Origin of the sequence: Microcoleus sp. bin38.metabat.b11b12b14.051 (genome assembly GCF_013299165.1) — a bacterium.
In the GTDB taxonomy this organism is placed as follows: Bacteria; Cyanobacteriota; Cyanobacteriia; order Cyanobacteriales; family Microcoleaceae; genus Microcoleus.
The window spans coordinates 57,672-99,819 of sequence record NZ_JAAFKD010000023.1; the positions used below are offsets into that span (position 1 = coordinate 57,672).

Genomic DNA, 42,148 nt, shown 5'->3' on the forward strand with positions numbered 1-42,148 from the left:
ATTATTTCTAAGTGGACGGGAATCCCGATTAGCAAGTTAGTTGAATCGGAAATGCAGAAACTTCTGTACTTGGAAGATGAACTGCACAAGCGGGTAATTGGACAGGATGAAGCGGTGACGGCGGTTGCAGATGCTATTCAGCGATCGCGCGCGGGATTGGCAGATCCGAACCGTCCCGTGGCGAGTTTCATCTTCCTGGGCCCCACGGGCGTAGGTAAAACCGAGTTGGCGAAAGCATTAGCATCATACCTGTTCGATACCGAAGAGGCGATCGTCCGCATTGATATGTCGGAATACATGGAGAAACACGCAGTTTCGCGCTTAATCGGTGCGCCTCCGGGATACGTCGGCTACGACGAAGGCGGACAATTAACTGAGGCTGTGCGCCGCCGCCCGTATTCGGTAATTCTATTCGATGAAATCGAGAAAGCGCACCCGGATGTCTTCAACATTATGCTGCAAATTCTGGATGACGGCCGCGTTACCGATGCTCAAGGTCACAGGGTAGATTTTAAGAATTCTGTGATTATTATGACATCGAATGTCGGCTCTCAATACATCTTGGATGTGGCGGGAGATAACGAACAAATGCGTAGTCGGGTGATGGAGGCGATGCGGGGAACTTTCCGCCCGGAATTCTTGAACCGGATTGATGAGATGATTATCTTCCACGGTTTAAGCAAGCCGGAATTGCGCCAGATCGTGTTGTTGCAAGTCAAGCGCTTGGAAAAACGGTTAGCCGATCGCAAAATGTCTCTGAAATTGTCGGAATCTGCGATCGACTTCTTAGTAGAAATCGGTTACGATCCCGTCTACGGCGCGCGGCCTTTGAAGCGGGGAATCCAACGCGAGTTGGAAACGCAAATGGCTAAGGGTATCTTGCGGGGAGATTTTGCTAACGGTGATACCATTTTTGTGGATATCGAAAATGAAAGGTTGGCATTTAAGCGGCTACCAGCGCAGTTGGTGACTGCTAAATAGTTTCGTTGGGGTGGGCTGCGGCCCACCTTGTTTTTTTGATGGGCGATATTTCTTTTTTTTACCGCAGATGTAGGCTGATAGACGCGGATGGACGCGGATGGGATTGGGGGCGATGGCGATCGGGCGATCGCTCTTTTTGTGATCATCCATACCATGTTAGCCAAATCATAATTTACAATGGGTGGAGCCTAGACGGAAATTCTCCGAACAGGACTTGATCGAGCCTAGCCTGTGGTAAAATTATTAGATATATAACACTCACTCGTTACTTAAAAATATGCGATCGAAACTAGAAGAAATTACGCTTCAAGACAGAAATACTGCTGAAATGGAAATTCGCGACAAGCAGCAGGAAATTAATTACGATACGAGAGAGTATCCACTCGAAATACTCGTTCAAAAATATATGGAAGGAATTAACGATGATACTAATAAGTTGTTTATTCCAAAGTACCAACGTGAACTTATTTGGGATGAAGCAAGGCAATCCAAGTTTATCGAATCGGTAATTTTGGGGCTACCAATACCTTATCTATTCGTTGTTGATATCGGTCATGATGAAAATGACGAAGCACGTTTAGAGATCGTAGACGGTGCACAACGTATTCTTACCCTAACTAGATTTGTCAACAACGAATTAACCTTAAGTGGACTCAAAAAATTAGAGCATTTGAATGGATTTAAGTTTAGTGATTTACTCCTGCCTCGCCAGAGGAACTTCAACCGAAAGACTGTTCGGACGATCCAACTAACCCAAGCCGCAAAGGAGGAAGTCCGAAGAGATTTATTTGAACGGATACAATCATTTTAATGGCAAAGTAAATACACTTTCAATAATGCACCAAATCTAATGCAACCAGTTTTAGGAATAAACTAATTATGCGTATTAAATATGTCCGCGATCGACTGCTAGAATAATCATGGAAACTGTACTCTTAGACTTTAATAAACGCGCCAAAGAGGTGCATGATTACTTCATTTTTATGGAGAGCTTAGAAAAACAGACAACGAAGTTAGCTTTCCTCGATACTCCAGGCCAGTATCAAATTCAAAGCCTCGATCCAGAGTTAGCAAAAACTCTCAAAGCTAATGGTTTTTTGTTACTGTATAACTTAGTTGAATCCACTATGCGAAATGCGATTGAAGCCATATTTGAGGAGTTCAAAAATAAAGCAGTCTCCTTTGACCAACTCAAGCCCAAACTCAAAATGATTGTCCTCCAAAATCTTAAAAACCGTTCTCCTAATAAAATTTATTTAACAATCAACCAAATCTCTACAGATATCATCACAGCTACATTTGAACGCGAAGAACTGTTTTCAGGGAATGTGGATGCTAGGTTGATTAAAGAAATAGCAGAAAAATATGGTTTTTCATATAAAACAGACTTTGCGAAGACAAAAAACGGGCAAAACATATTAGTTGTTAAAAGCAACAGGAATGACTTAGCACACGGGATTAAGTCTTTTGAGGAAGTGGGGCAAGATAAGACGATTGAGGAACTATTAGAAATTAAGAAAGAAGTCATAGAGTATTTACGTCAAATACTGGAGAATATTAAAACTTATCTGGATAATCAAGAGTATTTGGACGTAACTACAAATAATCCTTAATTTGAGGCTAAGAAACCTGGTTTCTCGGATAATTTAGGTTGGGTGGCGAAATATCTGGGAAGAAACCCGGTTTCTGGGAATCGCACTGGGGCTAAGAAACCTGGTTTCTCTGATAATTTAGGTTGGGTGGCGAGATATCTGGGAAGAAACCCGGTTTCTGGGAATCACGCTGGGGCTAAGAAACCTGGTTTCTCGGATAATTTAGGTTGGGTGGCGAAATATCTCCGAAGAAACTCGGTTTCTGGGAATCGCACTGGGGCTAAGAAACCGGGTTTCTCGGGTAATTTAGGTTTGGTGGCGAGATATCTCGCAAGAAACCCGGTTTCTGGGATGATGCGAAGGCTAATTCCGCACCATCACGGACTTAATTACAGCATTCGGCTGATACTTATTAGTCTCATAAAATCCACCTTTTCCAGTACCGTAAACCCCAGCAAATTGTTTTCCCTCAGCCTTGGGAACAAACATAATTTTTCGCGTCGGTTGTTTGGCAAAGACTACATTTTCTCTCGATTCATTGTCTGTGTTATAAGATAATGTAGGTTTGCCGTAAATTGCCTCGGCTTGTTTCAATGTCATTCCCGGCCCGACGCCTTGAAGTGTTTTATAATTAGGATTGTCAGTCATCAAAAGTTCAATAACATCGGTATCTTTGAGCTTGGTACCGGCTGCGTAGATAATCCGATACTGCACTTTTCCCGATCGACTAATCGCCACTGCATCGAAGTCTACCATAAAACGAGACTCTACCTTAAACTGGGCTGTGGAACCTAGAGCCTGCTTTAGTTGTCCGAAAGTCATCCCGATTTTTGCTTCGCCGATCGCGCGATCGCCAATTGCTACACTTGCAGGGGAAGGTTTTGTCGCAGTATTGGCGATGTCCCCCTGCTTATTTGCACCCACAGGCGCCACAGCAGCGCCGGGAGTCGAGATTAAAGTGACGTGACTGCCGATCGCCAGCAAAGCAGCTATCATTGATCCAGACAAGATTTTTATATTCAACATGACTAATTCTCCTCGATTTCAATTTAGACCATCAACCAGCATTTTCTTGACTGTCCTAGGGATAACTTTATTAGTTTGGATTCTCAGAGGCGTTGGCCTCTTAACTTTTATTCCCGGCGGTATTATTTGGATACTAATTTTGCTGTCTTTTGTTGCGGGTATACTCAGCACTTTACTGCGCCGATAATCGGACATCCGGGATCTTGACAAAATTTAACAGTTTAGTTTGCTATTTGTTTCAGATTACTGCTGATTTTTTTTTAAATAGTTTAATTAAGAATATCGCTTTGACAAAAAGTCACTACACAATAAATATTATGTTTGTTAAAATACGATTGCGCTCGGGTGCTGATATGTTAACTTGTCGGTAAGTAGCTAGATATTTTTCGTGGCGACACATCCTACAACTAATAATAACAAATGACAAATGACCAATGACAAATGACCAATGACCACCCTTCGACTTCGCTCTTCGGGCGAGATGACAAATGACCAATGACAAATGACCAATGACCAATGACTAATGACCAATGACCAATGACTAATGACTTCTCAATTACCATTTTGTTAATTGTTTCATTGCCTTTCCCACAGTCACGTTTAACTGAGCTCCGAGCAACATCGCCAAACAAGAAAGATAGAGCCACAGCAGCAATACAATAAAAGTGCCGATCGTGCCGTAAGTCCAACTAAAATTGCTTAAATGCAAAACATAATACCGAAATAAAGCCGAAAGCAGCGCCCACAAAATAGCAGCAAACACAGCTCCCGAGAAAATCGGAATTTCTCGTTGGTGACGGCTCGGCCCGTAGCGGTAGACAAAGGCAAAGGCAACTGATACAATTCCCAAAGAAATTGGCCACCGCCAAAGCCGCCAAATAGCTAACAGTTCCGACTCTAAAGGGCAATTCTCAGCGGGTAGCAAGCAATTTTTGACATCTTTTAAATCGCAAGTGGCGACGGACTCGATCAGGCAACTTTGGCGGGCAACAGCTTGCACAATTAAGTCGCTGACAAATACAGCTCCCGATGCTAGAATTAGTAGCACGATTGTACCGATACTCAGCCCCAATGAAATAAGTTTTGCTTTCACAAAAGAGCGAGTTCGATCGCTCGGGATTTGATGGATGCGATCCATCGCAGCCATCGCCGCGCTCATGACTCCAGAAAATGCCCACAGCGACGCCACAAAGCTCAGGGAAAACAGCCCTTTATTGCGAGTTAACAGAATTTCTTTGATTAAGCCGCGAATCAAATTGCGAACGTCATCGGGTATCACTTCCCCCAAAAGACCGGCGATTTGATACAGTGTTGACTGCAAAGGTTCAAACAGGGCGATCGCCGACAAGACAGCTAACAGCCCCGGAAATAAGGCCAGCATAGAATTGTAGGCCATTTCCGCCGACAGCCCCGGCAAGCGCTGCTCTCCCGCTTTCACCCCGACTTCCTTGAGCGTGCTCCAAGTCAAGCACCGACAAAATAGCCCAAAATCACCAAATTTCCTTTTGATAGCTCTCAGCAGCCTCAAAAGTGCCTTGAACAAGGCTAAAATCAGGTATCGCAACCAGTAATAAATGTTCATAACGCACAAATAACTAATAACCAATGACTAATGACAAGGTTCGCCAGCGGGGACAGCACTAATGACTAATGACAAAGTTCGCGAGCGGGGACAGCACTAATGACTAATGACAAATGACAAATGACCAATGACCAATGACCAATCTAAAATCTAAAATCTAAAATCTAAAATCAATAATATGTCTCAAGATATCAGACAGTGGTTAGATGAAATTAAGCGATTGCAACAGCAGTTAACAGAGGTTTCACGCGATCGCGATGACGCTGGTGAAAGTGCAGCTCAATGGCGACAACTATATAATACCGAAGCCGAGCAGCGCCGGAATGATGCTAAGTTAAATCAGCAAACCATCGATGGTTTGTCAGCACAGATAGAGGATTTCCAGAATTTCTACCCGATTGAGTCTGAAGCCGATGATGCTGGAGTTGCTCGTCAGCGGGAAGTCGAACAACTGCATACAGTTGACGAACTTAAAACTAAGTTAGCAGAAGTTCTCGAAGAGCGCGATCGCGCGATCGAACAAATCAAACAACTGACTCAAGCCCTGAAACAAGAAGAAGCCCGTCACGCCGAGACTAGCACAAATTTAACCACCGCCCTCGCAGACGCCGTTGACTTGCTAACTAAAGCACAAACTGTTCCTACTACAAAAATGGAACCACTACCAGCACCAGCATATTCTGTGGAAATTGTACCTACTCGCACCGCAAATCCGGGCGAAACTGCGATCGAAATCCGCCAAAATCCCGCCCAAACAAGCCGAAATCCCGCCCAGCTTCCACCTTCTAAAAACCAGTTACTCGATTTACCACCGTTTGGGAATTAGGATTTATATCATCTCCGGTGGATTAACATAACAAAAACGGTTCGTAGTGCGGACTTCAGTCCGTAGCTTTTTGCGGACTAAAGTCCTCACTACAAACGATCGATTAACATAATAAAAAAAGGTTCGTAGTACGGACTTCAGTCCGTAGCTTTTTGCGGACTGAAGTCCTCACTACAAGCGGTTATATTAGAAAAGCTACTTGCTGCGAAGATTTGTTCGGCGGTTAGCTGCAAATCTGGGAAAATAGACGAAATTAGTCGATCGCCCTTTTGAAACAACTGTTTTTGATACTCATCCTCTCGCAGTGTACAAATTGTAATTGTCGGCTGCTTGGGTTTGCCAATATATTCTCTCCCACCAATCCCCAAATAATCAACAATCCAATACTCAGGAATTCCCAGCAGGGCGTAATCTTCAACTTTGCGCGCGTAGTCGTTTTGCCAATTCGTACTCACGACTTCAGCAATTAGTTTAATCGAGTTTCCCGATGTAATGACAGGTTCTTGTTGCCATAATGGCTCATTAATCAGTGATGTTTGTTCGTAACTCCTAAATAAGATTTTTTTGATTAACCGCAGAGGGCGCAGAGAACGCGGAGGAAGAGAAGAGAGATAAGATAACCAAGAGCTTTAATATCTTCTACAAGGAAACTTCTTCCCTCTTCCGAACCTCAATTATATCCGTTACATCCGCTACCAAATCCGTTGCCTAACTTCCTTCTTCTTAAAATCCCATCGCGCCAGCCACTGCATCCAAAGTCGGAGCAATTCCTTGTTTAAAGTTGTTCTTGCTGTGATTAATTGCTGTATCTGGGTCTTTTAAACCGTTACCGGTGAGCACGCAAACTACTGTTGCTCCCGTCGGAACTTGGTCTTTTACCTTTAGTAAACCGGCTACAGAAGCGGCACTTGCTGGTTCGCAGAAAATCCCTTCTTCGGATGCTAGCAAGCGGTAAGCGTCGAGAATTTCTTCGTCGGTGACTGCGGAAAAACTGCCGCGGCTGGCTTCGGAAGCTGCGATCGCCTGTTTCCAGCTAGCGGGGTTGCCGATCCGAATTGCCGTCGCCAAGGTTTCTGGGTTCGCCACCGGTTTGCCCGTTACCAACGGTGCTGCTCCGGCTGCTTGGAATCCCATCATTCGCGGCAGGCGCGAACATTTATTCACTTGGTGGTATTGACAAAAACCCATCCAGTATGCTGTGATGTTTCCCGCATTTCCCACGGGAATGCACAGCCAGTCGGGGGCGTCGCCGAGGGCGTCCACTACTTCAAACGCGCCGGTTTTTTGGCCTTCCAAGCGGTAAGGGTTGACTGAGTTGACCAAAGTTACGGGATAATTCTCGGCCATCTCGCGGACAATTTCTAAAGCGCGATCGAAATTTCCTTGAATTGAAATCACTTCCGCACCGTAAAGCAAGGCTTGCGCCAGCTTGCCCAAAGCCACGTATCCTTCAGGAATCAACACAAAAGCCCGCATTCCCCCGCGTCTGGCGTAGGCTGCTGCGGCTGCCGAAGTATTGCCGGTACTGGCGCAAATTACAGCTTTGGCGCCGGCTTCCTTCGCCTTGGAAATCGCCATTGTCATCCCCCGGTCTTTGAAACTACCAGTGGGGTTGAGGCCGTCGTATTTCACCAACACGCGCACGTCTCTACCGATGAGAGAGGCGATCGCCGGTGCTGGAATCAGGGGAGTATTGCCTTCTTGGAGTGTCACTACCGGCGTGGTTTCCGTCACCGGCAGGTAGGGGCGATAAGCTTCGATCAAGCCCGGCCAGCCCTTGTGTTTCGGCGAGGCTGCGCGGGCAGCGGAGTTAGCAGCAGAGTCAGTAGCAGGTAGAATCAGGGTCACGATGTCAATGGTTTCTAGGCTTTGCCAAGGAATTTACACTAATTTTAGCTCGATTCGGTTAATTTAATGTTTGATACGATCCGTTCAGGTTAAAGTAACTTAATGGTGTGAATGTGTAGATATGTCTACTCAATTACTAATGTCAAATAATTCATCCACTCTTTCTCGGCCTCAAGTCACCGCTAGCAATCCCGAAATCGCTAGTTCTGCTACGCTATCAACGGGTTTTGCCCGCAAACTAGATTCGGTGAAGTGTCCCTACCAAGCCGATCAGCAAGTCAAGTTCCTGCACCTGCAAGCAGAAATCGACTCCTTGCTGCTACAAGTCCAAACCCTCAAACAGCAGCGCTCCGTTGCTTGCTCTCAAGTTGCGATCGGCAAAAATTCCGCTGTCAGCAACGGCAATTAGCACTAACAACCCGTGCTAATTGTGCGGTCGCTGTGGTATAAAAAGTAAAGTTTTGTTAACCGCAGTGTTTTTTTAACCAAAAGCGCTAGCCATCTAATCTGCGGCTAGCGATCGCCAGCGTCTGCGAAAATGCCCTTATTTAGGGTTCAACTTGTCTGCTGATTGCCAGTAGCAAGCTGATATTTTACTGCGTTAATTTTGTTAAGCCATCCACTTGGCACACGGAGAATCGAAATCTATTTATGACAGCATCGATCGAAAAACCACTAAATTTGACACCCGCAAGTGACACCTCCAACCTGCGCCTCAAAGATATTCTCAAAACCCTGCCGCGCGAAGTGTTTGTCAAAAACCCCCGCAAAGCTTGGACAAAAGTCATCATTAACGTTCTTCTAGTTGCTGTCGGTTATTTTGGCCTAGCAGTATCACCTTGGTATTTACTACCCCTGATGTGGATTTTCACAGGAACCGGATTAACCGGTTTTTTTGTGATCGGCCACGACTGCGGACACCGGTCATTTGCTAACCGCCGCTGGGTAAACGATTTAGTCGGACATCTCGTATTTCTGCCGTTAATTTTCCCGTTTCACGCATGGCGTCACGGACATAATTATCACCACAAGCATACCAATAAAATTGGTGAGGATAATGCTTGGCAACCGATGACAGCAGCCGACTACGCTGCCGCGCCCAAAGCATTACAAATAGCTTATAGTTTAATCTTCGGCCCGATGTGGTGGATTGGCTCGATCGCCCACTGGGCAAAAGTACACTTTATGTGGTGGCGCTTCAAAGAAGGTCAACAGCGCGAACAAGTACGGTTTTCGGTTTTGGTAGTTTTGATCGGTGCTGCGATCGTATTTCCTACTTTAATTGCCACCACAGGCATTTGGGGATTCATCAAATTTTGGTTAATGCCTTGGATGGTTTACCATTTCTGGATGAGCACTTTTACAATTGTTCACCACACAGCACCAGACATTTCATTTAAAGCACCAGCAGAATGGAACGAAGCCCAAGCACAACTATCGGGAACAGTTCACTGCGACTATCCCCGCTGGGTTGAGTTTCTGTGTCACGACATTAACGTGCACGTTCCCCACCACCTTTCAACTTCTATACCCTGGTACAACTTGCGCCTCGCCCACAGCAGCTTGAAAGAAAACTGGCAACCTCATCTCTATGAAACCAAGTTTTCTTGGTCTTTAATGAAGCGGATTGCTGACAACTGTCACCTCTACAATCCCGCTGGTGGCTATCAGACATTAGAGGAATTTCACGCTCAAACCAAATAAGTTGGAAACGCGATAAATCTCCGAAAAACCCGGTTTTGTTTAACAAGCCGGGTTTTCTTAATTAGTTGTAGGGTGCGTCAGGGCTAAATGTTGTGATACCAGACTAACAATTTTATCCCTGACGCACCGTATAGTTATACCAATTTGCATAACTCTTGCAACATTATTCGTAGGGTGTGTCGCCACCGACAGTATCCAAAAATAGATGAAAAATCTAGCGAGCGACGCACCATCGACTATATATGAATAAACTTGCCTCAACCTTAATTATTGCAAGGATTTTTCACGCTTGGTATTACCACACAAAACTCTGGTGCGTCGCTGTAAGATTGTCAATAGTTGTTTGGAATTTTCTGTGGCGACGCACCCTACGACTTGGTATTACCACACAAAACTCTGGTGCGTCGCTGTAAGATTGTCAATAGTTGTTTGGTAATTTTCGAGGGCGACGCACCCTACGACTAAAATCTAAAATCTAAAATCTAAAATCTAAAATCGAATGGCTTTCAATCCCAATAACTGTCGCAACGAAAGCGAAGTAGAAAGCAAACTTATTGTCAGCTATCTGTTGCCAAAACTCGGCTATACCCCCGACACTTGGCACCAAGAAATCGCCTTTGGGAATATTCGCCTAGACTTCCTTTCCTTTGCTACCCAAGTTATCCCGATCGTTCTCGATGCAGACTCGCCCATGAGTTTAGTCATGGAAGCCAAACATCCCAAGGAAAATCTAGATCGCCATCTGCGAAAACTCAAGCGTTACTTAACAAGTTTAAGCATCGGCTACGGACTGCTAACTAACGGTAAAGAAATTAGAATCTATGCAAGAGTCAATGATGATATTGAGTTAGCATTTCAGTGCGCGGGACAAGATATTGAAACTAAAATTGATGAAATTATCGCTTTGATAGGTAGAGATAATTTAAAAGTTGTAAAAAATCCAGATAATTTAGAACTGGAAGATAGTAAAATTAATTTAGTTAGTCCTGAGTTAATTAGCGAAATACCAGTACAACCCAACAATCCCGCCACTGCAAAACCTGAGCCAATTCAAATCTCAGAACCGGAACAAATACCTGATTTAATCGTTCCAGAAACAAGAGAAAACACTATGAAAATAATTGCAGTTTACCATAACAAAGGCGGCGTAGGCAAAACTACAACTGTAGTCAATTTAGCCGCAGCACTGAGCAAAGAAGGTAAAAGAGTTCTAGTCATCGACTTAGATAGTCAGGCAAATACCACCTTTGCGACTGGTTTAGTAAAATTTGAAGATGAAGAACAAGACGATTTGAAAGATTGCAATATTCTGCAAGTTCTGCAATCAGAGGATTTTTACTCGATCGCCGAAGTAGCTCGCCCGTCGAATTTTTGCAATCCCCCAATTGATGTAGTTCCTTCCCACATCGATTTAATGTACTATGAAACGGAACTAAATCAGCTAGATTACAGTCGCATGATTTTGATTCAAAAACTAGCAGAAGTACAAGACAAGTACGATATTGTACTGATTGATACGCCTCCATCTTTGAATTTTTTCGCCAGAGTTGCCCTAATTGCTGCCGATTATTTAATTATTCCTTCTGACTTAAAACCGTTTGCTAATCAAGGATTGATTAATGTCAAAGATTTTATTAAAAAAATTAATGGATTCAAAAAACAAATCGGCAAGAAACCTTTAGAAGTTTTAGGCGTTCTCCCTTGCAAAATCTCACCTAATCCTAAATTTGTACAGTACAGTTTGCCCAAGCGTAGGGAAGCAATTCCTAAACGCTACGGCCTGGAAATTATGGAGAATGCAATTTATGAGAGAGAGGATTTAGCAAAGTGTGCAGAACTATTTAAAATTGTGGGGAATATTGAAATTGCAGATCCGATTTCGGTGCTCGATTTTAAACCAGATTGCCTCTCATCGCAAGAATTTGAAATGCTAGCCGAAGAAGTTTTGGCAAAAATAGTTCATTCAGTTGACAGTTGACAGTTGACAGTTGACAGTTGACAGTTGACAGTTGACAGTTGACAGATGAGTGCGAGCTCTACCTGGAAGTCCGAGGATTGGACTCATAAATAGTCTGATTTTAATTTCTCGGTTACAAGAGAGAGGCTTTAAACCAATTCTTTATGGTAGTAAAAACTTATGAAAAAATTATCTCCGTCACTGGTTGCAGTGAAAAGAATTACCTCCAAAGTTCCCGCTGCTAATTTTGCCGATCGCGATTTGGATAAATTAGCCCGACTAATTTTAGATGCAGGAGGCTTGATCCATCCGATAATTGTCCGCCGCGTCGGTATTGATGCTTACGAAATAGTAGACGGAGACTTTGAATACTATGCGGCGGCGAGAGCAAGGGAAATTAACGCTTTCAAAGGCGAGACAATCGGAGCATTTATCCTGGAACCAGAAAATGAAGAACTTCTGCTTGAACAAGTCGCCATTCTCAGAAAATCTGGAATTATTGAGAATTTAGCTGCAAATGAAACTCCCAAAGAGTCATTAATAACTGAGAATTCCAGTCAGGAAAGTGAAAGTCTGGAAGCACCATCTAGTTTTGAGCAGCGGCTGGCAAATATTGAAGCTCGGTTAGAAAATCAAATCAATGAATTGAAAGCTGAGTACACCCGTGAAAAAGAGTTGTTAGCTGAGAGAATACAAGAAGTTGAAAATCTATTTTCACAACAACTACCTCTGTTAATTGAAGCCCAGTTAACTAACAAAATTAATGAGTTGAAATCTGAGTCTGTCTCGGCACAACCGACTTTGGTAGATACGGTACAATCAGTTGAACAGGTAACTTCCCAACCAATGTCCCTGTTGGACGCACTCAATACTCAAGATAAAATTCAACTGGCCGCACATTTGAAAGATGCTGGGCTGAAGCCTCCTGTTATACAACTCATACTCAAAGAGCGAGATGTGCGGCCGTTTGCATCCTTTGCAAATGTGGTGGAACGTATTAAAGGCTTAACCGACAAAACAATGATTAAAATTATTGATTGCTGGCAAAAATACTCATAGGTTGTGAGGCGTGTAAATTGCGTTTTTGGGGGCGGGCTAGAAGCCCACCCCACAAGAGTTGAAACCGAATTTCTCTAAGGTAATTGACTAGGGTAAAAATACTTATCACTCGCAATTGCGATCGCCCGTTAGCGAAGTCCTCGAAGCCGATCGCCAAAAAAAGTAAAGATGAGTGAAGCAGTGTATAATTTGTGTCCCCCAGCCAGTTAAACTCATCACAGTTGATTTTTTGTAGGAATTGCAGTCAGTTTTGCCGTTAGCGAAGCCCGCCCCTACGGGGGCTACGCCAACGAAGAGGATCGCCCAGGCTGTCACCCCACAGCCAGCCGCACAGGTACAGCACGCCGCCGATATCTCTCCCAGACTTCGAGATTGAGGCCAACAAATCCTTTAACTAACCACAGTCTGGGTAAGGTGTTTGTCTCGCACCCTATAATTAGACTTCTTGGGTTAGTCCTGTGGTACTTAAAACCCAGGCTGTAAAGTCCAAATATACATCATTACCCAAACACCTGATTTTAATGACAAAAGGGGACTTGTAACAAGATGGATCGATCGCAAGATCAAAACCGAATAGTTGAATATTTGCGGATTAAGCCAATTAGTCACAGTCAGATTTATACTTCCCAAATTGCAGTACCAGAGACTCAGGGGGGGGAAATCCCTCGCGAACGTCGGGAAGCTCTTAGGAGAAGTCTCATCGAGCAAGGCAGCAACTTAATTCCTTTAATTGTACGTCATACTGAAGCTTACAGCAACGAAGAAGAATACGAAGTTGTCTGCGGAGCGGATTGGTGTATTGTTGCCAAAGAACTCGGCATTGAGCAAATGTGGGCTTGGGTTTTTGAAATGACCGACGATGAGGTAGTTGCTGCTCAAGCAGAAATGGAACATTTAGCTCCGCAGCCTACTCAGAAAACTGCACAAATCGAGACTATACTGCAACAATTTGAGCTATCATTTCAAAATAAAGTAGAGAGTCTAACAAAACAAATAGAACAATCTGTTAAAAAGAATGAAGACCTGCTAAAAAAACAAGTTAAAGCTCTAACAGAGCAGAACTTTGATAGCGACCAAATAACACAGATCAAGCATCTGCTAGAACAAGTTGAAAAAACATTCCATGAAAAGGTAGATAAATTGGCTAAAAAAATTGAACAATCTGGCAGCAATAGTTCTCCGAAATCTGCGGTTATTTCGGAGATGAATCTTGAAGGTGCGTTAAGACAGTTGGATGAAGTAGAAAAACTGCTGTCAATAAAATTAGAGCGCACAGTCCAAATAATTAATCAGTTTGTCGCCGACTCGATCGCAGATGTAGAAAATGACCTAAAAAATCAAATTGCCACGCTCCGCAGCCAACTGGGAGCCGCTGCGATGCACTCAGAAGTACAGCCGGAGACACCGCCGAAAAAGCAATCGAAGGCGCAGCCTAAAACCCCGGCGAAGAAGCAGTCGAAGGCGCAGTCGAAACCTCAGCTACCGCAGTTGCAGTTAGAGTTGCCGTTTCCGCCCCAAGAGGAAGACTATGATACTCTGTCGCTGAGGCGCTTAAAGGCGATCGGCAAAGACCGTAAAGTCCGCGGCTACGCGCGCATGAAACGACCGGAAATTCTGGCGGCTCTTAGAGAAGCTGATAGTAAATAATGCGGTGATTGGTAATATTTAAGACGGCGGTTTAAACCGCGTCTATACAAACGAAGTCCGCCTCCGCGGACTGAATAAAAAATAACGTAATTTTAATTGCCCGATCGCACTTTTTGACCAAAAGTGCGATCGCACTTTCAGATATAGTCCTGGGCATCGAGATAAAAACCTTGCTAAAATAGACACACCACCTCTTACTCCTCAAGCAGCCATGTCCGCAACCGCAGAATTAGTTACTCCCCAAGAAATACCAGAACAAGAAATACTAGAACCAGAGCTACTAGAACCAGAGCTACCCGAAAATATTATTGTTCCTCCAGTCGATTTATATAGTGATGAACCTCCAGTGGAAACAGAACTGCATCTCCGACAAATAATGCTGCTGTTCAAGTGTTTAGAATGGTTGTGGCGAGATATAAATGACTTCTATGCTGCCGGCAACCTCACTATTTACTACAGCCCCAAGCAACTTAAATCGAAAGACTTCCGAGGCCCAGACTTTTTTGTGGTACTTGGAACAGAACGCAAAACTCGGAAAAGCTGGGTGGTTTGGGATGAAGATGGAAAGTACCCAAATATCATTCTGGAAATCCTGTCGCCGCAAACAGCGAACATAGATAAAAACTTTAAAAAAAAACTGTATCAAGATACCTTCCGTACTCATGATTACTTTTGGTTCGATCCTGAAACTTTAGAATTAGCTGGGTTTCATTTAGTTGATGGGGAATATCAACCAATTGCACCGAATGAATTCGGCTATCTGCGGAGTCAACAGCTTGATTTGAGTTTGGGGATTTGTAGCGGACAATTGCGTTTCTTTACAGCAGCAGGTGAATTGGTTCCTACTCCTGAAGAAGTTGCAGAAAGGGAGACAGGGCGAGCTGATGCAGAGGCTCAAAGAGCTGAAAATCAGACTCAACGAGCCGAAAATCAAGCTCAACGAGCCGAAAATCAAGCTCGACGAGCCGATCGCCTGGCCGCAAAATTACGAGAATTAAATATCGATCCCGATACAATTTAGTTCCCGCATCCTGTCAAATATCTGATCGATTGTCCCATAAATCTGAGTACGATCGCACAAATAGCACAATCCATAAACTTGTGTGCAGCCAAGAAACCGCTTGTTTAACAAAAACAGCAGGAGATGACCAAGCTGCCGATCGACTCATCAACACCGACACACTATGTCAAGATTAATTAGCGCGATCGCCCAAAACTCCCAATCTTACTCAAGCGCATACATCCGACGCAGCAACAAGTTCCAATGAACAATCCCATCTACCCCGGCATCACTCTCCACAACCACTACCGCATCGTCCGCGAATTGGGACACGGAGGCTTCGGGCGCACCTACCTCGCTGAAGATGCCCACCGATTTAACGAACCCTGCGTTTTAAAAGAATTTGCGCCCCAAGTACAAGGAAGTTACGCCTTACAAAAATCCGAGGAACTCTTCGAGCGCGAAGCCGGAGTGCTCTACAAGCTGCAACACAATCAAATCCCGCGCTTCCGCGAAATGTTTCGCGTCAGTATAGTCGATCGAGGCTACCTATTTCTCGTCCAAGACTACGTACCGGGTCAAAACTACCGTTTTTTGCTGGACGCCCGCAAGCGTCAGGGTTTGCGCTTCATCGAAGCAGAAGTCAATCAACTGCTGATCCAGATTTTGCCAGTCCTCGAATACATTCACTCGTTGGGAGTCATTCACCGCGACATCTCCCCCGACAACCTGATTTTGCGCTTGTCTGACGGGATGCCCGTGCTCATTGACTTCGGCGGAGTCAAAGAAATCGCCGCCACCGTAGAATCTCTCTTCGCCGAAACAGAAGGTAACGCCACTCCCGCCCCCGCGACTCGCATCGGCAAGCTCGGCTATGCTCCCCTCGAACAGATGCAAATGGGTATCGTCTATCCCCACAGCGATTTGTACGCCCTCGCCGCTACAGTTTTGGTGTTGCTGACGGGGAAGGAACCTCATCAATTGCTCGACAGCCAGACGTTAAATTGGAACTGGCGGGCAGACTGTTCTCTGTCTCCAAATTTGTCCTTGGTGCTGGGTAAAATGCTCGCTCAGCAGCCGAGCCAGCGCTACTCCTCGGCTCGCGAGGTTTTGCAGGCTCTCTCTGGGAATCCCCCTTTACAGCAGCCGCCACCGCCGCAGCCTGCGCCGGATTTTGCCCTCACCCAGCAGCCGCCGGAACACTCGCAGCCCATCCCCGTTCCTCCCCCTGTCCCGAAACTGCCGGGAACTCCGGTGCGAGTGGCGATGATTGGCAACCAGCAAAAGATGCCTGCTTGGCAAATGTTTTTGTTCGTAATAGCCGTGCTTTCAAGTATGGGAGCAGTTGGCTGGTTTGCGGGCAATTACGTGTTAAACATCCAATCAAAAGTGCAGAAGATTCCCCAGACTCCGGGCCCGAAGCAGCAGCAAGAAGATGCTTTGCGCGATCGCTTTTCTGAACTCAAAATTGACGATCGATTTTATAGCGGTTACGTCAATCTTGTAGACGAAACTTTCTATGCTAAATACCCGGAATTGGGCGGGCGGCTGTTAAAAGAAGGCGACGAGGATCGCCAGTGGCGCGAAAGGTGGCAGAAAATCGGCGACGACTTGCTCGACAAGCTCTCAAACCTCAGCAGCGAGGCTAGAGCGCGGTTGGGAAGTTACGACAGTGCCGATCGCGATCGCTGGAAAGCTGAGGTTAACAAGCTTTCTTTGAGCAGTCGGGCGCTGTACGATTTGGCTGATGCGAAGTTCTTTTATTTGTTTCCGCAGCAGCCGCGCGATCGCAATATCATTGATTTGCCGATCGGGCAAATTTGGCAAGCAATTACCGCTGACGCCCTCACAGCTTTGGAAGCCGGAGCAAATGTCGAGAGCGTGGAATTCGATCGGCGATCGAACGCCAAAACCCTCACCGGCAATCTCAAACCCGGTGAAGGGAAAGCTTACATAGCGCGGTTCGCTCAAAATCAAACTTTGAGCGTGAATTTGCAAGCTCCGCGCAAATCCACTCTGCTGTCGATTTATTCTCCAGGGCGGACAAACAAAGCCAAGCCTCTGCTGCAAGATGCAGAGGAGTTGAGTTGGTCTGGAGTGCTGGATGATACTGGTTTTTATGAATTCGTCGTAGTTTCTCAATCATCCGAGCCGATCGCCTACGAGTTAAATCTGGAGACGAAATAACCGCCACCCAAAAACGAATCTCAGCCCCCGCAGGGCCCAAGTTCGCCACCTCAAATTTTAGACCCTAGTTGAAGAGCCCAGATTCATCAGAGCGAGTAAATCTAAAATTTTTCAAATCTAAAATCTAAAATCTAAAATCTAAAATCGACTGGTGGCTATTGACGCCTTGAGGGCGATCGGGCGATAATGAGGTAATCCCGATCGGGTAAATTTTCTGGTTCAAAAAAAGAATATGCTGAGATTCGCGATCGTAACTTTAGTAACTTTGGGATTAGTATTATTAACTGCATTGGGTTTATATCCCGCCAGTGCGACAGTCAGCAATCCCGAATTTTATGCTTGGAACTTTGCCTCTGTAGGCAGCAGCGAACTGGTTTGCAAAAAGACAGTTGTAGTTCCGCAAAACCAGATTTTGCAGTCATCATCAATGCAGGCTGTCAGTATCAATTCTGCAATTGTAGATCGCAAATTTTGTGCGAATTCCACTAAGCCTATGAATTAAGGCAGTGCATCCTAGGATGTCGCCTCGAACCACACAATAAAATAGGTTTGTAGTGAGGACTTTAGTCCGCCTAAAAATCTGAGGACTAAAGTCCTCACTACGAATACTTTTTTAGAACGAATTAACCAGAGATTATATAGAGCTTGCCGCCATCCGCGGAGTGAAAGTGTTAACGGCACTTTTTATGAGAAACCACGATATATTTTGTAATAAAAATTCATCAAAACAGTCGGGCGCAGCAGTTTTATGCCCTGGAAAGTTTTCGCTCTCTTCCCAATTTTGCGACTTCTTAGAAGGTGACTTCAGAACCGAGGGAAAATCATTAGCCAAATGGCTAATGATTTATTGGCTAATTGGCCTAATCAGTAACTAGCTAGTTTGAGTATGCTAGAGTTAGTCAGGTTCTGATATATAGTGCCATCTGTAATCTAAGTATCATGCTCAAAATTTTAGTCATAGAAGACGACGAATTAATCCGGGAAACTCTTCTGCAACTCCTGGAATCTCACAGCTACCGGGCCATCGCGGCCGAAAACGGTCGATTTGGGGTGCAGATGGCACTTTCGGAGATCCCGGATTTAATTTTGTGCGACGTGCAGATGCCGGAACTCGACGGCTACGACGTGTTGCGGACGCTGCGACAGAACTCCCTAGCCGCAACAATTCCATTTATTTTCCTCACGGCTCAAAGTGCCAAAACCGATTTTCGTCGGGGGATGGAATTGGGGGCCGACGATTACCTGACAAAGCCGTTTACTAAGGATGAATTGCTAGGAGCCATTGCTTCTCGCGTCTCGAAACGGCAAACTATTACTCAGCCCCTGACAATCGCGCTTCACCAAGCAGAAGCCAGACTCAAAGATTTAGCCAACGACTCGACCAAAGTTTGTGTCCTCTCCCCTGAAAAGCTCGCTCTGGAAGCTCTGCTGCGCCGTGCTTTGGCACAAGGTGAGTTTCAGGTATACTATCAGCCGCAGGTGAATATTGCTACCGGACAAGTTATCGGCGCTGAAGCTTTGGTGCGGTGGCAAAATCCCGATCGAGGTATAATTTCTCCGGGCGAATTTATTCCCTTAGCAGAAGAAACAGGTTTAATTATTCAGATTGGCGAGTGGGTGCTGCTCTCAGCTTGCGCCCAAGCCGCGAGTTGGCTGGCGGCGGGATTCTCGCCTTTTACAATATCAGTAAATTTGTCGGCCAGGCAGTTGTCCGACCCAGAACTCAAGGCGCGAATCCTCCAAATATTAGAAACCACAGGCTTAGAGCCAGCTAATTTAGAATTAGAAATGACCGAAAGCGCTCTGGTGGAAAACGCGACAGTCGCAGGCGCAACTTTAAACCAACTCAAAGCTTTAGGAATTCGGATTGCGATCGACGACTTCGGCACTGGTTACGCTACTTTAGGATATCTCAAGCAATTTGCTTTTGACAGCTTAAAGATCGATCGCATTTTTGTTCGCAATGCCAACGAAGACGCTCAAAATGCTGCTATTACCACAGCAGTAATTTTACTCGGTCACAGCTTGAACATGACAGTAATTGCTGAGGGAGTAGAAACAGAAGCAGAACTAGCTTTCCTGAAACAGCACAACTGCGATATCATGCAGGGGTATCTGTTCAGTCGCCCCGAACCCGCACCGACAATTGAAAATATGTTGGTTGCCGACCAACGTTTGTTCGCGCAGCCCCTGGCAGCACCTGGTCGTGCTACCCCTTTTGCACCTGTGTCCGAACCGGAAAAATCAAAAAATCTTTCCATGTCAAGTCTGGGAATAGTGTAAGCGCCACCATAATTTGTGTATAATAAAATAAAATTATTTCTTTTGCCGTCTATTTGGTACCCAAAAGTTGACGATGCCTCCTCAAAAGTTGTAGATTTTTAGGATAGACGAATCAAACAAATGAGAAATTAGTCCAACATTCCTCAACTTCTGCTCATTTTATTCGATCGGCGCCCGTAATTGGACTACTTGAGGAATTGTGGCGTCTTGAAATTGGGAGTCTTTATCAAGTTGCAGCACGTAAACTCATTTAAGTTCCTACTTTGGGAGCCGCAGTTTCAAGAACTGTCAACTGGAATTGGTGCAAGGCCCTCATGGAAAGAATATTAGTAGTTGACGACGAAGCAGACTGTCAAACAGTCTTAGCAATGTACCTGGAAAGCCAAGGATACCGGGTTGAATGCGCTAATTCAGGAGTTGAGGCGCTCTCAATTTTTGAGAACGCACCCCCTGATTTGGTGATTTCAGATGTAATGATGCCAGAAATGGACGGGTTTGAGTTTTGCCGCCGCTTGCGAACAACCCGTTTGGGACAGTTAGTCCCGTTTATATTTTTATCTGGTCAAGGCGAGATTGAGTCAAAAGTTGAAGGTCACGCGATCGGCGCTGACGATTATCTGGTAAAACCTTTTCAGTCTGAAGAAATCTTGGCTAAGGTCAAAGCGCAGTTAGAGCGCTCCCACCGCATTCACGCCGAGATTGTCCGACTGCTGCAAACTTCTAACGCTCGGGCGGTGGAGCCAAAAACTATCGCAGTATTGCCGAATCCAGCACCTTTACCGCTAACACCAGCCGAGGAAAGGGTGTTTTGGGAAGTGATTCAAGGTTATACTAACAAACAAATTAGCGATCGGCTGTTTATTAGCCCCCGCACCGTGCAAGCTCATCTAGGCAGCATCTTCAGCAAATTACAGTTAGAAAATCGCGCCCAGCTTGTGAGATTTGCCCTAGAAAGGGGATACAAAGTACCTCAAACTTAGCTCCTCTAGCCCTTCTAATTGAGGTGAGGTATGTCAGGTATTCATAGTTGGTAATTGATAATTGGCAATGGCTCGCGCTTGACATAACTCACTTAAAAAGCTCTATTGGATATCACAATACTGTTAGGTTAAGAGATGGCAAGAGTCAAAACTAATGAAAAATAGAGACTCTTGTTTGCTTCGTTCCTCTCTTGGGACAATTGTTAAGTGAATCGTATTGCTATAGCGGTTCTCAAAAAATTGAGGTATGCCCTATGCCCTATGCCCTATGCCCCATGCCCTATGCCCTATGCCCGATAGTACCTCATCTTTCTGAGAAAGGCTATATATATCAAGCTAGGGTGCGCCAGCGGGTCAAACGCTTTCGTAGCTGCTAAAATAATCGCTGCTGACGCACTGTAAGACTGATTACTCCAAATTCAAAACACAATAAGGAAAACTCGTCGTGACGCAAACCACCGGCCCCAAATTCGTACCGCGCAAGTTGGCACGTTCCAAATCAGCCTGCCGCACGTTACTAGCAGCATCGATATTACTCCCAGTCAATTGACTTTTAGGAAGCCTGGTATTTGACAGAATAGCATTCTGCAAATTAGTATCGCGCACGTCAGCAAAAGACAAATCTGCCCCGCTTAAATTCGCGCGATTCAAATTCACTCTAAACAGTAGCGAACGTCGCAAATCTGCATTCGACAAATTAGCTTGCAGCAAATAAGACTCGCCCAAATTAGCATTAAAAAGTTTAGCACCGCGCAAATCAGCTCTCGTCAAATTTGCCCGTCCCAAAAAAGCATTAGATAAATCCGCATTTCGCAAATTAGCGCTGTCCAAATCAGCCCCGTACATCTCCGCATTAACTAAGTTAGCATTCGCCAAATTAGCACCACTTAAATCAGCCTCTAGCAAATTAGCTTCGTAGAGATTAGCACCGCTTAAATCAGCACCTTTTAAATTAGCTCTGTACAAACTCGCCTTAAACAAATCAGCATTTCTCAAATCGCAGCCCTCGCACTCCTTAGTTTCTAGCAATTGTCGCACCTGATCTGGATTTTGAGCTTTGACGGGGGCTGCCAGCAAAAACGGCGCTAAAACTGCTACAGTTGCCGTTACACTTGCCAAGATTTTAAGTTTCACAAACAAACCTCACTGCCACTTCAGACCAATTATACTCGCAAAATTTGCGACCGCTATATTATTGACCTTCAATAACTCCAATATAAAAGGTTTGTAGTGAGGACTTTAGTCCTTTCTTGGATGCGGACTAAAGTCCTCACTACGAACCAATTTTATTAGGCTGGTTCTAGTGGAGACCATATAAGCCGGCAGAAAGCAGAAATTTCAATAGGATAGCAAACTAAAAAAATAAGTTTTTTTTAATTAACAATTATCTTGAATTCTGCCTTCTGCGTTCTAGCCTTTAGCCGAAGATTTAAGCTTCATCTAAAGCCGCAACACCAGGCAACTCTTTACCTTCGAGCAGTTCCAAACTAGCGCCGCCACCAGTAGAAATGTGGCTCATTTCTGGGCCCAAGTTCAACTGTTCTACCGCCGCCACCGAGTCACCACCACCGATAATTGTGGTAGTACCAGTCTTAGTAATTCCAGCCAAAGAATGAGCAATTCCTTCGGTTCCCGCAGCAAACTTCTCCATCTCAAACACGCCCATCGGCCCGTTCCAGATTACGGTTTTGCAATCGGCCAAAGCATCTTGGAAAGTTTTCACAGAATCCGGGCCGATGTCCAAACCCATCCAACCCTCGGGAATGTTTTCAACGGGGACAATTTGAATGTTGGCATCAGCAGCAAACTTGTCAGCAACTACCACATCAGTCGGTAACAGAAAAGTAACTCCCCGTTCCTTCGCCTTAGCTTCCAAAGACTTCGCCAGTTCCAACTTGTCATCTTCCACCAAAGACTTGCCAACGTTCAAACCGCGAGCTTTGTAGAAAGTGAACACCATGCCGCCGCCCAGCAACAATTTGTCGCACTTTTCGAGCAGTTTTTCGATGACTCCAATCTTGCTGGAAACCTTGGAACCGCCAATGATAGCAGCTAAGGGACGTTGAGGATTGTCGATCGCACTACCGAGATATTGCAATTCCTTCTCCATCAAAAACCCAGCCACAGAAGGGCTCAGATACTTAGTCACACCCTCAGTCGAAGCGTGAGCCCGGTGAGCAGTACCAAAAGCATCATTCACATACAAATCAGCAACAGAAGCTAACTTCTTGGCAAATTCCGGGTCATTTGCTTCCTCTTCAGGGTAGAAGCGGACATTTTCGAGCAACACCACATCGCCATCAGCCATCGCCGCCACAGTAGCAGCAACTTCATCGCCGATGCAGTCATCAGTCTTTTTGACTTCCTTCCCCAACAATTCCGACAGCCGCTTAGCAACCGGAGTCAAGCGCAACTTCTCAGTCACACCCTTCGGACGCCCGAAGTGACTGCACAAAATGACCTTAGCGCCCTTCGACGCTAAATCCTGAATAGTCGGCAGAGCAGCCCGGATGCGAGTATCATCGGTGATACTGCCGTTGTCGAGCGGCACATTAAAGTCCGCCCGCACCAATACCCGTTTGCCCGATAAGTCCGATGCCGATAAATTTGCTACAGTTTTTTTTGTCACAGGATTAACCTCCTAATATTTGTGTTTTTGTCTAATTCCGTTGAAATGGCGGCACTCGTCACTTGCACTTGGGGCCTCGGGCGCATTCAACCGCGCCCGTACAAAAAACGGAAGATGAAACAAACGGCACTGATTTGGCTCAACGTAAACATTTTATCGGAGTCCGTGTCCGGGAAATGCGAACTATGTTCAAGACTGTCTTATTTCCTGTAGATCAAAGCCGAGAAGCCCGCGAAGCGGCGGAAAAGGTTGTCAATATTGTGAAAACCTACGGCTCTCGTTTAGTTATTCTGTCGGTAGTCGAACCTCCAGCCGAGGAGGGCGAGGCACCGCGAGAGGTGATGAGTTCCCCCGAAGCAGTCGCCAAACTGCTGTCTGAGGCCCAGTCGATGTTTTCCCAGCAGGGAATTGAAGCTGAAATTATCGAACGAGAAGGCAAACCTGCTTTCACGATTTGTGATGTGGCTGACGAAGTTGGGGCAGATTTGATTGTGATGGGCTGTCGGGGGATGGGTTTAACTGACGATGGGGCGTCTGACAGCGTTACCAGTCGGGTAATCAATCTGTCTCCTTGTGCAGTTTTGATTGTGCCTTAAGGAAGGAAGAGGGAAAAAGGAAAAAGGAAAAAGGAAGAGGGAAGAAGTAAGAAGTAAGACAACTCTTGCTTATTGCTTCTTGCATTTTTCTCGATCGCTTTTCCATTTTCCTGATTTCTTACTTCTTCCCTCTGCTTTCTTCTCTCTGCGCTCTCTGCGCCCTCTGTGGTTAATTCCTTTTTCCTTCTTCCTTCTTCCCTCTTCCCTCTTCCTTCTTCCTTCTTCCTTCTTCCTTCTTCCTTCGTATTATGAAAATTCACTGGTATCCCGGTCACATTGCCAAAGCTGAACGGGCATTAAAAGAACAGCTAAAGCGGGTAGATGTGGTGCTAGAAGTCCGAGATGCCCGCATTCCACTAGCGACTTACCACCCCCAAATGCCAACCTGGGTGGGCGGTAAGGCGCGAGTGTTGGTCATCAACCGCATGGACATGATTACTCCTCAAACCCGCGACGCGTGGGAAACCTGGTTTGAGTCTCAGGGGGAAACTGCCTATTTTACTAATGCCGAGCACGGTCAAGGAGTACACGATGTTTCCGATGCTGTCCAGGAGGCTGGAGTGCAGCTAAATAAGCGTAGATTCGATCGAGGTATGCTACCCCGTCCAGTCCGCGCCGTGGTGATGGGCTTCCCAAATGTCGGAAAATCTGCTTTAATCAATCGGCTTTTAGGGCGCAGAGTGGTAGACAGCGCCCGCAGAGCAGGAGTAACTAAATCGCTCCGATGGATTCGCATTTCTGACGAAATTGAGTTATTGGACGCCCCCGGAGTGATCCCCACCCGCATTAACAATCAAGAAAATGCCATAAAATTAGCTATTTGCGAAGATATTGGCGAAGCAGCTTACGACAATCAGGTAGTAGCCTCCGCTATGGTAGATTTGCTCCTAGCCCTGGAAGCTGCTGATGAGAGATTCATATCAGTGTCTGGTTTCAAATCCCGGTATAAATTAGACCTAGGATCTGGTAATGGTGAAGATTATTTGCACGAAGTAGCAAAAGACAGGTATAAAGGAGATGTCGAACGAACGGCGCGGCAAATGTTAAACGATTTTAGAACAGGTGTGTTGGGTCAGCTTACTTTGGAGCTGCCGCCTGCTCCGTCAGACTCGTAGAAGGTTTTATCTGATGAATTCAAGTCTTATTAAAGCCTTGAAGATTCAACAGCGGTGCTATGTATGAATGAACTCAATCTGCAACTGCAAATTAATGGAATCATCGAAAAAACCGTACCTGTCGAGGGCGACGATTTTATTATTGGTAGGTTGCTAGAATGCGATTTGCAACTGCCTTTTTCTGATATTTCCCGGCACCACACCCGCTTGTTTAAGATAGGTTCAGGCGAGTGGCTAGTTGAGGATATGGGCAGTACCAACGGGACGCTACTTAACAACAGTCCCCTCAACCACCCTCACTTAGTCAATCAGGGCGATGTGATTTATCTGGGACACCGGATTAATTTGATTGTCGTTTTGCCCGATCGCTCCGACCCCCAACTTCCCGAAATCGGCACCATGCCCGAAGGAGTTACAATCCTCGGCAAAGCCAAAGAACTGCAAAAACAGTGGATAGAACCAGATACAAAAATCGAAAAAAACTACGAACAAGCAATATCGCGTTTAAAATATTTGGTTGATATCGCTAAATTTTTGAACACTGCTGAATCCATTGAAGCAATTTTCTATCAAGTCCAGAAGATCGTGTTCCGCGATATCAAGAATATTGAACGTTTAGCGCTATTAATAGACTTTAGAAATAACGGCGAACTGGAAGTAGTTAAAACTGCTACCCGACCCACAGCTAAAAATAAACATATGCCCGCTGATGGCAGTTGGATCGGTCGCACTATTTGCCGCAAAGTATTGGAAGAACAAGTTGCTCTCAAAACTGCCGACGCTCAATTTGACGAACAGTTTGACGACAATATCAGCATGATCGACAAAGGAATTCGCACGGCAATAGCTGTTCCTCTATGGGATGAAAATACTGTTTTTGGAGTGCTCTACGGCGACGCTCAATTAACTTCTAGAGAGTGGCATCAGGGCGGAGATGAAGACTTGAGCTTTTTTTCAGCTTTAGGCAATATTGTCGCTTCCAGCGTGCAGAGGTGGCTGCTGACACAGAAACTCCGCACCGAAGAAACTATGCGGCAAAGATTGGAGCGCTATCACTCCCCGGCGGTGGTGCAGCATTTAATGAATACGGGGACTTTAATTAACCACCGCCTGCCGCCTGTGGAACGGGAAATCAGCATTTTGTTTGCAGATATTGTTGGCTTTACTGCGATGTCAGAACGCTTGAGTCCACCTGAAATTGCCGGGTTGCTAAACAATTTTTTTGAGGAAATGCTGCAAGAAGTGTTTGGAGAAGGAGGAACTTTAGATAAGTTTATTGGAGATTGTATTATGGCATTTTTTGGAGCGCCGGAACCACAGCTCGATCATGCCGATCGCGCTGTTGCAGCCGCTTTAGGAATGCTCAACCGCCTTGACAATCTCAATGCCAATAATAGTTTGGGCGAACCGCTGCAATTGCGGATTTCTATTAATAGCGGCAAGGCGATAATTGGGGATGTTGGTAGTTCTAAAAGAGTTGATTATACTGTGTTGGGTTCGACAATTAATCTGGCTGCTCGGATGGAGGGAATTTGTCTGCCGGGGGAATGCGTGGTAAGCGAAACTACTTACAATTTGCTGCGATTGCCCCAAAGTTTTGAGCCGATGGGAGATTTCCGCTTTAAAGGAATCGACAGACCGATCGCAGTTTATCATAGCAACCGAAATCAAAGGTAATTGGTCATTTGTCATTGGTCATTGGTCATTTGTCATTGGTCATTTGTCATTGGTCATTTGTCATTGGTCGTTGGTCATTTGTCATTTGTCATTGGTGATTTGCCATTTGTCATTTGTCAAAAGTGCTGTCCCCGAAGAGCGAACAGCAGTGATGGGTGATGGGTGATGTTTAAGTCAGAAAGATTAAGTTATTAGTGAGGAATGCCAATCATCATCATAAAACTTTTATAACTAATCGGGCATGGTATTTAATAGAGATTTACCGACGCTGAGAATTTGAACTTCGTCTCCTATATGTACTATTTTTCCTGCTGCTTGATGCGGCACTTGCGTCTTGACTATCAGCCGATTAAACTGATTTAAGTTCCCTGTTTTTACCAGGTCAGGCATGATTTCCTTCTGCTTGGCTATCAGTAATTTATTCAAATTGGGAGCAACTTCTGTCGCCGTAGAATTTCGCGTAGAGAGCAGACAGGGATGACCGGGATTAACACCTTCAAATATGACTGGGCCGATTTTAAACCTGACTACTTCGTCACCTCCTCCGAAAAGTTGGTCTTCCCAAAAAGCAGGGACATCTCCTATTTCAATATTAGCTCGGAAGCGGTGGCGCATCTCGTTAACGCAAACTCTCGGAAACCAAGATGCAACTTGGGCAATTGTTTCGGTACCAATCATGGTTGGGCCGGGTGCAGCGTTATCTTCGGGAAAGCCTGCGAGCAAGTTTTCAATTAACTTGACCTGGAAACCGAAGTAGTTGCTCAACCAATATTCTATTCCGGGGCGTTCTCTATCTACATGAAAAAATATTTCTTGTTCGGTGTCTTGAATTTTCAGACCGGCAATTCTATGTTTCATGTCAAATGATAAGCGCAAAAAATCAACTCCGCTGTTGCGCCTACTGTTTACGAATGCTCCGGAGCGATCGCAGATGGCAAAAGAGCGATCGCCTTGTAGAGCTCCGCTGGCAAGAATAGTAGCTTGACTGACTGCTATGCCGTCAAGGGACTTGACCGGATAGATATGAATGCTGGCGACGTAAGACATTGTGATTCATTGATAAATAATTGTCATTTTAGATACACTATAGCATCTCCGACAGGCAGAAGTATAACCGCCGTTGACTTCATGAAATAAAAAGTGGCCTCTTTTTTAAAGTTTAAATTTGGCAGCTACTTGTAAAGAAAAAGTAAAGAAATCTCGCTCAGCTTGCGGTAAATATCATACTCATAAATATAAATATTTAAATCAAGTTGCAAACAATGAGCGACCCCAAAAATATAGGCAGGATGTCCAGGCGGAGTGTCATATGGATGGCCGGTGCAGGGACACTGATCGCAACTATTGCACCAGGACTATTCAAAACAGAACCCGCCTATGCAGGAGAGGCAATCTCAAACATCACTCCCGACGCCGCACTCAAGAAATTGATGAGGGGGAATCAGCGCTATATTGACCAAAAACGGACTTTTCCCGACCAAAGCCGATCGCGAATTTCTGAAGTAGCAAAGGGTCAACATCCGTTTGCAACCATCCTGGCTTGTTCTGATTCGCGGGTGACTCCCGAAATTATTTTCGACCAAGGATTAGGGGATTTATTTGATATCCGAGTAGCTGGAAATTTTCTCGATGATGGGGTTCTCGGAAATATGGAATATGCCGCACTAGAATTAGGGGTTCCGCTATTAGTAATTCTGGGTCACGAACGCTGTGGTGCTGTGAAAGCAGCTTTAGATGGCAAACCAGTCCCCGGTCACATTGGCACTTTGGTAACAGCTATTAAACCCGCAGTTGATGCGACAAAAGGTCAACCGGGCGATGCCTGGGATAACGCAGTCAGAGCTAATGTAAAAATGAACGTAAATAAGTTAAAATCTGCGTCGCCTATTTTGGCTGAAGCGGTGAAAGCGGGCAAGTTGAAAGTTGTTGGAGGGCGCTACGATTTGGACAGCGGAAAAGTAGAGATAATTGCTTGATTTAGCTGGTATTTTTCGCAATTTGTAGGGGTAGTGCCAAGAGCATTGGTGTCAACTTAAGGTCAAACTTAGTATCGGTCTACTGTTTGACTATTAGGCCAGATCCCCCCTAGCCCCCCTTCTTAAGGGGGGAACCGGAAGCAGCTCAAAGTCCCCCTTCTTAAGGGGGATTTAGGGGGATCTGGCCTTAGATAGAAACCAGATATACAAAAGTTTTCAGGCTTAAGTTGACACCAATGTGCCCCGCCGTGCCTACCCCTTCGGGATCGAGGGGCAACCACGGGGGGATTGCCCCTACAAATTACTCGATCAGAAGTTTAGATTAAACCCATTTCTTGCAGTCCTCGGCGCAGTCGTTCTGCTTCAAAGGGGCGGCGCTGTTCGTGAAGGGCGATCGCTCTTTTGAATTCTGCTAAGCTTTCTGGCATTTTGCCGATTTTCAGCAGCGCAACGGCTAAGTTTTGATGGGCTTCGGCGTGTTCGGGATCGAGTTTAATGGCTTGTCGGTAATAGGCGATCGCATCTGCCAAATTTCCGGCTGCTTTCAAAGTCAGTCCTAAATTGTAGTGACCTAGTGCAAAATTGGGATCGATTTTTAAAGCTGCTTTGTAAGCTTTTTCTGCTGCTTGCAAATCTCCTTCGTCTTTGAGCAAATTGCCCAAATTATTGTAAGCTCCCAACTTCAGCGCTGGAAAAACATTGGTATTAATTGCTGCTTGATAGCGTTCTTTGGCTTTGGCAAATTGCTGCTGTTGGCGGTAAGCAATTCCTAAATGATAGTTGAGTTCGTAGGCAATAGAATCATCAATTGTTGCAGCAGTCAATCCCCTGGTTAATAAATTAATTCCCCGCCCGATTTGCCCGCTTTCTACGTAGAGCGCGCCTAATTTGCTGCAAGCATAAGCATCGTTTGGATAATAAGCTATATAGCGTTCCATTGCTGCTTGAGCTTTTTGGAATTTGCTTTTTGCTGCGATCGCATCTTTGTGATAACCAGAGTGGTAAATAGCCACATCGGGGAGAGAAGCTATTTTCCATTGCGGTTCCCGCTGCAAAATCTCAGCCACGCTGTCGTCTACCATAGCGTGGTACGGGCGAGAGAAGCGGATGCCGGGGCGATTGCGAAACAAGCGCGACACGAGGGAATAGGGAGATTGAGATGCGCCGATTTCTTGGCGGATGAGATTGATTAGCAGCAGTCGATCGCTCTGAATGGCCTGTTGGATTTGAGGTACAATCTCCGGTACCAGCACTTCATCGGCATCCAACACCAAAATCCAGTCGCCGTGGGCGTGTTTGAGACATTCATTGCGGGCTGCTGCAAAGTCGTCGCACCATTCAAAGTCATAAACTCTGGCCCCGGCTTCTCGGGCAATTTCACGGGTGCGATCGCCCGAACCGGTATCTAAGACGATAATTTCATCCACAACACCCTTTACGCTGTCCAAAGTCCGCGACAGTGTTGCTTCTTCATTTTTCACGATCGTGCACAGACTTAGATTCATCGGCGGTCAACTTTCCTAATTTGACAGAATTATTGTGATTTTTTTTACCAGTAAAACACAAAAGTACGAAAAACGATGCTTTGATTTAGCTTTAGATTTAAGTATAAGTATCTTTGAACACTACCAAAATTTGGTTGTACTAACCCTGGATTATTGTTAGAGGGTTGTGAACTTGCACAAATACAAGGGGCGATCGCTTGTGGGCTAAATAACTAAAGCCTTATCTCCTAGATAATTAAAGTTTTTTTTCTGCGTAGTCACTTCTTTTATAACTCTTTTGATACATGAAAAAACTTCAAAATCGGATGGTTCATGAGAAATTCTACCACTTTTGGTTCCTCCCTGCGGTAGAGGAGAGAAGAGAAGATTGGTTGCTATTCTTAGAACATAAGACAAGGGACGAGAACAGTTAAGGATTCAGGAGAAAAAGAAATGGGAATTATTGCTTGGATTGTTTTAGGACTGATTGCCGGTGCGATCGCCAAAGCCATTTATCCGGGAACTCAAGGTGGCGGTTTTGTGGCAACCACAGTTTTAGGAATTATCGGCGCGCTGGTGGGAGGTTATTTAGGCCAAGTCTTTGTGGGGACTAGCGCGGGAGCATCCTTTGGAGCATTAACTCTACCCAGCATAGCTTTTGCAGTCATCGGCGCGATCGTGGTACTTTTCGTCTGGGGATTGTTGACTCAGCGTGCAGCATAATAAACATTGCCAATTCCTAGTCGATCGCGCTTTAGGGTATTCATAAACCCGGTTTCTTGTAGAAACCGGGTTTTTCAGTTAATAACCACCGGTGCGATCGCCGTAATAAGATTGGTTCGTAGTGAGGACTTTAGTCCGCTGATTTGGATGCGGACTAAAGTCCTCATTACGAACCTTGTTTATTTTATCGAACTCGGCGGTTGAAACCGCTAGCAACGCGAGCACACAAACAAAACCCGCCTCCGCGGGTTGAAGAGTAAAGTTAATTAATCCGCAAGTTGAAAGGTAAGCGAACGTAGACGCCTTGCGGGTCGTTCATCGATTTGATCACGGCTAATTCATCTTGCATTTTCTTAACTTCTGCACTCAGCGGGTCGAGTTTGGTGGCTGGTTTTAAGACATGAACGCCAGAAAGTCTTTCCAAAATTCGCTCTTCCAAACTGCGACGTTTAGGGTATTCTTCCAACTGCCAATTGTCGCCTAGTTTAGCTTGTTTGGTAGCCTCTCGGATAGCATCTTCTAGCCCGCCAATTTCATCGACTAAACCCAACTGTTTCGCAGCAGTACCAGACCAAACTCTACCTTGAGCAATTTCTTGCACCTTGTTTTTCGGTAGTTTGCGGGAGTCGGCGACTTTGGTGATAAATCGATCGTAAATGCGATCGACTATTTTCTGAATATTCGCCAATTCTTGAGGATTTTTGGGGCGGGAAACCGTGTTAGTATCCGCAAAGCGGGCGGTTTTCACCACGTCCCAACTTATGCCGTTGTTAGCAGCCAATTTTTCGGCGTTGAACAGCATCCCAAACACGCCAATGGAACCAGTAATCGTATTGGCTTCGGCAAAGATTTTGCTCGAACCCATGGAAATCCAATAGCCGCCGGAAGCTGCTAAGTTGCCCATCGACACGATAACGGGCTTCTTTTTGCCCGTCAGCACGACTTCGCGCCCGATGACTTCCGCAGCCGTGGCGCTGCCTCCGGGGCTGTTAACGCGCAAAACTACTGCTTTTACGTCGTCATCTTCTCTAATTTTCCGCATTTCTTCAGCGATGCGATCGCCTCCTACTTGAGTCGGGCCGCCTTCGCCATCTACAATCTCTCCCTCAGCGTAAAGGACAGCAATCTGATTTTTCTTGTTAGCATTAGTTGAGTTTTTATTCTCAGCAACTCTCGCATAGTTCTTCAAACTTATTTGCTTAAAAGATTTATCTTCTGCATCAGTTCCTGTGAGTTTTTTGAGTTCGGCTGCAATTTCATCAAAGTAGGCAACTTTGTCAACTAACTTGCCTTTGAGAGCTTCGTCAGCCATCAAAGTTCCGCCATTATCTGCCACTGCTTGCAGTTGGGGAACGGTCAATTTGCGGCTTGGGCCGACAGTTTTTAGGTATTCTCCCCAAATATCTCCCAGCAACTTTTGAGTTTGCTGGCGATTTTCCGGACTCATTTTTTTGAGCAAAAATGGTTCGACGGCTGACTTGTATTTACCGACGCGAGTCACTTGCACTCCGACGCCGTATTTTTCCAAAGCACCAGTCCAAAACATTGCTTGACTGCTAAAACCGTTGATTTCAAGAGATCCGTAAGGATTCATAGCAATTGTATTTGCAACTGAGCCGAGGTAATAATCTCGCTCGCTCCAGTCCATTTCGTAAGCAAAAATTGGTTTTTTGGCATCTCGGAAACGCTGTAATGCCGATCGCACTTCCTTAAGATTAGCAAACCCGCTACTGCTGGCATCCGAACTACCTTCGAGATAAATGCCCACGATTTTCGGGTCTTTTTTCGCAGAGTCGATCGCATCTAAAACAGTTCGCAGCGTCACAGCATCGCCGGATTCGTCGGAAAGCGCTTCTTGAATCGCCGCGCTGGTGCTGCGACTCGGTTTGCTATCGGTGATATTTAAAGAAAGGTCTAATACCAATACAGACTTATCTTTAACTTGGGGGCCTGAATCTTTAGACGACGATGCCGCCAGAGCAACTAGCAGTACCAGTCCTCCCAAGCCGATGCTACCCATCAGCAACAGTCCTAGGAACGTTCCTAGCAAACTTGCACAAGTATATTTTAGGAAATCTTTCATTTAGATAATTAATCAGTTGACAGTTGACAGTTGACAGTTGACAGTTGATAGTTGACAGTTGACAGTTGACTGTTGACTGTTGACTCTTGACTGTTGACTGTTGACTGTTGGTAATTGGTAATTGGTAACTGATAATTGGTAACTGGTAATTGGTAATTGGTCATTGGTAATTGGTCATTGGTCATTGGTAATTAGCAGTTGTTATCTTTGAATCTCTCCCAACAGTCAACAGTCATACAGTCATACAGTCAACTGTCAACTGTCAACTGTCAACTGTCAACAGATAACCTTTCCAAAACCCCAGAATGTTTTAACTCATCCAAGTTAGCGCATCCCGTACAGAACATGGCAGTGGTAATTTCTGCAATTAGCACCTCAGCTAAAAGGCCTGCTGCTGACTCCGATTGTGCTGCGGCTTGCAGAAACGATCGCGCCAGTCCCGCCAAATCCGCACCGAGGGCGATCGCTTTTGCTGCATCCAAGCCGTTTTGCAAGCCTCCAGAAGCAATCAGGGGAACATCTGGGGCTACGGCGCGGGTGCTGACAATGCACTCGGCTGTGGGGATTCCCCAGTCAGCAAAGGTGGCGCCCAAGCGGCGCTGTTTGCTGTCTTTAGCTCGCTGTCCTTCTATTTTCGCCCAAGAAGTGCCTCCAGCGCCGGCAATGTCGATCGCACTTACTCCAGCCGCGAGCAATTTCTGTGCCATTTTTCCAGAAATACCGTTACCCACTTCTTTCGCAATTACCGGTACTGGTAATCGATCGCACAATTTGGCAATTTTATCCAGCAGTCCTTTAAAGTTAGTATCACCTTCGGTTTGAACGCACTCTTGCAGCGGATTTAAGTGTAAAATAAGCGCATCTGCTTCGAGAATATCGACAATCTTTTGGCACTCTTCCAAACCGTAATTATAGTTTAACTGAACTGCTCCGATATTAGCAAATAGCAGAATATCGGGAGCGCGTCTGCGGACGGCAAATGTAGAAGCCAATTCAGGGTTTTCAACCGCGCATCGTTGGGAACCGACGCCCATTGCTAGTTTGTATGTTTGAGCGACATCGGCGAGGCGATAGTTGATTGTCTGGGCGAGCTCTGTGCCGCCCGTCATGGACGAGATTAGTAGGGGTACGGCTAGTTTTTTGCCGAGAAATGTGGAGGTGAGATCGATTTGGGCGCGATCGAGTTCTGGCAAACAGCAGTGAGCAAAACGGTAGTTTTCTAGTCCGCTGGTAGTTTCGCGAAATTGTACATCTTCTTCGAGGCAGATCCTGAGATGGTCTGCTTTGCGGGTTTCGGTTGGCGAGGGCGAGGTTAGCGGCAAGTTCACAGTGGCTATTTGGGGAAAGAGTTCTGGCTTTGGATCAGACTAGAATCTTATTTTACTATTTTATTAGACTTCTTGCATATTTTTTTTAGGGATACAGAAACCGCAGATAAACACGGATAAACGCAGATATTTTTAACACTATTCTGGATGCGCGCAATAAGTCTATTGTCAACCTGGAACAGTCATCGGCCTTCCATTATCTGAAGGTTTCAATTTCAGTAAAAAAGGAACTGCTTTTTGCACCCATTCTTTGACAGGCGTGTAACTTGCCGCGTGTTCTCCGAAAGAAATTTCCAGCATATCGGTATGAATTATCCCGGGATTCAAAGGAATCGCTGCCATCCCTCGCGGGAGTTCTTGGGCGAGCGATCGCGTCAGTCCTTCGATCGCCCATTTAGACGCGCAATAGGGCCCGACTTCCGGCGAAGTTGACCTTCCCCAGCCAGAACTAAAGTTGACAATTATGCCGCTTTTTCTGGCAATCATTGCCGGGACAAAGTGGCCAATCACATTAGCTGTACCTTTAATATTAACATCAATTACCTGGGAAAATTCTTCGCTGCTGATTTTCCAAAGTGGCGCGGAATAATTGGTAATAGCTGCATTGTTAATCAGCAAATCTGGCGCCTCATGCTTTGCCATAATTTCTGTTGCCCAAGCTTTGACTGACTCGTCGCTGGCGACATCCAAACAAGCAAAATGGTGTGGCAGGTGATATTTTTGTTTGAGTTGTTCCACGGCTGCGGCCGAGCGGGCACAGCCTAAAACTGTGTGTCCCAATTCAATAAAATTTTCGGTCATAGCGAGACCTAGACCGCGACTTATTCCGGTAATTACAATTAATTTTGTCATATACTTGCTGCAATTTAGATGTTAAGTAATACAATACATATTGATGGCTCAGTTGACAAATCATTCCAGGGGGAAAGCATGAAAGTAAAAGCAGCAGTTGCTCGCAGTGCCGGCCAACCTTTGACCATTGAGACGGTGGATCTGGACGGGCCGCGGGCTGGTGAGGTGCTGGTGGAAATTAAGGCGACGGGTGTCTGTCACACTGATGCTTATACTCTTTCCGGCGCCGATCCAGAGGGCTTGTTTCCGGCAATTCTCGGCCACGAGGGAGCGGGGATTGTCGCGGATGTTGGGGCGAGAGTCACAAGTGTCAAAAAGGGCGATCGGGTAATTCCACTTTACACACCCGAATGTCGCAACTGCGAATATTGTTTGAGTGGTAAAACCAATCTTTGTCAAGCAATTCGCCTCACTCAAGGACAAGGCGTAATGCCCGATGGCACCAGCAGGTTTTCAATTAATGGCGAGAAAATTTTCCATTACATGGGAACTTCTACCTTTGCTAATTATACAGTATTGCCAGAAATTGCCGTAGCAAAAATCCGCGATGACGCTCCCTTTGATAAAGTTTGTTTAATCGGCTGCGGCGTCACCACAGGCATCGGCGCTGTCATCAATACAGCGAAAGTAGAACCCGGTTCTAATGTTATAGTTTTCGGTTTGGGCGGCGTGGGGCTAAATGTAATTCAAGCCGCTCGCATAGTGGGAGCTAACATGATTGTCGGCGTAGACTTGAATCCCGACAAGCGAGCAATGGCAGAAAAATTCGGCATGACTCACTTTGTCAATCCCCGCGAAGTTGAGGGCGAATTAGTACCTTATTTAGTAGATTTAACCAAAGGCGGAGCCGATTACACTTTTGAATGTATCGGCAACATTAATGTGATGCGTCAAGCTTTAGAATGCTGTCACAAAGGTTGGGGTGTCAGCATCATTGTCGGAGTAGCAGGAGCCGGTCAAGAAATTAGCACCCGTCCGTTTCAATTAGTAACTGGTAGGGTTTGGAAAGGCACAGCTTTTGGTGGCGCCAAGGGCAGAACCGATGTACCCAAGATTGTTGATTGGTACATGGATGGTAAAATTGATATTGATAGCTTGATTACTCAGGTAATGCCGATCGATCAAATTAACGATGCTTTCGATTTAATGCACAAAGGCAAATCAATTCGTACAGTTTTGACATTTTGAACAAAAATCTTTCTCTCTTCTCTCTTCCTCTGCGCTCTCTGCGCTCTCTGCGGCAAAAAAAATCTAATTCACAAATGAAATAGAATTAACATGATATCTAAATCCCTCAAACTAGAAAAACAATATAAAAGCTTCGGCGGCAAACTCGGCTTTTATAGCCATCAATCCTCAGCCTGCAACAGCGAGATGAAATTCACCGTTTATCAGCCACCACAAGCCGAATTACAACCCGTACCAATCCTCTACTTTCTATCAGGTTTAACCTGCACGGAAGAGAACTTTATGGCAAAAGCGGGGGCGCAGAAATTTGCCGCTAAATATGGGTTAATGCTGGTGGCGCCAGACACTAGCCCGCGCCATACTGGCATTCCTGGGGAAGCCGACAATTGGGATTTAGGAAGTGGTGCGGGTTTTTATGTGGATGCGACAGCGGCACCTTGGAATTCTCACTATCGAATGTACAGCTACGTGGTTGATGAGTTGCCGAATTTAATCGCGGCTAATTTTCCAGCGATACCGGAAAAACAGGGAATTTTTGGTCATTCGATGGGCGGACACGGGGCTTTGATTTGTGCGTTAAAAAATGGCGATCGCTATCTTTCAGTTTCGGCTTTTGCGCCTATTTGCGCGCCCGCCCGCAGCCCTTGGGGACAAAAAATATTCGGACACTACCTCGGTGGGGATAAGGAGAGTTGGAAGGCTTGGGATGCGAGCGAGTTAGTTATGCAAAAGCAATACAAGCATCCGATTTTGATTGACTGCGGTAGTGATGATTCGTATCTGGCTGACGGGCAATTGTTGCCCGATGCCTTCGCGGCTGCTTGTGCAAAAGTGGGACAGCCACTAACTTTAAGGATGCAGCAAGGTTACGATCACAGCTATTATTTTGTAGCAAGTTTTATGGCGGATCACCTTCGCCATCATGCGGCTGCTTTGTGTGAGTAAAACAGGTTCGTAGTAAGGACTTTAGTCCTCAAGGTTCGTAGTAAGGACTTTAGTCCTCAAGGTTCGTAGTAAGGACTTTAGTCCTCAAGGTTCGTAGTAAGGACTTTAGTCCTCGGCGGACTGAAGTCCTCACTACAAACCGATGAAGGTTCGTAGTAAGGACTTTAGTCCTCGGCGGACTGAAGTCCTCACTACAAACTAATGGGAAATACCCACTCTTTGTACTTGCTATCGCGATTTTCGATAATTGCCGTCAGCTTGTCCAAAATCTTTTCGGTGATGGGTCTATTTTTCGGCAATTGATAGTTTTCTACTCGGTTAATTGGCGTAACTTTGGCGGCGGTTCCGCACAGAAAAATCTCGTCTGCAATCAACAATTCTGATTTGTCAACTGGTCTTTCTGTAACTTCTATTCCTAAGTCTCGGGCGATGGTGATTACGCTGTCTCTGGTAATTCCTTCGAGAATATCTTGCTCGAAACCAGGAGTAACTAATTTACCATTTCTCGCGACAAATATGTTCATCCCGGAAGCTTCGCTGACTTTCCCTTGGGTGTTCATCATAATTGCTTCGTCGAAGCCGGATTCTACTGCTTCGGTTTTGGCTAGGGCTGATGTAATGTATGCGCCGCTAATTTTACCTCTTAGGGGTAAGCTGCGGTCTTCTTGGCGGTACCAAGAGCTAATTCTACAGTTTACTCCTTCTTTGGGTAAGTAGTCTGATAGTTCCAATCCGTAGACAAAGAAGTCTGTTTCGACGTTGTGCAGTCGGGGGGCTATTCCTAAACTGGATGTGTAGATAAATGGGCGGATGTAAAAAGATTTTGTGGGCTGATTTTTTTGGACAAAATCAGTGATGACTTGTTGGATTTTGTCGGCGGGTAAATCGCAGTTGAGGAATCTGGCACTTTGACTTAATCTTTGACAGTGGCGGTCTAATCTAAATAGTAAGATGCGATCGCCATTTTGGGGGTCGGGAATTCCCCGCAACCCACCTAAAACTCCGGTTCCGTAGTGCAGGGCGTGGGTGGCTATGGAGATTTTGGCGTCGGTAAATGGGAGAAATTGGTTTTGAAAGTAGGCTATTGGGAGAAAACTATCCATGATTCAGGCTGGCGATGAGTTTGGCAGTCCGCGAGGAATGGTGATTTTGGTTATATTACCATAAGTTATACGATTTTAGATTTTAGATTTTGGATTTTAGATTGATAATGACTCATGAACTATGGTTGTGAGATTGTCTGTTGTTGGATTTTTTTTAACTGCAATGAGTATTCTGTTGTTAAGCTGTTGCACGTTTGAATTTTATCCTTGGGACGGGCAGATTTTATTCTTGGGGCGGGCAAGATTTTATCCTTGGGGCGGGCAAGATGCCCACCCCACAAAATTTTTATTTTTTTTATAGTCAATGAAATTAAAAATCTAATAGTTGGAATTGAGCGATCGAATAATAATGTAAATATTGGTCATTGTGGTTGATAATTGTTTTTTAAAGAGTGCGATTCTCTGCGAGGACTGCGCTAACGACTGCGAGTAAAAATTAACTAAGGGTCAACTATGGCACGTAAATGTTTTATCATTGAAATGGGGATGGGTATCGACCAACACGGGCAGGAACCTACGGTGGCGGCGGCTAGGGCTGTACGAAATGCGATCGCCCATAATGCTCTCTTAGGCGTCTGGGAAGTGGCGGGTTTGACTGACCCGAATCAGATGATTGTAGAGGTAAAGGTGGCTGTTCCGTATCCGGAACAAGTGCGACACGACGACGTTTTGGCGGTGCTGCCTTTTGGTAGCAAGACTCTAATTGTGGAACAAGGGGGGATGGTTGTGCCAGGAAGGGCGATCGCCTCTCTGAATGATAAAAATGATGAAATGTTAATCGCTGTGGCGGCTGTGACTGTTTTTGTGGAGACTGAGGACTAATTTTTAGGTGTTTGAATAAATCCGGGTTAAAGTGCGATCGCCCGTGAGAACATTATGATTAATTTAGCCTAAATTTAGCAGCAGCAAAAATCAAGTCCGATCGCACTTGCACGCGATCGGACTTGGGCTAATATTACGGCTGGCTGACATCTGCCAACATTTGGTTAACCATTTGCAAGTGCGCCTGAAGGTTGGGCAATTTTTGGGTAGCCCAAGCCTTCAACTGGGGATCTTGTCCTTGTTGAGATTGAGCCTTAAACAAAGTAATAGCCTGATTGTGACTGTCGATCATCGCCTGCTTGTAAGCTTTGTCAAAACTTGTACCGGAGAGTCCCGAAAGTCGATCGCTCACAGCTTTGTTCTGGCTGCTCATCTGCTTGGGTACTTCAACACCTTTTTGCATTGCTAACTGCATCAATTCTTGATTTACCTGCGTGTGTTCCGCAACCATTTCTTGCCCGTATTGTTTGACAGCAGTGTTAGAACCGCCCTGCATTGCCAACCTGCCGAGCTGCACTTCCAGCATACCAGCTTGAGCTGCTTGCATCACAAAGTTGCTGTCACTGCTGCTGAGAGAATTAGGAGAATTCTTTCCTGTTGAAGAGCTCGGAGAACGACCGGGATCGTTATTGTTGGTGGGTACAGTCGAGTCAAAAGGACGACCGCCGGGATTAGTATTATTGTTTGGATCGCTGACGGGAGCTTCCGAAGAACGACCGGGATTGTTATTGTTGGTGGGGCTATTTCTAGTGTTGCTAGGGCTGCCGGCATCGTTATTGTTGGTGGGTACAGTCGAGTCAAAAGGACGCCCGCCGGGATTAGTATTATTGTTTGGATCGCTGACGGGAGCTTCCGAAGAGCGATCGGAATTGTTATTGTTGTTTGGATCGCTCATTGGAGCTTCCGAAGAACTGTCCCTAGGATTGCTATTGTTGGCATCGAGACCGGTAGAGTCCGAAGGACGGCCGCCGGGATTGGTATTGTTGTTAGCATCGATCGCGATCAGGCTAGCAGAATTTGAATTTTGGGAGCCGTTAGTCTGGCGGTTTAATTCTGCGAATCCGGGCACGGCGAGCAAGGAACTAACCCCGGCAATTCCAGCAACAGTGAGCAATTTTGCGAACAAATTTTTGCGTTTGAGTGAAGTCATGAATTTCTAAGCCTCTAAGTTTTCAAGTTTTCCAGAGTACGATCGCCCGAAACTATCGGCGATCTGGTGCTGTATCGTCTTTGCGAAACAAGTTGAGCAAACCTAACGCGCCCAGGGCACCCAGCCAACCCAAATTGTTGTGGCGATCGCGCCGATCGCTCAAAACTCCAGAATCAGTCCCAGCCGGCGCCGCTGTAGTACCGTCTGTAGCGCTGGTACCCGTACTCGGCGTGACGGTAGTACCGCTGGTACCCGTACTCGGCGTGACTGTGGTACCGCTCGTACCCGTGCTCGGCGTGACGCTGCTACCGCTCGTACCGCTGGTACCCGTGCTCGGCGTGACGCTGCTACCGCTCGTACCGCTGGTACCCGTGCTCGGCGTGACGCTGCTACCGCTGGTACCCGTACTCGGCGTGACGCTGCTACCGCTCGTACCGCTCGTACCGCTGTCTGGGGTGACACTGGTACCGCTCGTACCGCTGTTTGGCGTGACGGTGGTACCGCTCGTACCGCTGTTTGGCGTGACGGTGGTACCGCTCGTACCGCTGTCTGGGGTGACGCTGGTACCGCTCGTACCGCTGTTTGGCGCCACGCCAGTACCGCTGCTACCGCTGTCTGTACCAGTTGTGCCGCCGCTAGCACCGCCACCGCTAGCACCGCCGCTAGCACCGCCACCAGCACCGCTACCTCCCGACTGGGCAGAAGCAGGCAGTGCTAGGGAAACCGTTGCTAAACTTAAAGTACAAGCCCCTGCTAAAACAACTTTCAACAATTTAGAAGATTTCATGGTTATGCTTGCTTTTGCTTTGTAGAGTAGTGCGAGTGCTTTTTACTGCCAACAAAACCGCAGGGTCTAATTGACAGCAGAACGTGCAATTCTTCTCACATTTGCTGCGGTAACTTGAAGGCAAGAGAGTTAAGTCACTTTCTTTACTTCGGCGATTTTTTTGATCGAAATTTTCACCACAGCCTCAATAGTTTATAACCTATTACCGATCGTGCAAGTTCGCCATTCATCTTTAGGAATATTTGGCAAATTGGCGTTTTATTTCAGGTGGTGGATGCTATCTGATTTGACGGTTCTGTAGGGACATCAAAATCATCTAATCGGCAAAGAGACCCGGTTTTGCTAAAAATTGTTGGGTTAAAGTTTCCCTCGCTTAGCTCCACCAGATGAGTTAGTTTAATATTTTTTTGATTGCTATTTTTCCTTGATTTGCTGCGGGAAATTTTGAGCTTCGCAGAATACAGGTCAAAATTTGCCAGGAAATTAATCTAGCTCAAAAAGTGCGATCTCACGCTAGCTTCAGATCCTGTAACAAAAGCAAACACAAGGCTTTTGACTCGGTTTTGACGGCCGCCTCCGCTTTCCTGTAAAGGAAAACTGATGGGTATCTGAGGCGGGCGGGCGTGAGATCAAATTAACTAGCGGCGGCGCCCCCGTCAAAATTGTTGGTGAGTGCGATCGACAAAACCCTGATATAGTAAATTCAAAGGTATGCCAGAGAGCGGTTGTTCTCTAACTAATTTCCCAAGCTGATATTAACTATGCTGCATCGAATTCTTGCCAGAAGTCGCTATCTAATGTTAATCGCTGTACTCGGTTGTTTTGCAGCCTCTGTGACGCTTTTGATCTACGGTGCTCTGGAAACCGTCGTTACCATCGGCCACATTCTAAGGGAGGCGCGGAAAAATAAAATACCAGTCAAATTGGGGTAATCGTGATATCCCATTTCGGTAAAGTTTCAGAACGTTGCCATAAGGGTAGATACTCTTTTAACTTTTTTGGTAAGACTTTTATTCCT

The 42,148-nt window shown here is 45.7% G+C and carries 40 protein-coding genes and 1 pseudogene (1 of these 41 running past the window's edge); 24 read left to right on the forward strand and 17 right to left on the reverse strand.

All coding sequences use genetic code 11. The features are described from left to right. Positions 1-981, forward strand: partial view of an ATP-dependent chaperone ClpB gene (gene clpB / locus QZW47_RS21840; protein ID WP_293131285.1) — the 3' end only. Its footprint begins 1,635 nt before the window's first position; the window shows 981 of its 2,616 coding nt (coding positions 1,636-2,616); its start codon lies off the left edge, out of view; it ends in the stop codon at positions 979-981. Here clpB and QZW47_RS21845 read toward each other — a convergent pair. Then, positions 952-1,131 (reverse strand): hypothetical protein, encoded by a 180-nt coding sequence (locus tag QZW47_RS21845; RefSeq protein ID WP_293131288.1) that lies wholly within the window; start codon positions 1,129-1,131, stop codon positions 952-954. The genes clpB and QZW47_RS21845 overlap by 30 nt on opposite strands. 127 nt (positions 1,132-1,258) lie before the next feature. Here QZW47_RS21845 and QZW47_RS21850 point away from each other — a divergent pair, with 127 nt between their 5' ends. Both QZW47_RS21850 and QZW47_RS21855 read left to right on the forward strand, forming a co-directional pair. After that, positions 1,259-1,792 carry a DUF262 domain-containing protein gene (locus tag QZW47_RS21850; protein WP_293131291.1) on the forward strand — a complete coding sequence of 178 codons (534 nt, stop codon included), beginning with the start codon at positions 1,259-1,261 and terminating at the stop codon, positions 1,790-1,792. A 109-nt stretch (positions 1,793-1,901) separates the two neighbouring features. After that, positions 1,902-2,594, forward strand: a complete 693-nt coding sequence (locus QZW47_RS21855) for an MAE_28990/MAE_18760 family HEPN-like nuclease (protein WP_293131294.1) — start codon at positions 1,902-1,904, stop codon at positions 2,592-2,594. A gap of 342 nt (positions 2,595-2,936) precedes the next feature. Here the strand turns inward: QZW47_RS21855 and QZW47_RS21860 are convergent, their stop codons facing one another. After that, entirely contained in the window at positions 2,937-3,599 is a 663-nt protein-coding gene (locus tag QZW47_RS21860; RefSeq protein ID WP_293131297.1) for a hypothetical protein, read from the reverse strand. Positions 3,600-4,155: 556 nt separating this feature from the next. Continuing rightward, on the reverse strand, positions 4,156-5,181 hold the full coding sequence (locus QZW47_RS21865) for a YihY/virulence factor BrkB family protein (protein WP_293131300.1): 1,026 nt from the start codon (positions 5,179-5,181) through the stop codon (positions 4,156-4,158). A 178-nt stretch (positions 5,182-5,359) separates the two neighbouring features. On the opposite strand from QZW47_RS21865, the gene QZW47_RS21870 reads away from it, so the two are divergent. Continuing rightward, a complete protein-coding gene (locus tag QZW47_RS21870) occupies positions 5,360-6,007 on the forward strand; it encodes a hypothetical protein (protein WP_293131303.1) in 648 nt (215 codons plus the stop codon). Between the two features lie 137 nt (positions 6,008-6,144). On the opposite strand, the pseudogene QZW47_RS21875 reads toward QZW47_RS21870, so the two are convergent. Together QZW47_RS21875 and thrC are read right to left on the reverse strand one after the other, a co-directional pair. Beyond that, positions 6,145-6,549, reverse strand: a pseudogene (locus tag QZW47_RS21875) (Uma2 family endonuclease); the annotation flags it as partial. 181 nt (positions 6,550-6,730) lie between these two features. Next, a complete protein-coding gene (gene thrC, locus QZW47_RS21880) occupies positions 6,731-7,771 on the reverse strand; it encodes a threonine synthase (RefSeq protein ID WP_366930916.1) in 1,041 nt (346 codons plus the stop codon). 205 nt (positions 7,772-7,976) lie between these two features. Here thrC and QZW47_RS21885 point away from each other — a divergent pair, with 205 nt between their 5' ends. The 11 genes from QZW47_RS21885 to QZW47_RS21935 all read left to right on the forward strand — a co-directional run bounded on the left by QZW47_RS21885 (position 7,977) and on the right by QZW47_RS21935 (position 20,672). Continuing rightward, a complete protein-coding gene (locus tag QZW47_RS21885) occupies positions 7,977-8,264 on the forward strand; it encodes a hypothetical protein (protein WP_293131309.1) in 288 nt (95 codons plus the stop codon). 242 nt (positions 8,265-8,506) lie between these two features. After that, the gene (locus QZW47_RS21890) at positions 8,507-9,559 is read left to right on the forward strand and encodes a fatty acid desaturase (RefSeq protein WP_293131312.1); all 1,053 of its coding nucleotides are present in this window, start codon (positions 8,507-8,509) and stop codon (positions 9,557-9,559) included. 499 nt (positions 9,560-10,058) lie between these two features. Then, a complete protein-coding gene (locus QZW47_RS21895; protein ID WP_293131315.1) occupies positions 10,059-11,537 on the forward strand; it encodes an AAA family ATPase in 1,479 nt (492 codons plus the stop codon). Between the two features lie 159 nt (positions 11,538-11,696). Further along, on the forward strand, positions 11,697-12,575 hold the full coding sequence (locus QZW47_RS21900; protein WP_293131319.1) for a chromosome partitioning protein ParB: 879 nt from the start codon (positions 11,697-11,699) through the stop codon (positions 12,573-12,575). A 546-nt stretch (positions 12,576-13,121) separates the two neighbouring features. Continuing rightward, positions 13,122-14,222, forward strand: coding sequence for a Rho termination factor (modular protein) (locus QZW47_RS21905; RefSeq protein ID WP_293131322.1), 1,101 nt, complete (start codon positions 13,122-13,124; stop codon positions 14,220-14,222). Positions 14,223-14,433: 211 nt separating this feature from the next. Next, positions 14,434-15,243 (forward strand): Uma2 family endonuclease, encoded by an 810-nt coding sequence (locus tag QZW47_RS21910; protein WP_293131325.1) that lies wholly within the window; start codon positions 14,434-14,436, stop codon positions 15,241-15,243. A gap of 29 nt (positions 15,244-15,272) precedes the next feature. Beyond that, positions 15,273-15,419 (forward strand): hypothetical protein, encoded by a 147-nt coding sequence (locus QZW47_RS21915; protein WP_293131328.1) that lies wholly within the window; start codon positions 15,273-15,275, stop codon positions 15,417-15,419. A 67-nt stretch (positions 15,420-15,486) separates the two neighbouring features. Continuing rightward, a complete protein-coding gene (locus tag QZW47_RS21920; RefSeq protein WP_293131331.1) occupies positions 15,487-17,409 on the forward strand; it encodes a serine/threonine-protein kinase in 1,923 nt (640 codons plus the stop codon). A gap of 232 nt (positions 17,410-17,641) precedes the next feature. Next, positions 17,642-17,911, forward strand: a complete 270-nt coding sequence (locus QZW47_RS21925; protein WP_293131334.1) for a hypothetical protein — start codon at positions 17,642-17,644, stop codon at positions 17,909-17,911. A gap of 437 nt (positions 17,912-18,348) precedes the next feature. Next, positions 18,349-19,692 (forward strand): EAL domain-containing response regulator, encoded by a 1,344-nt coding sequence (locus tag QZW47_RS21930; protein ID WP_293131337.1) that lies wholly within the window; start codon positions 18,349-18,351, stop codon positions 19,690-19,692. 314 nt (positions 19,693-20,006) lie between these two features. Next, complete coding sequence (locus QZW47_RS21935; protein WP_293131340.1) at positions 20,007-20,672, forward strand: response regulator; 666 nt, start codon at positions 20,007-20,009, stop codon at positions 20,670-20,672. Positions 20,673-21,080: 408 nt separating this feature from the next. Here QZW47_RS21935 and QZW47_RS21940 read toward each other — a convergent pair whose 3' ends face one another. Both QZW47_RS21940 and QZW47_RS21945 read right to left on the reverse strand, forming a co-directional pair. Then, positions 21,081-21,806 carry a pentapeptide repeat-containing protein gene (locus QZW47_RS21940; RefSeq protein WP_293131343.1) on the reverse strand — a complete coding sequence of 242 codons (726 nt, stop codon included), beginning with the start codon at positions 21,804-21,806 and terminating at the stop codon, positions 21,081-21,083. A gap of 295 nt (positions 21,807-22,101) precedes the next feature. Further along, positions 22,102-23,301, reverse strand: a complete 1,200-nt coding sequence (locus QZW47_RS21945) for a phosphoglycerate kinase (RefSeq protein ID WP_293131346.1) — start codon at positions 23,299-23,301, stop codon at positions 22,102-22,104. A gap of 185 nt (positions 23,302-23,486) precedes the next feature. Here QZW47_RS21945 and QZW47_RS21950 point away from each other — a divergent pair, with 185 nt between their 5' ends. After that, on the forward strand, positions 23,487-23,897 hold the full coding sequence (locus QZW47_RS21950) for a universal stress protein (protein ID WP_293131349.1): 411 nt from the start codon (positions 23,487-23,489) through the stop codon (positions 23,895-23,897). Here the strand turns inward: QZW47_RS21950 and QZW47_RS21955 are convergent. Continuing rightward, the gene (locus tag QZW47_RS21955; protein ID WP_293131352.1) at positions 23,894-24,157 is read right to left on the reverse strand and encodes a hypothetical protein; all 264 of its coding nucleotides are present in this window, start codon (positions 24,155-24,157) and stop codon (positions 23,894-23,896) included. The genes QZW47_RS21950 and QZW47_RS21955 overlap by 4 nt on opposite strands. On the opposite strand from QZW47_RS21955, the gene ylqF reads away from it, so the two are divergent. After that, complete coding sequence (gene ylqF, locus QZW47_RS21960) at positions 24,146-25,012, forward strand: ribosome biogenesis GTPase YlqF (RefSeq protein ID WP_293131355.1); 867 nt, start codon at positions 24,146-24,148, stop codon at positions 25,010-25,012. The genes QZW47_RS21955 and ylqF overlap by 12 nt on opposite strands. Positions 25,013-25,075: 63 nt before the next feature. Then, positions 25,076-26,689, forward strand: coding sequence for an adenylate/guanylate cyclase domain-containing protein (locus QZW47_RS21965; protein ID WP_293131358.1), 1,614 nt, complete (start codon positions 25,076-25,078; stop codon positions 26,687-26,689). A 231-nt stretch (positions 26,690-26,920) separates the two neighbouring features. Here the strand turns inward: QZW47_RS21965 and QZW47_RS21970 are convergent, their stop codons facing one another. Beyond that, positions 26,921-27,736, reverse strand: a complete 816-nt coding sequence (locus QZW47_RS21970; protein WP_293131361.1) for an MOSC N-terminal beta barrel domain-containing protein — start codon at positions 27,734-27,736, stop codon at positions 26,921-26,923. A 215-nt stretch (positions 27,737-27,951) separates the two neighbouring features. Here QZW47_RS21970 and QZW47_RS21975 point away from each other — a divergent pair, with 215 nt between their 5' ends. Next, positions 27,952-28,665 (forward strand): carbonic anhydrase, encoded by a 714-nt coding sequence (locus QZW47_RS21975; protein WP_293131364.1) that lies wholly within the window; start codon positions 27,952-27,954, stop codon positions 28,663-28,665. 317 nt (positions 28,666-28,982) lie between these two features. On the opposite strand, the gene QZW47_RS21980 is transcribed toward QZW47_RS21975, so the two are convergent. Then, on the reverse strand, positions 28,983-30,170 hold the full coding sequence (locus tag QZW47_RS21980; protein ID WP_293131367.1) for a TPR domain-containing glycosyltransferase: 1,188 nt from the start codon (positions 30,168-30,170) through the stop codon (positions 28,983-28,985). 432 nt (positions 30,171-30,602) lie between these two features. On the opposite strand from QZW47_RS21980, the gene QZW47_RS21985 reads away from it, so the two are divergent. Continuing rightward, entirely contained in the window at positions 30,603-30,872 is a 270-nt protein-coding gene (locus tag QZW47_RS21985; RefSeq protein ID WP_293131370.1) for a GlsB/YeaQ/YmgE family stress response membrane protein, read from the forward strand. A gap of 262 nt (positions 30,873-31,134) precedes the next feature. On the opposite strand, the gene sppA is transcribed toward QZW47_RS21985, so the two are convergent. From sppA to QZW47_RS22005, 4 genes are all read right to left on the reverse strand, one after another. Beyond that, a complete protein-coding gene (gene sppA, locus QZW47_RS21990; RefSeq protein ID WP_293131373.1) occupies positions 31,135-32,955 on the reverse strand; it encodes a signal peptide peptidase SppA in 1,821 nt (606 codons plus the stop codon). A gap of 8 nt (positions 32,956-32,963) precedes the next feature. Further along, positions 32,964-33,119 carry a hypothetical protein gene (locus QZW47_RS21995; protein ID WP_293131375.1) on the reverse strand — a complete coding sequence of 52 codons (156 nt, stop codon included), beginning with the start codon at positions 33,117-33,119 and terminating at the stop codon, positions 32,964-32,966. Positions 33,120-33,224: 105 nt separating this feature from the next. Further along, positions 33,225-34,283: a type 2 isopentenyl-diphosphate Delta-isomerase gene (gene fni, locus QZW47_RS22000; protein ID WP_293131377.1), complete on the reverse strand. Its 1,059-nt coding sequence runs from the start codon at positions 34,281-34,283 to the stop codon at positions 33,225-33,227. Positions 34,284-34,451: 168 nt separating this feature from the next. After that, the gene (locus tag QZW47_RS22005) at positions 34,452-35,135 is read right to left on the reverse strand and encodes an SDR family oxidoreductase (protein WP_293131380.1); all 684 of its coding nucleotides are present in this window, start codon (positions 35,133-35,135) and stop codon (positions 34,452-34,454) included. A gap of 78 nt (positions 35,136-35,213) precedes the next feature. On the opposite strand from QZW47_RS22005, the gene QZW47_RS22010 reads away from it, so the two are divergent. Together QZW47_RS22010 and fghA are read left to right on the forward strand one after the other, a co-directional pair. Then, positions 35,214-36,323, forward strand: a complete 1,110-nt coding sequence (locus QZW47_RS22010) for an S-(hydroxymethyl)glutathione dehydrogenase/class III alcohol dehydrogenase (protein WP_293131383.1) — start codon at positions 35,214-35,216, stop codon at positions 36,321-36,323. Positions 36,324-36,413: 90 nt separating this feature from the next. Next, the gene (gene fghA / locus QZW47_RS22015; protein ID WP_293131386.1) at positions 36,414-37,268 is read left to right on the forward strand and encodes an S-formylglutathione hydrolase; all 855 of its coding nucleotides are present in this window, start codon (positions 36,414-36,416) and stop codon (positions 37,266-37,268) included. A 191-nt stretch (positions 37,269-37,459) separates the two neighbouring features. Here fghA and QZW47_RS22020 read toward each other — a convergent pair whose 3' ends face one another. Continuing rightward, positions 37,460-38,371, reverse strand: a complete 912-nt coding sequence (locus QZW47_RS22020; RefSeq protein WP_293131389.1) for a branched-chain amino acid transaminase — start codon at positions 38,369-38,371, stop codon at positions 37,460-37,462. A gap of 453 nt (positions 38,372-38,824) precedes the next feature. On the opposite strand from QZW47_RS22020, the gene QZW47_RS22025 reads away from it, so the two are divergent. Continuing rightward, entirely contained in the window at positions 38,825-39,193 is a 369-nt protein-coding gene (locus tag QZW47_RS22025; RefSeq protein ID WP_293131392.1) for a Lin0512 family protein, read from the forward strand. A 133-nt stretch (positions 39,194-39,326) separates the two neighbouring features. Here the strand turns inward: QZW47_RS22025 and QZW47_RS22030 are convergent, their stop codons facing one another. Together QZW47_RS22030 and QZW47_RS22035 are read right to left on the reverse strand one after the other, a co-directional pair. Continuing rightward, positions 39,327-40,343 (reverse strand): DUF4142 domain-containing protein, encoded by a 1,017-nt coding sequence (locus QZW47_RS22030; RefSeq protein ID WP_293131395.1) that lies wholly within the window; start codon positions 40,341-40,343, stop codon positions 39,327-39,329. A 52-nt stretch (positions 40,344-40,395) separates the two neighbouring features. After that, complete coding sequence (locus tag QZW47_RS22035; protein ID WP_293131398.1) at positions 40,396-41,130, reverse strand: hypothetical protein; 735 nt, start codon at positions 41,128-41,130, stop codon at positions 40,396-40,398. A gap of 761 nt (positions 41,131-41,891) precedes the next feature. Between QZW47_RS22035 and QZW47_RS22040 the strand changes: the two genes are divergently transcribed. After that, positions 41,892-42,062, forward strand: coding sequence for a YqhA family protein (locus QZW47_RS22040; RefSeq protein ID WP_293131401.1), 171 nt, complete (start codon positions 41,892-41,894; stop codon positions 42,060-42,062). Positions 42,063-42,148: the final 86 nt, after the last annotated feature.

Coding starts and splice junctions, on each gene's coding strand:
- QZW47_RS21970 (WP_293131361.1), bottom strand. CDS start 27,736: ATGTCTTACGTCGCCAGCATTCATATCTATCCGGTCAAGTCCCTTGAC.
- QZW47_RS21855 (WP_293131294.1), top strand. CDS start 1,902: ATGGAAACTGTACTCTTAGACTTTAATAAACGCGCCAAAGAGGTGCAT.
- ylqF (WP_293131355.1), top strand. CDS start 24,146: ATGAAAATTCACTGGTATCCCGGTCACATTGCCAAAGCTGAACGGGCA.
- QZW47_RS21925 (WP_293131334.1), top strand. CDS start 17,642: ATGCTGAGATTCGCGATCGTAACTTTAGTAACTTTGGGATTAGTATTA.
- QZW47_RS21930 (WP_293131337.1), top strand. CDS start 18,349: ATGCTCAAAATTTTAGTCATAGAAGACGACGAATTAATCCGGGAAACT.
- QZW47_RS21850 (WP_293131291.1), top strand. CDS start 1,259: ATGCGATCGAAACTAGAAGAAATTACGCTTCAAGACAGAAATACTGCT.
- QZW47_RS21965 (WP_293131358.1), top strand. CDS start 25,076: ATGAATGAACTCAATCTGCAACTGCAAATTAATGGAATCATCGAAAAA.
- QZW47_RS21985 (WP_293131370.1), top strand. CDS start 30,603: ATGGGAATTATTGCTTGGATTGTTTTAGGACTGATTGCCGGTGCGATC.
- QZW47_RS21900 (WP_293131319.1), top strand. CDS start 11,697: ATGAAAAAATTATCTCCGTCACTGGTTGCAGTGAAAAGAATTACCTCC.
- QZW47_RS21865 (WP_293131300.1), bottom strand. CDS start 5,181: ATGAACATTTATTACTGGTTGCGATACCTGATTTTAGCCTTGTTCAAG.
- QZW47_RS21910 (WP_293131325.1), top strand. CDS start 14,434: ATGTCCGCAACCGCAGAATTAGTTACTCCCCAAGAAATACCAGAACAA.
- QZW47_RS21905 (WP_293131322.1), top strand. CDS start 13,122: ATGGATCGATCGCAAGATCAAAACCGAATAGTTGAATATTTGCGGATT.
- QZW47_RS21845 (WP_293131288.1), bottom strand. CDS start 1,131: ATGGATGATCACAAAAAGAGCGATCGCCCGATCGCCATCGCCCCCAAT.
- QZW47_RS22035 (WP_293131398.1), bottom strand. CDS start 41,130: ATGAAATCTTCTAAATTGTTGAAAGTTGTTTTAGCAGGGGCTTGTACT.
- QZW47_RS21950 (WP_293131349.1), top strand. CDS start 23,487: ATGTTCAAGACTGTCTTATTTCCTGTAGATCAAAGCCGAGAAGCCCGC.
- QZW47_RS21975 (WP_293131364.1), top strand. CDS start 27,952: ATGAGCGACCCCAAAAATATAGGCAGGATGTCCAGGCGGAGTGTCATA.
- QZW47_RS21980 (WP_293131367.1), bottom strand. CDS start 30,170: ATGAATCTAAGTCTGTGCACGATCGTGAAAAATGAAGAAGCAACACTG.
- QZW47_RS21920 (WP_293131331.1), top strand. CDS start 15,487: ATGAACAATCCCATCTACCCCGGCATCACTCTCCACAACCACTACCGC.
- QZW47_RS22040 (WP_293131401.1), top strand. CDS start 41,892: ATGCTGCATCGAATTCTTGCCAGAAGTCGCTATCTAATGTTAATCGCT.
- sppA (WP_293131373.1), bottom strand. CDS start 32,955: ATGAAAGATTTCCTAAAATATACTTGTGCAAGTTTGCTAGGAACGTTC.
- QZW47_RS21935 (WP_293131340.1), top strand. CDS start 20,007: ATGGAAAGAATATTAGTAGTTGACGACGAAGCAGACTGTCAAACAGTC.
- QZW47_RS21860 (WP_293131297.1), bottom strand. CDS start 3,599: ATGTTGAATATAAAAATCTTGTCTGGATCAATGATAGCTGCTTTGCTG.
- QZW47_RS21895 (WP_293131315.1), top strand. CDS start 10,059: ATGGCTTTCAATCCCAATAACTGTCGCAACGAAAGCGAAGTAGAAAGC.
- QZW47_RS22025 (WP_293131392.1), top strand. CDS start 38,825: ATGGCACGTAAATGTTTTATCATTGAAATGGGGATGGGTATCGACCAA.
- QZW47_RS22030 (WP_293131395.1), bottom strand. CDS start 40,343: ATGACTTCACTCAAACGCAAAAATTTGTTCGCAAAATTGCTCACTGTT.
- QZW47_RS22005 (WP_293131380.1), bottom strand. CDS start 35,135: ATGACAAAATTAATTGTAATTACCGGAATAAGTCGCGGTCTAGGTCTC.
- QZW47_RS21890 (WP_293131312.1), top strand. CDS start 8,507: ATGACAGCATCGATCGAAAAACCACTAAATTTGACACCCGCAAGTGAC.
- QZW47_RS21885 (WP_293131309.1), top strand. CDS start 7,977: ATGTCTACTCAATTACTAATGTCAAATAATTCATCCACTCTTTCTCGG.
- QZW47_RS21870 (WP_293131303.1), top strand. CDS start 5,360: ATGTCTCAAGATATCAGACAGTGGTTAGATGAAATTAAGCGATTGCAA.
- QZW47_RS22020 (WP_293131389.1), bottom strand. CDS start 38,371: ATGGATAGTTTTCTCCCAATAGCCTACTTTCAAAACCAATTTCTCCCA.
- fghA (WP_293131386.1), top strand. CDS start 36,414: ATGATATCTAAATCCCTCAAACTAGAAAAACAATATAAAAGCTTCGGC.
- QZW47_RS21995 (WP_293131375.1), bottom strand. CDS start 33,119: ATGACCAATTACCAATTACCAGTTACCAATTATCAGTTACCAATTACC.
- QZW47_RS22010 (WP_293131383.1), top strand. CDS start 35,214: ATGAAAGTAAAAGCAGCAGTTGCTCGCAGTGCCGGCCAACCTTTGACC.